The sequence below is a fragment of the Methanosarcina baikalica genome, assembly GCF_031461075.1.
GTDB classification, from domain to species: domain Archaea; phylum Halobacteriota; class Methanosarcinia; order Methanosarcinales; family Methanosarcinaceae; genus Methanosarcina; species Methanosarcina baikalica.
On the sequence record NZ_JAVKPK010000030.1, the window covers coordinates 1 to 42,201 of the forward strand.

Below are 42,201 nucleotides of genomic sequence, written 5' to 3' on the forward strand. Positions count from 1 at the left end.
CTTGAGGACTGAGAGCTGGTAATTTTAATTGGCCGAAAAGGGTATTTATTCACACAAATTGACAAAAATTTGACTGATAGGGGAATAATTAAGAAAAATTTATGTTTCTAAATTAAACTTCTCTATAAATTATATTACTTAACTACTAATAACTATGCAATCCAATTTTAAATCCTTTTAAGGACATAGGAGGGTGAAATAATGATTGTTAGCAAAAATATCCTGGTTTTGTATCCCGGGGGCGGGTGTGTATACTTAAGACCACCGGTGCCAGAACCTCGACCTGTGCCTCTCTATGGTGTGGTCAGGCCTTTGTATGGTGTGCCTCTAAAATGAAATTGCTTCTAAAATGAAATAAAGGTAGCTTATGCGGTTGAATTCAGCTCTGGTGAAGACGAAGATCATGATTTCGGAGAGTGGCCATTTTGGCTACCTTTAATCTTCGATTTCATCAGTTCTGTTATATTTGCTATTGCAACCGGCTCTAATCAAGAAGGTTGGCCCGTCGCGCGGATGGATTACCGGGAGTGATAAAGGTGGCAAATATGCAGTTTCTATCTACTGAACGAACACAAGTGCGTTCTGTGAAATATTGCATTCTATTTGATCCCTCGGATGGATCGATACGCCATACACAAACGGGGGAATATGTCTAGATTAAAACCCGGCAAATGTTGATCATAGAGCTTGGAGGTGACAGAAAAATCGGTTGTCTCCCTTATGCGTTGTTAGACTTGGGAACCCGACTCCCATAATAAGCTCTTTAATCGTCCAAATGTGATCTGTTAACACCCTTCTGCCATAGCAGGTGTTCTCTGCATCAATCATTTATTTTTTTGGCATGTGGGTAGCTCGCGATAATCAGCGTCTATGGTCCTATTTCCTGAGGAAGAAAACCGAAATAATATCCCATATTTTAAAACTTTTTTTCTAAATGAGTATCCAACTTAATAGAGTATGCTGAATGCTCAAATCCATTGTACAGGCTTTTGATAAAGCTGCTCTATAATACGGAGTAATACAGATGAATACAGATGAATACAGACCTGAATTCTGTGTGTGGGAGCTTACACTCAAATGCAATATGAAGTGCAGGCACTGTGGTTCTATGGCAGGAAAAGCCAGAGAAAATGAACTCACGGTTGATGAATGTCTTAATGTAGCTGAGCAATTGGCAGATCTCGGATGCAAACAGGTAACTCTTATTGGGGGCGAGGTCTTTCTATACGAAGGATGGGAAAAGATATCCAGGAAGCTATCTGATAATGGTGTTGACGTTAATCTTATTACTAATAGTTTTTTACTTGGAAACGAACAAATTGCCCAGATAAAATATGCCAGATTAACTAATGTGGGAATTTCTCTTGACGGAATGGAAGACAATCATAATAATATGAGAAATATAAGTACTTCATTCGAAAAAGTAATGGAAGCCTTTGACATACTTAACAGAGAAGGCATCCCTATAGCTGTCGTGACCAGTTTAATAGACAGAAATTTTGAGGATTTATCGCCGATGCACGATTTGCTTATAGAAAAGGGCATAAAGCTCTGGCAGATGCAAATAGTTAACCCAATGGGAAACATGGCCGATAAAAAGAGTTTGCTCCTGGATCCCGCAAAAGTGTCCCTGATTACCAAGTTTATTAGAGAAAAGCGTAACGAACAAAAGATCGTTATTTATGCAGGAGACAACATCGGATATTTCGATGAAAATGAATTATACTTAAGAAGCCAGCCTGGGACGATCTGCGAATGGTCAGGATGCCAGGCAGGTTTGAGAGTTGTAGGGATAGATAGTACAGGCAATGTTAAGGGTTGTGAATCCCTGTGTTCGGATGAATTCATCGAAGGCAATTTGCGTGAAGAGTCCCTATCTACAATATGGTATAAAGAAGGCAATTTTGCTTATAATAGAAATTTCAACATTAATATGCTGACAGGAAGCTGTAAAAATTGTGACAAAGGAGCCATTTGCAGGGGTGGATGCAGGGGAGCCTGTTATTTTACAACAGATTCCAAATTTGAAAACCTTTACTGTTGCTATCCTGGAAAAACCAATGTCAGTAAGGATTACTTCGAGAATAACCTCTTGAAATACTATGAGAAAACTTAATTTGTTGGATATGGAGCCAGATAGTATACGGCAATTAGCCAGAAAAAGGAAGGGATATTGGAGTTAGGATTGCAGCCAAACAGGTTGGAGATTTTAATGTTATAGGCAGGGATCTGAAAAAATATGATGAGGGGATTAACCTTTCATCTATTGTTTTCCATATCGAATTTTGGGATTTTGCTTTTTTACTTTCGTTTATAAAGGAATAAGCCAAAGACACAGGCTATTCCTAAATCCATTTCAAATCCAGGTGTACGCGGAATTTCTTTTTGTCCAGCTTCCATTCCTTTATTCCCTTTATCATTTTGATTAGCGTCGTTATTAACAATTCCATTTTCTAATTCAGGCTGTGTTTTCGTTTCTTTTTGTGCAGACGCGATTTTTCCCTTTCCGGTTATTGCAAAGGAAGAGAATCCCGGGCTTTTTGCGATGAAATAGAGGAATTTGTCATCTTTTCCTGACGGCTCTACTGCCAGCTGCCCCCATTTTGTATTATTGTACATATTAAGGATGATAGAAGTCGGATCGATATTTTTATCTTGTATCCAGGACTTTTCAACTTTGAAACAAACGACCGGATTTTCGATGTTCTTTGAGGTTGCAATTCCGCCGTTTCCAACCCATATGTTAAAGGATTTGTAAACCTCGCCGGAAGGTAGTTCGGAAACCAAAGCAGATTTTCCTTTGAGCATTTCAGCAATAGTCGTGGTTTTGCCAAAAGTTCTCTTTGCATCAAAGCTTATATACACGACACAGGTGGCATTCTTTGCGAAATCAAAATGCACAGGTTTTCCATTTGTAATAAACGCCTGTGAAAGTTCCTTGACCTGGACATTTCTTGCAGGTTCAGGGGAACCACCTGCTCCACCACCACTTGAACTGCTGTGGCTACTTCCTCCACTACTGCCACCGCTTGAACTGCTTGGTGTAAGTACATTTATTGCAGCAGTATTTGAGGCATTTCCGTTTTCATTGCTTACCGTCAGTTTAACAGTATAGGTTCCTGCTACTGAATATGTATGTATTGGATCCGTCTCGGTTGAGCTGGTTCCATCTCCAAAGTTCCAATATCTCTCCGCTATATTTTCCGATAAGTCGTTAAATTGCACATCTAGTGGAACATAGCCCTCAATGACGTTGCTACTGAAATTTGCTAAAGGGCGAACTGGTTGTTCCAAAACAGTTATTACGACAACTTTAGAATCGAAACCACTTGAGTTCCTTACTGTGAGAGTTACTGTGTAATTCCCCCGAGAGAGATAAATATGCTTTGGGAATTCCTCAGTTGAATAAGTTCCATCTCCAAAATCCCATAACCGTATCGTTGAATTGCTTATACTTGTATCATTAAATTGAACTGCTAATGGAATCGTTCCAAAAGTAATATTGCTTGTGAAATTTGCAACAGGTGGATTATTTTTTGATGAAATTTTAACTTCCCAATTTCTAGTTGTTAAATTATTTGCATGTGCTATTCCTATAATTGATGGTGCAGCATTTCCAGTTAAATCTAAAGACCCACTGTTAGTACTATAAAAATCTAATGTCTGGAGTATCCCATCTACTGCTGTTTGATTTAATGAATTAAAACTAGCATTTAAATTAAGTAAACCAGGATCATTGGAAATCTCTAAACTTCTGAGGTTATTATTTTGAATTTCTAAAACACCATTTGTACCTGCGGGGAAACAACCCGAAAAAACAGCATCATTATAATGATTATTGGCTGACAGGACACTTTTTAAATTTGTTGAAGTTAAGTGCAGAGTGCCGCTTTGATTGTCATTCCAATTAAAAAAATCTCTCAAAAGTGGAAACTGACTTAATGGGAATTTGCTCGTTATCTGCGGATTATCTCTAACACATATATGCCAGATATTAGCTCCCGTAGTACCCCAATTTATTGAATATGTTGAGCTTCTCTGGGATGCTCCACGAAGGTCAGCAAGAGAGGGAGCTTCTGATAGATCAAGATAAGAAATATTGGATTGTTCGATGCAAAGCCTGGTCAGAGATGGAACGTTACGGAGCCTGATAGTAGCCAATGACCTGCAAGAAAAACACTCAATCGTATTCAGTGCAGTGAAATTACTGAAATCCAGCGCAGTTATTGGATTATAATTTGAAGCCCATATCTGGAGGTGTGGTGCAACATTTTCTAAACCACTAACAGCTATTACATTCTGTTGTGCCAAATTTGCTATTGTACTGGAACTTGGAGTTGCTCCACCATCTGAGCCATCATAACCTATATTGATTTTAGTTACTGCACTCCACGGTGTTACTACCAGAGTGTTTTCTCTTGTCCCCGCTGAACCAAAATTCACAGTAGGAGACTGAGAATTCGATGTTGAACCGTCACCAAATATCCATTGAATTGTAGGATCACCTGTAACTGTAATAATAGGTGAAAATGATGAACCAGTAGTTACAAACGTAATATTTGAAGATGGCTCCGCACCTACTATACTCACAAGTATAACAAGTGCCAGCGATGTGATTCCTAAAACTTTAAAAAGATTATGTCCTCTATGTCCTATATTACTGTTTATTTCTTTCATGTTTAATCTCAGTTTAGATTGTTATATAAATAAAATAATAAGGTTACAGGACAATATGCTTTTAAAGATAGTAAACTTTTCTACTTTAAAAATATATTTCTAAATTATTAAAGTTTGTCAAGTCTTCGAGGCTATAATTGATGGCATCTTTTCGAGAAGGAGACTACTAATGATGTAAAATTGCATTATTTTTAGTCGCCGAAACTTGACAGAGCCGATCTAAAGCATCGAATTTTCGGTTCAACTGTGCGAGTTCAAATAAAGCAGTAAGTTCGAATAAAGCAGTAATAAACCTGGGATTATGCATATGTTGGAAAAATTAACTTTTCGAGCAACTTTAATATGATTAGTTGTTTTTTCCACCATCACTGGAGTTCTTTTGAACCATTTTCTGTTTCCGAATTCTATTTTTAATTCTAGAGATGAGATTTTATAAAGTTATACCCTGCCTCGAAGAAATCGAAATGAATGGAAATCGGTTGATATTATCCCGGGTCAACCTGAATGACATCTTTCTAGGACTTACGCAGTTGAACAGAGAAACAGCAACACTAAATACATAACTGTCTAAATCCTACTAATTCAGATGATGCTGCTCGTACTTGATTTGGTACTTCAAGTGCGTAAGTCCTACTTTCATTTTGTTTTATTCACATCCCTGCAAGGATGGAGCCGATAGACTTCAATCAAATTAAAGCGAAATCTTCAGCCTCACGGGAAAAATCAAGCGCCAAAATATTAACTACTAATATGTGGACAATTAAACAACGTGAGTCCTCAATCAATTTATTATTCTCAGAACTCTCAAGAATTGCCCGATAACTCCACTGGTCGTATCCATACAGTCCTTCAAAAAAGGTATTATGTCTTTTATATCGTAGACCGCAATATAAGTTTCATCGGATTCTCGAATGTTTTTTATGAACTTCCGGAGATATTTTCTGCGCCATATTAGGTTTATGATTTCATGCTTTAGATAAATAAAATGGATATCTTTATTCTTGATCTGAACTTGAGGGCTTACTTTTTCTCCCAGTGCATCCAGGTACTGGGAATACTGCAGGTTGACCCCGGATAGATTTCCTACTCTGTGCCACATCATTGAACGCAGATTTATCTCCATAAGTTTGTATTTTTTGTCCCGGAAATCGTATTTAAATTCGGGTTGAGCAATTCCCTTTATATCCATGCCATTAAGAAGTTTTCTTCCCTGTAGCAACACTGCATCCGGAGCCTTATTTGAGGCACTTGCAAACACTCCAAAACTATCGGGATATTGAGTCAGTTTCTTCCCTGTCCACTCATTCAGGATTTTCCCGTTCATGTCTCTGTAGGCAACATAAGCATATATGCAGTTTTCATCCCCAGGAATAATTTCGGAAGCTAAAAACTTAATTCCGGCATCCAGATAACGTTCGATCCTCTTCTTGACTTTATTCAGGTCCCTGGAACTGTCTATCTTCAGGTTCCTGAAGACCTTTCTTTTCAGGTCTTCTCTCTTGCTGGGCTTCAACAGGATAGGAAATTGAATGAGTTCAATATTTTTCAGGTCTTTTTTCTTTTGAACATATATTGTTTTAGGATAAGGGATACCCAGTTTTTCACAATAAGAGTACTGGACATATTTGTCCAGGGATTCTTGCAAATTTTCTGGATTAAAGGGTAAAAAGCAGAATGAATTGATCTTGTTATAGAGCTTATAAAGGTTTTCAAGTTGTAAATCATCAGTAGGAAACACAATTATTCTTTCGTACTCCTGATGAAGTTTTTCAATCTTTCTATACATGCTCTCCGGGGTTTTGTCGATAAGCATAAATTTTTTTATTTTATTGCTGTATGAAGCCAGTTCTCTGGAGTACCCGAAAAGGATTATTTCTTCTACTCTTTTCTCACTTAATTCCTGAATTATCGAATATCCGTTGACGTATCCTCCCAGAACAAGGGCACAGTGACTTTTTTTCATATAAAAAACCTTTATCCTATATTTGGCAGGTTAACGTACTCATAGGTAGATATTTTTATGATGTTATCAAGAGTCCTTAAGATAGCGTATTGATTCAGGTATTCTCTTGTAACAAAGTCTCTAAAGAGCCTTTCCTTAGAAAATTTTTCATTGATCAGTTTGTCAACTTCAAGTTCTTTGAAAATTCTAGTTATAAAACCGAAGTTACCTGAGAACCTCGTTCGTTTTAAGAAAGATTCAATTCTTATACTGCTGTTTTTCTCTGCCATAGGAATATCATAGAAGAGATATAAAATTACTAATATTAATCTATATGTTTACCTGTCTGCTAAAAGAAGGTTTATTTTTCTGTCAGGAAGTTAAGATAATGGCGTTTATTCACAGTGTTATCTTTAAATTTATTTCTACAGCCTTTTTACAGCATTCACTTTGAAGTTGTTTCAACAGCTTCATCTTTACAAAAAACGAGGAGCATTCAGTTTTAGAAGGTCGAACCGATCGATTCCTGGGTTTTGAAATCCAGAAAGCCATCTTTAAAAAGGGAATTTTTTATCTTCCAGACAACTTCCGAAGTTTCAGGTAACATTTCGGTCAAAAACGACATTTAAATCTCTTATTTTTTAAAAAATAAATTATATTTATAGTTAAAATATTATTTTAACTTGAAGCGGATATACAACCTTTATAATAAGAAAACGTTAAGATTATTTTTAAGTTTTTAATTTGAAATAATAAGGAGTCAGACATTCCATTGTATTTTTAATGGCCCGGTTTTCTGCAAAAATAGGAATTCCAGTAAAGTATTGCTGCCTCAAGATTCAGGTTTATGTGTGTACAGTAAGTCTTTTTCATCCTTTTTTGGATTAATTTCTGGATACTCTTCTGGCACTGCATTCTTTTCTTTTTCTTTCAATTCACAGACTCCTTAATTTATTGAATTTTCGAAAACCGATCTAAATGATATAGGGTCCTCTTAAATTCACTATCTGAGGGTTATTTCTCCTTTTTTCTGCTAATTAAACCAGGTACTATTCTAACTGAATGAAGTACGTATTATTTTTAACCTGAAATAATTACATTCTTAAAAAACCATAACTTTTATACGATCTTAATTAAAATTTAAGTAGAAAATAAGATGTATTTTTTTGGGGAAACCATTAATTGCCTTAATTAGTGGAAAAAACAATCTTCAGTTTGATAATGAATTTAAGAGAATCCTATTCATGCGTCTTCGGTTAAGTGAGGAATCATGACAAATTGGATTTATTCCCAGAACATGTGTCCAAAATTTAGATAGACTTTGAACTGGAACAGGGTATCGATTTTAGGTAAAGAGGCTAAAATTTGAGGCCAATTTATGACATCAAATCAATAGCCTTCAGGCAAGAAAATTCCTTAACCGATGACCAATGGAATCCTATTCAATTTATACTCAATAGAGACAAAAAATTAATGGGAGGATGAGTCCCATCGATTTCAATTATAGATTGTCCTATCAGGCTTGAGAGTTATTAATATATAACTTACGCATTTGAGATCCTAAATCAAGTACAATAAACGTTATGGTTAAATTTATTTTTTGACAATTGGAGACTTAAAATACTAATAATTTCTCAGTTCAATCGCGTAAGTCCTATAATACCCTCTCAACTCAGGGCCTGCTGTGGTATTCATCATCTCCAGGGTCGTGTTCTGTGTCATATTTTTGGTCATATTTTCTCCCACAATGCATTCGTAGGCCCACATCATCTGGTTCATCATCTCCAGCTGAGACTCGTTGGTTGCAGTGCTGGGGTCCTTGAGGTGCATCTCATGCATCTCGATGGCCTGCTCAAGCCAGAACTGGGCACAGTCAAGCCTTGCCTGGGCTGCACTGGCACTTTGATCCATTTCGATTATACAGCAGCTTCCATTCATCATCGAGTCGTTTTCCATCATACAATGCATCATTGTCTCATTGGCTGAGAGATTTCCCATCATCGAGTCATTTCCCAACATACATTGCATCATTGTCTCATTGGCTGAGAGATTTCCCATCATCATCGAGTCATTTCCCAACATACATTGCATCATTGTCTCATTAACTGAGAGATTTCCCATCATCATCGAGTCATTTCCCGGCATACAATGAATCATGGTTTCGTTAGACGAATGATCTCCCATGCTAGATTGTATCACCGTACATGTTTGATTGTCAGAACAAACAATTATCATGCTTTGTTGGCCCATAATATTCCCCTGACCCATCATATGTCCGGCAATGGGCTCTGCCAGTGCGATTACTATTACTGTTATCAATGCCAGTAGTAATAATGCTGACTTTAGTATTCCGGATTTGATCACTTTATTCCCCCCGTTCTGTACCGGATTTAATAAGCTTAACTATACCGGTGCACATTTATTTGCTCGATTAATATAAACGTCTTGTTATAAGAGCAGCCGCTCTGAAACTTATTTTTACAACTCGAGGTTTAATTAAAAAAGCTACTAAACTAATGAGTCGATGCAGTCAAAAAAAGGACATCGGGTCAGGAATGGAAAAAGCAATTTCCGAAGAAAAATTTAGAAAGGTCTCTGCTCAGTGGATCTAACCTTGTTATACTACACACTTTTTATTTTTTAATACTTTTTCCGTAATTTTCTCCTTTTGCGCAGTTGATCTTTGCAATCTTCAGTACAGACTGCTCTTCACTTCCCGCACGGAAGCAATAGCTCTTCCTACTCTTATCACATAGTGATCACATGCCATTCCTTCAATTTTCAAGGTTTCCTGCGCCAGAAATTCAATTTCCCATTGGTGAATCCTGGGTTTTTAATTTTTACATTTATTGTAACTCTTTTACCAATTAAGGGCTGTCTCAATTACCTCGAATTAGAGCAAGAAAAGCTATCAGAATCGCCCCTCCAAACCCGACCAATCCGACCCAGGAAAAAGCACCTCCATTTAACAGAATATAAGTAGAGATAATAAGCAGGACAGTGAGGTAAAATTCCTTTGAAAAAACATTTTTCTTGTTTTCTTCCTGTTTCACGGAAAGGAATTTATCCCCCATTCCTTCCATTTTTTCGGCAATTTCTCTTATTGCAGCCCTTAATTCGGCTTTTTCGTCTGCCGGCTCAGAAGTAAATTCTATCTGAAGAGCAGCCCCTTTTGGAGCATTAAGCTTTTTATAGGCATCCATCAGCACAGGGATAGCAATAGTTTTAATATTATATTTCGGGTCCAGTTCCAGGCAGACTCCCTCGATAAGCAGGATCGCTCTCTGCAGGGTTGAAAACTCTCCGGGCAGCCGAATATCATATTTCAGGCCGAGTTTGGCATAATTATCACTTTGCCTACCTTCAAGCCCGTAGTTCTGGTTTGCGATCAGATAATCCATATCTTTTCTGAGCCTGCGGATATTCACGTCTCTCGCATCCGCACCTCCTATTCTCAGAAAGCCCTGAGTTGCCCCTTCAACATCCCTGTTATTGATAGCATAATAAAACTCAAGCATATTCCTTTTAAGCTCATCGTCGATACTACCGACAGCCCCGAAGTCAATAAAGGCGATGGTGTCGTTTTCCTGGACTATCATATTGCCCCCGTGAGGGTCAGCATGGTAAAAGCCGTCTATATAGACCTGTTTTAGGTAACTCTTGGTGATGGTACGCGTATATTCCGATTTCTTGCTTTGCGGCACAGACATGTCAATTATGTCCTTGATCTGGACCCCCTGAATAAATTCCATTGTAAGGACATTGGCAGAACAGTAATCAGAATAGATCTCAGGCACCGCAACATTTTTCACATTTTTGAAATTTTCATCAAACCGTCGCATATTAACGGCTTCTATTCTCAGGTCGACCTCGCGGGTAAGCATCTCCTTGATTTCCAGTAAAAGAGCATCAATATCAAAGTTCCCCCCTAAGCCTAGAACCTTTTTCATAACAGGCTTGAAATCGTCCAGGATAGAAAGGTCGATATTTATAGTATCAATAAGGTTTGGGCGAAGAATTTTTACAGCAACCGGTTTGCCTTCCATAACCCCTTTGTACACTTGCGCAATCGAACCGCAGGCAATGGGATTTGGATCGAAGCTGTCAAAAATCTCGATGAAGGCTTTTGCTTTCCTTTCCCTTGAAACCTTCAGTTCCTCTTCACTTTTTTTCCGGGAACGCTCTGCACGCGTCTGGTATTCACAGACACAAGCAAGGTCAAGGGATTCAGCCATTTCTTCAAAAGGCACAGGCTTAACCTTATCCTGAAGGTTTGCCATTTCAATAACATAAGTTTGGGGAACAAGGTCAGGCCGCTTGCTCATGGTCTGCCCCATTTTGATAAAGGTCGGCCCGAGCTCTTCGAAAGCCTGTCTGAGTTTTACAGCCGTCTGCTTGTTCTCGACATCAAAAGCACATGTACAATCGGGATTTGAAATGTAATCGGTGCGCAGATCCCGGTAGAGTTCCGGAATAAGGTTGTACTTTAAAAGGACCCTCGTAACCTCAAGATAGCGCTTTGTTTTCCCCAGCATCCCTAAAGGATTAGACATTATTGTTAATAGAGTTTCTTTATGCTAAGTAAAATTCAATTGAACTCTAACGCTAACTTTTTGAGAGATAAAACTGTGTTTTAAAAAAGCCTATTCTGGAATCTGCAAAATGGCGGCGGAAAAGTCTATTGCCTTTCAACATGAGAATGTTTCTTTTTTTGTATACCGCTTAAGCCCTATAGTCTGCAAGGACATTCCAATGTGGGAAAAGCTTGAATCTGGATGAACGTAGTAGTGCGCAGGCTGCTGGGGTGTTATATCGAAGATTTCATTACTTTCCTGATATTTTCTTGAAACTATTGAGGAAAAATTGGAAATGACTGAGAGTGGTCATTCGTAACTGCAGAAAATCGGAACTATATTGCAGGAATAGAAAACAATTTAATATTAATCAGAAGTATTTTGTAGAGATAATGACACATTTTAAAAGCCTTGACTACGTTAAAAACTCATATAATGCGCGGATTTGCCAGATGACAGAGGAAAGGAAAACCGGAAAGAAGGTAGTTGGTACTTTATGCCTGTTCGTGCCTGACGAGATCATTCTTGCGGCAGGTGCCGATCGTGTTATACTCTGTGGGGGTAAGAATGATACCGTATCCATAGCGGAGCAGTATTTGCCCAGGAATATCTGCCCACTTGTCAAGTCTTCCTTTGGCTCGATCATTAATGACGGTTGCTCTGGTGTAAGATCCTGTTCTCATTTCGACCTGGTGGATATGGTCGTCGCCGAGAATACCTGCGATAGTAAAAAAAAGATGTACGAATTATTGGAAAACTATGTCCCAACTTATGTGCTCGATCTCCCGCAGAGACCCGACAGCCCGGAGGCCATAAAATATTTTTTGGAAGAACTTAACAAATTCAAGAGTGTCATGGAACGGCTGACGGGTAATAAGGTCACCGTTGAACAATTAAAGAAGGAAATAACGTCATTGAACGAGACGAGACAGTTACTTCACAGGCTCTATGACCTGCGAAAAGTGGACCCTCCATTAATCAGCGGCCTCGATGTGCTAAAGGTCATGCAGAAGCAGTATTTCCTCTCGACGGACGAATTGAAAAAATCTCTTTGCATGCTCATCGATGAAGCGGAGCAAGTTGAGACGGACTGGGCGCACAAGCCCAGAATAATGATCTCCGGTTGCCCTATGGCGGGCGGCAACACCAAAGTACCGGAGATTATAGAGAGCAAGGGTGGCGTTATCGTTGCGGAGGAAAGCTGTACTGGCACAAGGTCTTTCTGGGAACTAGTCGACGAGGATAAGGACCCGATGTTGGCGCTGGCCGAACGCTACATCAGAATACCCTGCTCCTGTATGACGCCGAACGACAGGCGTATAGATAATATTTTGGAACTAGCGAGGGAATTTAAAGTCGATGGCGTGGTGTGCTATACCTTGCAATTCTGTCATGGCTACAATATTGAGCGATATAAGGTACAGCAGGCGCTGAAGAAAGCCGGGATACCTATGCTTTCGATCGAGACGGACTACGGCGACTCGGACGTTGAGCAGATCGGACTTCGCGTGGACGCTTTTATGGAGATGCTTTCATGATCTCAGTGGGAATAGATTCGGGTTCGGCCACTACAAAAGCCATCATTGTCAATGGCAATCGTATCGCTGCTCGCGTTGTATTGCCAACTGCATTCGATTTTTTATCTGCTGCAGAAAATGCATATAACAACGTTCTCGCCGATGCAGGAGTCGACAAAAACGATGTGACTGGCGTGTATGCAACCGGATACGGCAGGAACAGCATAAAGTTTGCCGACAAGGCTATAAGCGAGATTACTGCTCATGCCATGGGCGTTTATCACCTGTACCCGGCTGTCAACGGGGTTATCGACATCGGAGGCCAGGATAGCAAGGTTATTTCAGTGAATAGTGGCAGGGTAACTGATTTTCTAATGAACGACAAGTGCGCGGCTGGCACGGGCAAATTCTTAGAGTACACGGCGAAGGCGCTTGAAGTGCCGATAGAAGAATTGGGGGCCCTCGCGCTGGTCTCAAAAACACCCGCCAGCATAACAAGTATGTGTACTGTTTTTGCCGAGTCCGAGGCTATATCTCTCCGGGCGAGAGGGTTTAAAAAAGAGGATATAGCGGCGGGACTCATCGAAAGCGTTGCCAGAAGGGTTGCAGTCATGGTCCGACAAGTTGGGTTAAAACAAAATGTGGCTTTCGTGGGCGGCGTGGCAAAAAACGCCGGAATTAAGATAGTTTTGGAAAAAGAATTGGGCATCTCGCTCTACGTACCTCTGGAGCCTCAGGTCACGGGAGCACTCGGAGCTGCTCTGTACGGCATTAGTTAAAATTGAGCGGGCTGTCTTTTGCTTATTTTACAGGGAATGGAATTTGGGTGATGGGGGTGAGTTACTGAAAACCGTGAATATAAGAATCTCTTTAGATTTTTTCCAAGCACGGGATTGCACTCGTTTTTTCAGAATTGATCAATAACTCACAGACATGACCAAACTTGATTGGTTACTCAAAAAACAAGATTTAATTTTGAGTTATGGAACAAGCTCTACAACTTAATGGTCAATTAGATCAGAAAAAGAAATCTTTTACGGTTTTGCCCTTATTTTCCTGAAAACGTCCTTAAAAGCCAATTTTTTGCTTCCTGAGGGGTAATAGGATACACCTCCTTTTTTAAGAGCTTTGAAAGATTGGGGATTAAAAAAGGAAATGTAGCATACTACAGTTAATCTTTTTTAAAATAGATGACTATAGTTTAGTGTATTTGGGATGTTATGAGCGGCAAAATACTAAAACACGGATGGGTAAACCGAAAAAAGATAGTAATTTTCAGCGTAATCCTTATTTTTTTAGTTGCAGGCGTGATTTTCTTCCTGTCAGCTAAATCTTCTAATAAGATCATTTATGTAAATGCCACCGGGATTGGAGATTACAACTGTGACGGGAGTAACGATCAGGTAGAGATAAATCGAGCTCTTGCTTATGTGGCAGAAAATCCGCAATTTACAACCGTTTATTTGAAAGGTCCAGGTATATATGTCATCTCGGATAGTATTTTTATTGGAAATGATACCGTACTTGAAGGCGATCCCACAGCTGTGATCAAACTTAAAGAGAATGCAAGCTGGGTGAAAGAAAAACCTTTGATTACGCAAATAGACAGTGCAGAAAGTCACGATATTGTTCTAAAAGGGTTTGAAATTGACGGAAACCATGACAATAATAGTGAAATAGGAAACGGGAAAGGGTATTACAATCTAATCTACTTTGTTTATTCTAAAAACATATACGTTCACGATATGTATATGCATGACAGCCATGGAGATGGACTGAAAGTCTCAAGGAGTTCAAATATTAAGTTTTACAATAACACAGTGTACAAACTAGGACATGATGCTCTGTATGTTACCAATTCTTTAAAAGTGAAAGCCTGGAACAACAATATAACATGCAGAACAAATAGTGGTTTAAGGATCTACAATACTAACCATGTAAAATTTCATAACAATATCATCAGCTCCAATGGGGGAGGTGGAGCCGGAATTGAAGTCCAGAAATTCAATCCTCCAGTCACTATGGAAGTCCAGAAATCCAATCCCACAATCACTATGAATGACATCGAAATCTGCAATAATTTGCTGTATGAGACCCATGCTGCAGGCATCTGGATTACAGGTTACGGATCAGAGTATCCCAAATCTGCTGCAAAAGATGTATATATTCATCATAATAAGTTTTACAAAACCGGTACTAATGGGGGTGCAGCGTGGGCAGGGGGTATAGTGCTCAATGGTTTTCAAAGTACTCTTATAGAAAATAATCTATTCGACGGCTGCTATGGTGCAGCTATTGCCCATAAAAAGGTTACTGAAGAATTTTCAGCCCCTGGCTCAGGATATACAACCATTGTAAAAAATAATATAATAGTTAATACACAGCCCAGTCGTACAGCCGGAAAAGGGTATGCCGTATTCAATAATTTGAGCACTAATCATTCATTTATCCTGAAAAATAACTTCCTTTCAAACAACAGCGGTGGAAATTACATGCATGAAAGTTCCACATCGGACTTTGAGTTTGATCCTGGGTTTGTGGAAAAGGTAAGTAAAAATGAGTCTATGAAAGAATATTTCCCCTGGAGGGAAGCAATTTCTGCGGGACCTCAAAGACCTTAACGGATAGATTGTATTTACGCGGTTGAAAATTTTTTCCCAAATCGAGTTGAAATATTCTCATTGCATAATACGAGAAACATATTCAATGAGTCTTTGAGTGGACAAAAAAGTCTTTTATCTGAACGAAATTACCTTGATAATGTCCTGAACCGGACCACATCAACATTTTCGCTGCTTCGTCACGAACTTTTAGTTGCAAAAAAGTGTCTAACTGCAATTTTCTGGATATTAAAACGGTTTTAATTTTATAATTCAACAAATTGAAAAAAGTTAAAAAGCTAATAAAATCTTTTACGGTTTTGCCCTTATTTTCCTGAAAACGTCCTTAAAAGCCAGTTTTTTTGCTTCCTTAATGGTGAAGCCGGCTTCTTTTATATTCTCCACTGTGTGGCGGGTCGTATGGTCTCCAAGCAGGAAAAATAGAATCGGATTGATTAAATCCTCAATGCGGGCAATAAAAGGGTAGCTGCTGTGCACATGCTCAAGGGCTATCAGCTCTCCTGAAGATTTAAGAACTCGCCTCATTTCTTTAAGGGCTTTCACGGGATCAGGAATTGTACAGAGGACAAAGGTTGTAACAACATAATCGAAACTGTTGTCAGGGAACTCAAGGTGCTCGGCATCCATAAGATAAAGATTAATATTGTTCATTTCCTTCGTTTTCTTCAGGGCTTTTTCAAGCATCCCTGTGCTCCTGTCGATTCCTGTTACCGAACATCCTGCCGGATAATATTTAAGATTCCTTCCGGTTCCCACCCCGACTTCCAGAACTTTTCCATTCAGGCCTGAAAGTGCCTCTTTTCTCCATGTCCGAAAAAAGAGAAGCTCCAGCGGCAAATCTATCAGCTCATAGATGGATGCTATTCGGTTGTATTTTGAGGCTACGGACATTAAATAAATTTACGCTTTCCTTCTCATTAGCTTTTCCGGATATCAGAGGAAACCGAATAAGTTAGTAAGTCAGGACAATTTTTCCGGGAATTTTCCGAAAAAGGCAAGGGTCTACCTGATAAAATCGCTTTAGAGGAACACTCCCTGAAACCGATTCATATTTAAGCGTTAGGATTAATACCACGCTACAGATTTTCTTATATCTGGCTCGTTTACAGCATAAGAGCAAATAAAAAGTGAGCGAGATCAGCACATACTTACCTTATATTTATACCTACACGGAAAATGTACGCACATCAGACCGGGCAAACCCAAAGATACCTTCGGTCTCACAGGCATTACTACTCTAATAAAATGCTAATAGAGATTCTCACGTATACATGTTAATTTCACAAAGATTACAAAGAGGAAATCCGATGAGCAATATTTTACGCAGAGGAAGGCTGAAAGCCGCTCAGGACGAGGAAATTTTACGTTACACCTCTTCAATGGAGGCTGACAGATGGATTTTTGATGCTGACATAGCAGTGGATCTTGCTCACACATTAATGTTAGAAGAGCAGAACATTATAAATGAGGAAGACTGCAGCAAAATCCTTAGCGGGCTTTTGAAAATCAGGGAAGAGGGAATGGAAAAGCTCGATTTCAGCTACGAAGACATTCATATCTCCCTTGAATCCAGGCTTATCGATATGGTTGGAGAAGATGTGGGAGGCAGGATGCACTCGGGACGTTCAAGAAACGACGAGGTTGCAACCTGCATCAGGCTCGTCCTTAGAGAGGAACTGACCGGGCTGCTTGAAGAAATATTCGAGCTCAGGCAAATTTTTCTCTTCCTTGCAGAAAAACATACCGAAACTCTCATGCCGGGTTTTACTCACCTGCAGCATGCCCAGCCGACAACCCTTGCCCATCACCTGTGTGCCCACGAAGCTGCCCTCGGCAGAGACTTTGACCGGGTTCAGGACGCTTATTCCAGGGTAAACCTCTGCCCTCTCGGCGCTGCTGCTTTTGCTTCCACCGGTTTTAACCTCGACAGGAAAAGGACTCAGGAACTTCTGGGCTTTGCAGGCTTACTGGAAAACTCGATGGATGCAGTCAGCAGCAGAGATTTCCTTATTGAGTGCGCCTCAGTATTTACAAACCTCATGATAAACCTGAGCAGGATGGCCGAAGAACTTGTGGTCTGGTCTTCATCCGAATTCAATTTTATAGAACTTGATGATAGGTACGCCTCTACCTCCTCGATCATGCCGCAGAAGAAAAACCCTGACACTGCCGAACTCCTGCGTGGAAAAACAGGAGTAGCCGTTGGTGCACTTATGTCTCTTGTTACGATCTGCAAGGGCCTGCCCCTGAGTTATAACCGGGACCTGCAGGAAGCGACTCCAAATATCTGGCGCTCTGTAGAAACTGTCAGGGCTTCAGTAAGGGTCATGGGAGGTATGGTAAGGACCATGAAAATCCGCCCTGAAGTGCTTGCTGCCCAGTCAGTTGCCGGTTTTACAACAGCTACCGAACTTGCGGACACCTTTGTCCGAGAAACCGGAATCCCCTTCAGGACTGCCCACCAGATCGTTGGGATGCTTGCAAGGGAAAGAGAAAAACCTGCCATGGAAAAGATCGATTCCGTGGCCGAAATTGTTCTGGGCGAATCTCTTTCAAGCAGGGGGCTGACAGAAAAGATGGTGACGGAAGCCCTTAATCCGGTTTCGAACATAAAGAGAAGAAAAATTGCTGGCGGACCCGCCCCTGAAGAAATGCGGCATTACCTCTCAAAAAGGCAGACTGATCTTGAACTTAATAAGCAGGAAATTGCGACCCTGAAAGACATCACTGACTCAGCGTTTGAAAATTTGCTTGCAGTCGTCAACGAGTACAGAAAAACTTGAGGGTTCGGTAAGCACGAAAAAAACACATTTAGTTTTAATATTACTTTGACCTCTTAGTATCACACAAAATACCTAGTATCAAATTAACACCGTATCATACAAAATACCTAGTATCAAATTAACACCGTATCATACAAAAATACCTATTATCTATGCAGTATTTCAAAAAATTTATCATAAAAGGGATTATTCATGGAATTCAAACAGGGCGACTGGATACGTATTGAAAAGAACGGCACTGCCTATGAAGGCAAAGTGATGCCGTCGATGGAAGGATATATTACAATAAAAATGAAAAGCGGTTATAATGCCGGTTTTTCCACGGATAAAGTCAGGATAACTCTTCTGGAAAACAATGGCGAAATTGCAAACGGAAGCCGGAACGGCTGGAAGGAATGCAAATCGGCAAAAGAGGAAACATCAGAGCCCGGAAAGAAGCTTCCGAAAGTCGCAATTCTTTCCACAGGCGGAACGATTGCCAGCAAAATCGACTACAGGACAGGTGCAGTCACATCTCAGTTTACTGCTGACGATATTCTTACCGCTATCCCTGAACTCAAGAAAATAGCGGATTTTAAAGGTAGGGTAATCTCAAGCATCCTTTCGGAAAATATGGATTCGGAATCCTGGCAAAACCTTGCCCGCGCAGTTATGGAGGAAATAGAAGCAGGAGCTGACGGAGTGATCGTAACCCACGGCACTGACACCATGATGTACACTGCTGCAGCCCTTTCCTTCATGATCAAAACGCCTGTGCCTATTGTTCTTGTAGGTTCCCAGAGAAGTGCGGACCGTCCCAGCAGCGACAACGCCATGAATGCGATCTGTGCAGCCCTGGTGGCTATAAGCGACATTGCCGAAGTTTCCGTTGTCATGCACGGCACGACTTCGGACAACTTTTGTGAGATTCACCGCGGAACTAAAGTCCGGAAAATGCATACTTCCCGCAGGGACGCTTTCAAGTCCGTGAGCTCCCTTCCAATAGGGGTTGTGGACTATAACACAAGGGAAATAAAAACTTTCGTTGATTATACCCGACGTGGAGAGACATCTCTCAAATTCAAGCCAGGCATGGAAAAGAAATGTGCCCTTGTTAAGTTTACGCCTGGTTCAGATCCCGAAATCCTTGACTTCTACATCAACGGTGGTTACAGAGGGCTGGTTATCGAAGGTACGGGTCTGGGGCACGTTTCTACTAAATGGATCCCCATGATCCGGAAAGCTACGGATGCAAAAATGACTGTAATAGTGACATCCCAGTGCCTTAACGGCAGAATCTGCGACCGCGTCTATGATACCGGGCGGGACATGCTGAAAGCTGGCGCAATCGAAGGGGAAGATACCCTGCCCGAAACCGCACTTGTCAAGATGATGTGGGTTCTCGGCCAGACCGACGAATTCGACAAAGCTGTTGAAATGCTAAGGGAAGATATTAGTGGGGAGATTACCGAGTCTACGCTTAAGTAAAGGAAACAGTAAAAAGAAGGAATCAATGAATAAATCCAGTAAATCCCTCAAAAAGGAGAATGAACCCTTGAAGGTTCATCTATAATTTCCATCTCCCATAGTAATTTTTCCTTTAACGGGCACCCAGCCCTGTTGTGGGCCGCTGAAGTCGGCATAGATATATTCATAATATTGGTTCCAGTTCCAGCCGTAGATCCACCACTCGTTCCTGCCTGAGAAATGGACTGTCAGAGAAACGTGGGCATCTGGAGAGGTTTCATAGTCGGCATAAATAAGAGAATCGTAATTATAAACAGTCGGAGGTTCTTTGTTTTCCGAATAAGGGAGATCATATGTCGAAAGGTTCAGGTTGTATTCAGGGTTCAGTACGGGCTCGTTTCCGAGAGGAAACTTTGTATTAATTTCTGAATCAGAAGCAAGTTCCCCACGGAATTCTGAAGGCATGGCAAAATGCATATTTTCGGATGAATTTACCTGGCTGCCGGTTTCCGGCAGTTCTTCTCCCAGAATCTCATCACCCTGTTGTGAACTTTCAACAGAGTCGACTCCCGTTATTTCTTCTGAAGTATCACTTATCGCTACCGGAGGAAAACGCATTTTCGGAACGAATCTATCTGCTCTCAATGCAAGCATTTTTCCGTTTTCGGTGTCCACCAGGCTTAAATTCCATTCGTTCTCTTCCTGTAAATACCGGTTTACAAGTTCGTTTCCACTTGCGGACTCATTTTCGTAAACCGGCAGGGGGAGATAGAATGTAACGTTTTCCAATTCGGAGTCTGCCTCAAGATTTATATCATATTCATAAATACTTTTAAGATTTGTATTATAAAGCTGCTCTGTGTGATAGTGTAACAGAGCAGCTCCCAGAAAAATAAAAAACAGGACAGCCACGCTAATTTTCATTAATTTACCCATAAAAGTGCCCTCTTGAATCGAGTAATTTTTCAGATCCTATTTGGCATGATCAGAGTATATTATCAGCATCATATTCTATAAAACGTACTCTGGCTTAGAATTTACTTTACTCAATATATTTAAATAACAAAAAGCGTTAAATGTACAATGCTAACAGGTATCATGTTAGCTGTTATCAGGATGTTCTCTATGAAGGTGTTGTAGATGTTAGGAATAGATGATCCGCAAATCTGGCTTGCATATCTTGCTTGTATATTAAGTGCACTCGGGTGCATGGTTTATGGGGCATTGAATTGGAGAGAAGGGGAAGAAGAACAGGCAGTAAAGAGCGGTACTCAGAAACAGGTGATTCAGGATCAGTAAGTGGGTCCTGGATTTACTCTAAAGAGTTCGCTTCAGTCAAACTTTTTTACAATGCCTGAGAAAAAACAGTAGTCGAAACTATTCTGGAGTTATTTTTATGGCAGTCAGTACTTCACTTCTGATCCTTTTTGTCATTGTTTACTTTGCATGCACTTTCTACGTTGCCCGGCTGGGATATAAGAAAAATTCCCAGACAGATGGGTATATGCTTGCAGGCCGACGCGTGCACCCGGCAATTATGGCTCTCTCCTACGGAGCTGCGTTTATCAGTACTTCTGCGATTATAGGATTCGGAGGAGTAGCCGCTTCTTTAGGAATGGGGCTTATGTGGCTTGTCTTCATGAACATCTTTTTCGGGATTTTCATTGCCTTCGTGGTCTTTGGCCCCGGAACCCGGCGCATGGGGCTAAACCTCGGAGCCATAACTTATCCTGAATTTATAGGAAAGCGCTTCCAGTCCAGGTTTATCCAGGCTTTTTCCGGGCTTCTTGTAGCTGTTTTCATGCCTCTTTACGCTGCAAGCGTAATCATAGGGGCGGGTCGGTTTCTTGAGAGCACGCTTGGGATAAATTATAACTTCGCTCTCCTGATCTTTACTGTTATCATTGCATTTTATGTGATTAAAGGTGGTCTCCTCTCAGTAATGTATGTAGATGCCATGCAGGCCACTCTTATGCTCATAGGAATGACTCTTCTGCTAATATATACCTACAGTAAGCTCGGAGGAGTTGTAGAAGCCCATCAGGCTCTTACTAACATGGCAAACCTTGTTCCTCAGGCTCTTGTTGATCAGGGGCACAGGGGCTGGACTGCAATGCCAGCTTTTAATTCTCCAATCTGGTGGACAATGATTTCCACAATCATAATGGGAGTAGGAATAGGAGTACTTGCGCAGCCCCAGCTTGCAGTCAGGTTTATGACTGTAAAAGATGACCGTTCTTTGAGAAGGGCAGTTGCTGTGGGAGGTCCCTTCCTCCTCATGATGGCAGGAGTAGCATATGTTGTAGGAGCTCTTTCCAATGTATATTTTTACAGGACAACAGGAATGATCTCCCTTCAGGTTGTCCCGGACGGAAATACTGACCTTATAATGCCTGCATTCCTGAACCACGCAATGCCTGAGATGTTTGTGGCACTCTTCATGCTCAGCCTGCTCTCGGCAGCAATGTCTACTGCAGCTGCCCAGTTCCATACAATGGGTACAGCAATAGGGTACGACTTTTACCAGCAGGGTCTCATGAAAGGCCAGTCAACCGCAACTACAGTCCGCGTTACGCAATTTGGGATTGCTTTTACCATTCTGGTTTCAGTCATTCTGGCTTACCTGCTTCCTGTAAGTATTATCGCCAGAGCTACTGCCATGTTCATGGGCCTGTGCACAGCTGCTTTCCTGCCCCTCTACATTGGAGCTCTGTTCTGGAAACGTACAACAAAAGCCGGAGCAACTGCAAGTCTTGTTGCAGGCTCGATAAGCAGTCTCTTCTGGCTGGTCTTTATCCATGCAAAAGAAGCAGTGCCTCTCGGGATCTGCCAGGCAATCTTTGGAAAAGCAACTTTACTTGCCGGCACCTGGTCTCTTGTAGACCCAATTCTGGTCGCAACCCCTCTCTCCTTCCTTGCCCTTATTGTGGTAAGCCTTATGACACCCCAATTCTCGCCAGAGTTCCTGAAGAAGACTTACAGGCGAAGATTTGAAGATGAAGAGGAAGACGCCTCCGAAAACGCATCACACAAAGCAACGGATTCTGCAGGCGTTTAAGCCTGCACCTCTATTTCCGCGCTTTATTTGTAATTTCTTCTTCCTTTATTTCCTGCTCTTTTTTCAAATAAAAAGTAGAATGTTTTAGAAGTTTTCAGTTTGAAACTCCAAAATAGGCACTGAAAAGGTTATCCGTTATCTTTTCGGACAGGCAGTGTCTGCCCTCCGTGAGGCATAAGGTGAATCTTTGCATCAGGATTTTTTGAAAGGACTGCAGATAATGCGTCCTCCAGGCTTGCCATTGGAGTAAAGAATGCAGTTCTTGTTTGTTCGTCCGGGAGCTTTGATACCAGGTAAAGCTTGAATTTTTTTGCAACTTTTGCAACGATCGCAGTCTTGTGTCCCCCGAACTCAAAACAATGTTTGAAACGCTCGATTGCCTCGTCAGGGCTCCGACATTCCCTATTCCAGCACTCATAGACCTGGTTTCCTATCCCTTCGGCGCATTCGGCAACAAGGATGATGGAGCCTCCTTCCTTTACGGCCTGAGTCGCATTGTCAAGAGCCTTGTTTGCCTGGAAAAGGTTGATATCTTTCGGAAAGCCTCCGCAGGAAACTATTACCGCATCAGCAGGCTCTACAGGTACCTTGTACATGGAATCCACAACCTCTACGCCTTTCCTGTGGGCCTCTATAAAGTCTCCGGCAACGGCAGAAACTATCTCTTTTTTGCTGTCAAGCACCACATTCAGGATAAAATCAAGGCCGGAAATTTTTGCGGCTTCTTCCATGTCCTGCCTGACAGGGCCATCGACCCTTCCGGAAACAGCTTTTTCCTCTATCATCATTTTGTGGTTTGTGAGGACAGCCGCATGAGAACTTACACCAGGAAGTACTGATTTTGCCCCTCCGCTGTATCCTGCGTAATAATGGAATTCGATGCTTCCCGTCCCTATAATAACATCTGCATCCAGGACATCTTCAAATATTTCTATGGGGGTCCCGCGAGAGGTCACACCAATACGTCTGCATCTACGGGTATCGTGCTGAATGCATCGGATCTTTTTGTAGATCTCCTCACTGACCAGTTTTTTGGATTCTTCTTCAGTCTGGTGGCGGTGGAGCCCAAGGGCAAAGACAATTCTTATATTTTCATCCTTTGCGCCTCCCAGATGAAGTTCTTCAAGCAGAGGTGGAAGGATCTTTGCAGTTGGGGTTGGCCTGGTAACATCGCTTACTATAATTGCAACTCTTGAATCAGGGTTTACAATCTCAGAAAGACGTCTGCTTTTTATGGGATTTTCAAGTGCCTTTTTAATCAAAAAAGCCGCATCTCCCATTTTTTCAGGTTCAGAGGGCAAAATAACACTGGAGATGTTTCTCTCAGGGATCTCCAGCTCAATTACCGCGCTTCCAAAAGCTAGTGGAATCTTCTTTATGTTTGCAGTCATGTTCATGCCGATGCTTTCATCTTGATGCTGTAAAATTAGGGATAACCAATTATAAAATATGCTTTAGAGGCAGTTCAAACCTGCGGTTTAAACCTGCTACAACAGTAGACAGGTTTACTGACTTTAACTTTTGCTGATTTCGCTTTTCTTACAGAATTTCTGTTCCACTTTCTGCGTTTTTATCTATAGTTATTTCTTTTCTTATCTCTTTACAGGCAGGGTACACCCTCCATTAGGCATTATATGAACTTTAGCCTCGGGATTTTCGGAAAGAATCTTCTTAAGTGCTTCTTCGATGCTTTTTACGGGCGTAAAGAAGGCTTTTTTGCTTTCCTCTTCCGGAAGCTTTGAGACGAGGTAAAGTTTGAATTCTTTCGCAGCCCTCCCGACAATAGCAGCTTTATGCCCGCCGAACTCAAAACAATGCTTGAAACGCTCGACTGCCTCGTCAGGGGTCTTGCATTCCCTATTCCAGCACTCGTAAACTTTGTTTCCTATTCCTTCGGCACATTCGGCTACAAGGATGATTGAACCCCCTTCTTTTACTGCCGGGATAGCATGTTCGAGGGATTTTGTTGCCTGGTAAAGGTTGATATCCTTCGGAAACCCCCCACAGGAAACAACTACAACATCCGCAGGCTTTATGGGCACTTTATACATGGAATCCACATATTCCACACCTTTCCTGTGGGCTTCGATAAAATCGCCTGCAACGGCAGCAACTATCTCTTTTTCGCTGTTGATTACGACATTAAGGATAAAGTCAAGCCCCGCAATCCTTGCAGCTTCCTCAATGTTTTGTCTTGCCGGACTACCGGCTTTTCCTGAAAGGGGACTTCCTTCGAAAAGTTTGCTATAAAAGCTATGGAATGAAAGTATGGATTTTTCGGAACTGACCCCTGGAAGGATAGATTTTCCTCCCCCTCCATAACCCGCATAATAGTGAAATTCCAGTGTCCCTGTGCTTATGATCAGGTCGGAGTCAAGCACTTCTTCAAAAACTTCAACAGGAGTTCCGAAACTTGTCTCCCCTACAAGTCTGCATCTTTTTCTGTCGTGCTGGATGCACCTTATATTTTCAAAGATTTCTTCCCCTACAAGCTGTCGGCACTCTTCTTCAGTCTGTAAGCGATGGAGCCCAAGAGCAAATACAATAGTGATATTCTCATTTTTTGCTCCTCCAAGATAAAGCTCTTCAAGTAGAGGAGAGAGAATTTTCGCAGTCGGAGTCGGTCTCGTAACATCGCTTACGATGATTGCAATCCTTGAATCCGGGTTTACGATCTCGGAAAGCCTTTTGCTTTTCGTGGGATTTTCAAGTGCTTTTTTAATAAGGAAAGTTCCTTCTTCCTTTATTTTAGATTCCGAAGGCAGGATGATACTTGAAACATTTTTTTCAGGTATGCTCAGCTCAGAAATCCCGCTTCCAAAAGCGAGTGGAATCGTTTTTACATTGGTAGTCATGCTTATTCCGATGTTTTCGTATTTATGCTATAAAATCGTATAGGTAAACAATATAAATTAAGCTCTAAAAAGAATTCAAAGCTGCAGTTAATATTAACTTCATATTATACTTAATTTCCACATAAGACAGAGTCTACCTTCTTCTATCATAAAAACTCACATACAAAACTGTTAAATTAGTCAACGAGATAGGATTAAAGTAAAATTTAGCGAAACTTAAGTATGTAAATAATTGATGTCAAGAAAAATGTCAATAAGAAACATCTGCGGAAAGTCGGATGCCTCTTTCTTTCATCTATAGCAAAATTATAGAGGAATTTGCATTGATCTGAAAGTTTCCAAAGAGCGTCTGTTTGTTCTTTTGTTGGGCATATTTCAACTTTCGCGGTCAGATACACCTTTTACTCTTCCATTAAGCATAATTCCTGGTCTGGAATAGAATTTTCATGCATTATAGGCATCATAGATCTGCGCGACCCAGACAACCATTCCCATTAAAATTCCAATTCCTATAACACTCATGAATCCACAGATTATCAGGGCTATCCAGATGCCCAGTGCCTTGGACAGCTCTCCCTTTACAAGCTGGCCCATACCAGGAATAAAAAATGAAAATAGTGCCGGAACTCCGTGTGTTTTATTACAATGGCTCATAAATTTCCCTTTTTATATTAGTAATGGATAATCGAAATAAATAATGTAACGCGCAGTATTATAACTTTTCAATAGGGTTAAAATAACACATTCAAAAATAATATTGGTACATAAGCCTGCCTGTTGCCTGTTAATTCTGCCTTCACGTCTACTTTACTGAATTTTTCGGGAGTGCAATAAATCGGATTTTTTGAAACGTATTCGATACGTACGGATATCGACTACTACCATCGTTCGTTAGGCTACGAACTATTTTAAAATAAACTGGAGCAGAGATTACACGTTATACTATAGCCTTAAAATAAGTCCGGACTTTTTATTGTTACTTTGAATCTACCCGGAAAGTTATAGACTTTTTGCAATCCGGTTCACAGGATTTCTCTTTTAATCCAGAAATTTCTTTTTAATATTTCTAAATATATGCCAAAATTAATATATATTATAATATTAAACTACAGGATATATTTCAGTTTAAATTAAAAATTATAGAATGTTCAAATTAACTGTTCATACGAACTTTTTCTGAAATATATTGGTTTTTCAACCTTACATAAAAACTAATTGGTTTTTTTTAATTTACAGGTTGCCTGGAGTCTGGTTATGGATAAAAAAGACAACAAAAAATCAATATTGGGTCAACTTAAATCTCTATGGAACTCATTTCCAGAAGTTCTAAAATTGGTTGGCACCATACTGAGTATAGCTATCGCTCTTAAAGTCCTGTTTCCTGCAGCAATTGTGGAAATCAATACTTTTAGTGCAGGTCCGGAACTTATCGAGCCAGGAGAACCTTCAGTTTTAAGCTGGGGAGTCTCTGGCGCTAATAATGTTACCATAGAGCCTGGCATCGGAGCAGTAAATTCTAACGGGTCATTTTCTGTTAATCCCCCTGAAACTACAACTTACAAACTTATAGCGACAGGTAACAAAAAGGAAAAAGTAGCATTCTGCACGGTTACGGTCAAAGGAGATTCTTTGCTTATCAATTCATTTGATGCAAGTCCGGATGCCATTAAACCAGGAGAGAGTGCGATCCTGAACTGGCACGTTTCCGGGGTTTCAAACGTTACTATCGAGCCAGATATTGGAGTTGCAGAACCTACAGGAACATTTGATGTATCCCCTGCTAGAACTATCACATATAAACTCACAGCTTCCAACGGCGATAAAGAGGATGCAGCTTACTGTACTATTGCAGTTGAGGAGAACCCTACATCTCCTGAAAACGTTCTTCCATCAAACCTTTCATCTGCTGAAGAAAGCCTGACACCTCAAGAGACCCCGGTGTCCCAGGAAGATCCGGCATCTCAAGAAAATCTGCCTTCTATCGGTTCATTTAATGCAAATCCGGATGCTATTGTGAAAGGAGAGAGTTCCAATTTAACCTGGAATGTTTCCTCAGCTTCAAAAGTCTCCATAGAACCCGGAATAGGGGACGTAGGTTTAACTGGCAGCCAGCGTATATTCCCCGATGAAACCACTACTTACACCCTGATAGCTAAAAATGAATTAGGAAGCTTGAATGCTACCAAAGTCGTATTCGTACAGGAGCCTTCTGTACCTGCCTCTTCAGAACCGGTTTCTACGTCTTCTCCTGCACCGATTTCAACGCCAGAGCAACTTTCACCAGCAGACGGAACTGTATTTGACAGCTCAACGTCCGGGATTACACTGGAATGGAAAGCTGTTACGGGAGCGGCAAACTATACAGTAGAAATCGATGAATATGACTCAGACTCCGGTTTGTGGCTTTCGGAGTCAACCGGATCACGGATAAAGTCCGGTATAACCAAAACCGGTTATTCTTTTGAGCTTCCGGTTAAGGCACCCGGCCGCTGGCGCGTATGGGCTGTAAGTCCCGGCGGTCAGGAAAGTAATAAAAGCGATTGGTGGAATTTCAACTACACAATTAAATCCCGGGATGAAGTACAGCTAAATACGTAATATTATATAGATACATTATTTTCTATACCGAAGTAATTATCACAAAGCCAGAAAAACCTGCATAGGGCCATGATTTCCAGAAAACAAACCGCAAACCTTCCAGAATGGGACCCGCCTGCTCCGTCAACAGTCTATATCAAAATTAAAAACATCCCATACGAAACCTTCAAAAAAAGGCTGAATCAGGGGTTGGTGACCACCGAGCTTGCCCAGATACGACACCGGTTGGAAAGGCATATCTACTGCTGCGGGATCTGTTCTAAGTACGTGAACGGATACTGCGTCATTACGAACAGGAAGGCTGAACCAGAATGGATTTGCAAGTCCTTTGTGCCAAAAAAGGAATTTATATACGTTGATGCCGGGTCTGGCACGGAAACGGCTGCAGACTTCAGGCATCTTTCTGAAACCGGGCTTCGGAAGGACAGTATCGAATGTGAGACCCTGGAGGAAGGAAGCAAGAAAAATGCAGAAAACCTCTATGAGGAAGGAGTAATTCTTTACAGGCAGGGCAGGCTCAGGCTTGCACTTGAGAAGCTTGACAGTGTGCTTTCCGAAAACCCACAGCATTTTGCAGCTATGTTTCATAGAGGAAATGCCCTGCTAAAACTCAAATGCTATGAAGACGCTCTTGAAACTTTTGAAAGAGCCTTTCAAATCAATTCCGATCATGCAGGGCTCTGGACCAATACGGGATTTACGTTCCTGAAGCTCGAACGTTTCAGGCCAGCGCTTGAGGCTTTCGAGAGGTCAATCTCCCTGAACCCTGTGCAGAAAAATGCCTGGGAAGGGAAGGACGCTGTGCTTTGCCGGATGCGCCAGTGCGAAGAAGATTTGAAGGAAGCCGAAAAAGCCCTGGAAATAAATCCTGAGGATGCAGACGCCTGGTTTAACAAAGGGAAACTGTATTTCAAGCTCGGAGAGCTTGAGAAGTCCAGCGAGGCTTTTGAAAAGGCCCTTGAGACAAAGCCTGAGAACGCAGATTCCTGGTATCTCAGGGGAAAAGTACTTTTTGAAACCGGTCTGGAAAAAAAAGCCCTGCAAGCTTTTGAAAAGGCAATCCGGCAGAAGCCAGATTTTCCCGATGCCTGGTATGAAAAGGGCAGAGTTTTCCTGAGGCTTGACAACCCGAAGGCAGCAGAAAATGCTTTTAAAATAGCGGCTGACCTGTGGAAAAATATGGGGCTCAAAAAAAAAGCTGAAATAGCCCGTGAAAGGGCTAAAAGACCTGGCTTCAGAGAATATTGAATTTTACGGGAAACCGGTTTTCATAGAATATTAAACAAATAGTAAATTTAAATTCCCCATTCGGTTCGTTCAATCTGTTTTAGACCATCTATTAAAGATAGGCATGTGTGACGTAACGCCGCATCATTCTGTGGCTATTGAAATAATAGGCTATCATGCCTATGGAATTATTGATTAACCTGAACCATTCATCCCTGCGCTCGTAGTACATGGGGACGATAATATAATAGAGCTTATTGTAAAGATCGCTAAGTTCGGCGGCTTTCGCCTCTTCCTCAGAGAGACTTTCTTCGGGCTGAGGTCCCATAGACCAGCCGGTTACACCTTCAATCCATCCTTCGATCCACCAGCCGTCAAGCACGCTGAAATTCACGACTCCGTTATGGGCAGCTTTCATGCCGCTTGTGCCAGATGCTTCGTAAGGACGGGTTGGAGTGTTCAGCCAGAGGTCAACTCCAGAGACCATTTTTGCGGCAAGGTCCATATCATAGTTTTCCAGGAAGACAATTTTTATTTCTTCCCTGAGTACTTCCATAATTTTGAAAATGTCCCTGATAATCTGTTTTCCAGCTTCATCATGGGGGTGAGCTTTACCTGCAAAGATAAGCTGAATTTTGCCTCTCCTGTTTATTTTCCTGAGCATCTCAAGGTCTGAGAGGATTAATGTTGCGCGCTTGTATGCTGTCATACGCCGTGCAAAGCCTATGGTCAGGGTCTCATAGTCCATACCTATCCCGGTCCTTTTGTTCACCTCATCGATTAGGGCTCTTTTTGCATTCCAGTGTGCTTCCCAGATCTCACTGTCCGGAATCCCTCCTATCCTTACAAGGAGTTCAGGCTCATTTGCCCAACCAGGAAGGTATTGATCATAAAGTTTCCTGAAATAAGGAGAAGTCCAGGTGTATGAATGAACGCCGTTTGTGACCGCCTGAATTTTGTAGCCTGGAAAAAGTTCGCTTGAGATCCGGCTGTGTCTCTTCGTGACTCCATTTACATAATTAGACAGGTTAAGAGCAAAAAGGCTTGTATTAAAACGGTCTGCTCCTCCTAATCTTCTAAGGATATCCATATCGTTTTTTTCCTGAATAAGGTCTTCTACAAGGCCGTAATCAAACTTATCGTGCCCTGCTTCTACCGGCGTATGGGTAGTAAAAATGCAGAGGTCCTTTACTTTTGTCGAGTCCGTACCGTTGCGCCTCAGAAGTTCCAGGGCGAGCAGGCTTGAATGTCCTTCGTTCATATGGTACTTTCTGACCTTGAAGCCCAGCGCATCAAGCATCCTTACCCCTCCTATCCCCAGTACTATTTCCTGCTTGAGCCTGTAGCGCTGATCTCCTCCGTAGAGAAAATCCGTAATTCCCTTGTCTTCCCATTCATTCCCTTCGACATCGGTGTCGAGTAAAATAATGGGTACGCAGCCTCCTGTAAGGCTTTTGCAATTATAAAGCCAGGCTCTGAGCTTAACATCTCTATTCTGAATTTTTACGCTTACCTCTTCCGCAAGAGGAGTCATGAAACGAGCAGGATTCCACTCTTCAGTGTGCTCTATCTGATTTCCTGAAGGGTCAAGAATCTGCCTGAAATAGCCTTTATTACTCACCAGTGTTACTGCCACCAGCGGGATATTCAAGTCCGCAGCCGAGCGAATCGTATCCCCTGCAAGTACGCCTAATCCTCCTGAATAAGTCGGAATTTCACTGATAAGTCCTATTTCCATTGAAAAATAAGCAATCTTTTGTCCATTCAATACTCCCTGAAGATCATTCATATTATCAAACTTCCCTTCTTTATTTTGTAGACAGATATATCTAAAAACATATCATCGGTGATATATCAAATTGACCTTGGCAGTTAATTTAAGAGGCAGATTTATTTTTAGGAAGGTAAAAGAAAGGGCTTTTCTAAAGTCTGAAGAAGAGAGCTTATTAAGGAAGAAAATAGACAAGTTTGTACGGGATTCTGCGGTCTGCAAGCTTGTAGGAAGCTGACGGGATAGGACCCAAATATATTCTTAAAGGAGCTTGACAATAATACCATTACTTCGTAAAAATTACAAATTTCTATTTTAATATATATATTTTTTCCTTATATTATCTCATTTTCCATATTTTCTCTGGTTAGATTTCCTGATGCCTTTATCCTTTCAAGTCTCTACATTCTGATACCTTCTAAAAGCCAAATCACAATGTTTTTAATTTAGTGGGTATTTCTATGTATGCTAGCAAAAAATGTAAATAGGGGAAATTATCTCATAGCTTCCTGTAAAAAGTTATATTTAGGGAGAATAAAATGTCTAAAACGGTTTCGAACCCGGCTAAGAATGGAATCAACAGGCAAAAATCCTGTAAATTTCTGAACGAGATGGCTTTATGCAATGCTCTTGAGATGGCAAAGGAGCTGATCTCGGTAATAAATAAGGTTCCGGTCACTGTTTTTCTTTGGAGGCCCGAAAAATACTGGCCTGCAGAGTTCGTCTCCGAAAACATAAAGCAGTTTGGATACACTGTAGAAGAATTCACATCCGGGAAACTTCTTTATGGAAATATTGTATATCCTGATGACCTGGAGAGAGTTGAAAGAGAACTTTCTAGGAGAATTGAGGAAGATTACGTTGACTTTTCCCAGGAATACCGCATCCTTACGAAATCAGGGGAAGTACGCTGGGTTGATGAAAGGACTTTTATTGAAGCCGACGAAAACGGGGCCATAAAGTATCTTAAAGGCATAATTCTGGATATTACCGAACGGAAGAGAAAAGAGAAGCTGCTTTATGTCCAGAGGGATCTCGGCATCGCTCTTAGCTCTTCAAATTGCCTGAACGAGACTCTTGAGATATTACTGGATTCCTGCCTTCAAATAGATGAAATCAATGCCGGAGGAATTTATCTTATTGATGAAGCGACAGACGACATGAATCTTGCCATTCACCGAGGCCTTTCTCCTAATTTTGTCGAGCATGCTTCCCATTACAGTGTGAATTCTCCAAATACCAGACTTGTTATGATAGGGCAGCCTGTTTACAAACAGCACATAGACCTCCTTCTCACGTCGAAAGACGAGGCACTCAGGCAGGAAAACCTCAGGGCCACAGCACTTATCCCCGTAAAATCAGGCAAAAAGGTTATTGCAGCTTTTTATCTTGCTTCGAGCTTCGAGTACGAGCTTCCGGATACTGTGCGCACGGTTATTGAAACCATTACAACGCAGTTCGGAATCTTTATCTCCCGGATCCGCCTGGAAGAAAAACTAAAAGAATGCTTAAGGAAGAGAAAATCTTAAATAGGGACTCTTTTTATCCTTCAGGCTCTTTTTTGAAATTATTGCCGGAAAGAAGATACTTTTGTTCGATTGAACACTGGAAGCAGGTGCGAAAAACGTACATCATGAAAACATGATTCTGTCACCTATTTTTTTCAATCGAGGTTCACTATCTTTTTTTGACTTGCGGTGGGAAAATAGTACAGTTACGACATTGATATTCCTGCTGGCTGCAGATATAAGTAAAATTTATAAATTTTGTCCCTATAAACTGTATAGGGAAAAGACAGGATAAATGGTGGTTTCCCTTTTCACAGCATAGAATTGGAAGAACTGTTAAGGATATATACGATATCCTGGCAGACTCAGTGTAAAATTTAATCAAGCGGAGTTTTAGCTGAAAGTTATAACATTTTGGTGGGGACTATGGCAGAAGAGCTTAAAGATAAGATTTACGAATACCTTTCAAGTCATTACTACCTGAACCTTGCAACCGTAAGCCCGCAGGGCAGGCCAATGGCCCATACAATGGCATATGTGTCTGAAAATGCAGTCACATATCTTGCAACCAATAAGAATACCAGAAAAGTCCAGAATATTATGCACAATCCTTATGTGGCGTATACTGTCGATGAGGATGATCCCGATTGGTTTAATATGCAGGCACTTCAGGTGGAAGGCAAGGCATCAATAATTACCGGCGAAAATGAACTGCGTGAGGTTGGGGAAATAATGGTGGCCAAATTTCCGGTTGCTGCAGACATGCCACCTGATTCGGACATTATCATGATCAAAATTGAGCCGGAAGTTATCTATTATCTGGATTACAGTATCAAGTTCGGGCACAGAGAGCAAGTAAATCTCTGAGACCTGCATTTTTTATTTTTTGGTAAAAAAGTTGCTCCATACTTGAATGTAATCCTTTAATTTTTTTTCATCCCTGAGAGTGATTTTTCAACTCTTTCATTCAACTATTTTAAAAAACTTTGAACAAGAGGATAGAATAAAAGCTAGACTATCAAAATAGAATATAATTTTGATTGCCATGGATAAATATTGAAATAAAAATAAGGCCAAAAAAAGAATGTAAAAAGCAAAGCAACGTGATTTTGCTTCTATTTTTTATTTCTATTTTCAGACGCCTGATGGAATCAGTACTCTGTCAATTCCGTGGATGACACTATTACTTGCAATGATATCAGGCTCTACAACTGTCGCATTTCCTACCATTACCTGTCCGCTTTTTGTGGTATTCACCGAGAGCTTATCAGTCTCCACGGAAGTAAGGAAATTCATATTTTTAAGGTCTGAAGCCTTATATTCTCCGTTGACCACATGATAGGTTAAACTGTTCAGTCTCTTCTTATCATTCCGAAGGTCATCAAGCACACCTTCTGGAAGGCTATCAAAGGCTTTGTGCGTAGGGGCAAAGACGGTATAAGTTCCCCTTTATTAAGAGTCTCTTCAAGTCCTGAATCTCTCACAAGTGAAGCAGAGGTAGTATATCCTGCCCCTTCCGCAGTCTGAAGAAGTTGATTTTAGGATGGGCTTGTTAAAGAATACTAATTTATACACGCTGTGTAATTATGTACAGTGGTGCACGGATTATGGCAATTACATATCATGATATCAAGCCATGGGGCAGGTCTTTAAACGAATATGTCAGAATGTTTAATTTAACACCTGCCGATCTCGAGCGAAAGATCATAGGTTGTGGAGACGGACCTGCAAGCTTCAACGCAGAGCTTACAGAACAGGGCGGCAATATCATATCAGTTGATCCTGTTTACTTTTTCAGTGCTGACCAGATTAGACAGAGAATTTATGAAACCTATAATGACATTATTGACCAGACCCGGAAAAACCAGGATAAATTTATCTGGCAAGAAATCGGCTCAGTTGAAGAACTCGGAAGAATAAGGATGTCAGCTATGGAGAAATTTCTGGAAGATTTTTCGGGAGGCGTGATGCAAAAAAGATATATTCCGGGTGAACTGCCCTTGATGCCTTTTAGTGATAAAGAGTTTGATCTGGCGCTGTGCTCACATTTATTATTTCTCTATACAGATAACCTGTCACTGGAGTTTCATTTAAAATCGATAGAGGAGTTATGCAGGGTTTCCAATGAGGTCAGAATATTTCCGTTATTGAACGTAAATGCCGATCGATCGTCATACGTTGAGCCTATAATCGATTTTTTAAGGGCGAGAAACCGAGATGTAAAGGAAATAAAGGTAGCATATGAATTTCAAAAGGGTGGAAACACAATGCTAAGAATTTGTTGAAACATTATGAGGTAACAGATTTTGACTTAATTTAGATTTAATAAAATATTATTAAACTGGATTTTGAATTTTATAATTTCACAAAGATTCTATAAAGTACCTATTAGATGAGATAAACTGAACACATACAGGAATAATATACAAGCCCTGAAATCTTAAAACTAATGAGATAGATAAGCTCGATTCCACCTCTTAGCAGGATTTTAAAAACCATATGCACGAGCTGATCCCAAAACTCAAAGTTACTTCTCTTAATTTAGTATTATGGATAACCGATAGGTTTCTGATCCTGAAAAATGATCCTGAGAATCTTACTGAGTGAGAATGAAATTGGTTTTAGAACGAGCTCAAATGTAGAATCAAATTTAATATTAAGACACGCTCTAAGAGAACTCTATTTTTCCAGCTTGTAGGCAGGAACTACTTATCTACAGGAAATTCTTAAGTCGAAGTGTTAATTTGGATGTATCTTCTAAATAAAAGTGCCGTTTATCTCCTTTATTCTGGCTGCACAATTTCAAAAAGAGAAATATCACTCACGGCGTTTTCTCAGGATTTCAAGCAGTTCATTTGCGTTGATAAGCATAATCTCGGTTGCAGCATTTGAAAGCTCTCGGGAACAGCGTGCCGCTGTAAAAGCCTGTGGTGCCGAAAGGTCCTTCCAGAGAGGAGGTAGAAGAGAAATCGAATTTACCATCCCGCCAATAGGATCCGGAGATACATAAAAGACTTTGTTTATGCCGGCAGAGATGAGCCTGACCAGGCACATGGGGCAGGATTCCAGAGATGTATAGAGGGCATATTCTTTCAGGGTGGTAATTTGCGGGTTTTCTTTTTCAAAATAGTTTACAGTTACCATCTCTGCATGTAGGTCGCTCCGAAAATAAGGGGAATACACCAGATTATGACCCATGGCAGCAATCTCGCCTCCAGCACTTACCAGAACACTCCCGACTCCATAGTTCCCTGAATTTACGGATTTCAGCGCAAGTACGTCCGTAAGCCAGGCATAAGGGTCATCCGGATACTCAGGAAAAAAGTCGTATTCTTGCAACCAGTTCTTCAAGTTAATAATATTTTCGCTTTGAGAATCGATTTTTTTAAGTATTCCTTCTCCAAGATCCCTTATACTATATTTAAACCTCAATATCTTCCCCTACTTTATTCAAAAATTTCGAATAGACTTTATCTCTGAAGGTTACAAAAATACACAAATCATACATCCAATACATAATTCTAACGCTTAAATATATAAATTTGTACTGCAACCATCTTGATGGTGAGTACTATAGTAAAATTAAGTGAAGAGATTAAAACTGCCTTTTCAAAGGTAAAGATTTTTCCCGTGGCTACGGCCTCAAAAGATGGAATTCCCAATGTAGTACCGATAGGGTTCTGCCAGCTTGTAGATGATGAAACGATCTGGATTGCTGACAATTTCATGGCCAAATCTCTGGCAAATCTTGAAGAAAACCCGAATGTTGCAGTCTATGTATGGGGGCCGGATACACGCGGTTGCTTCCAGATAAAGGGTAAAACGCAGATTTTTAATTCAGGGGAAAAATATGAAAAAATGAAAGCAATTGTGAATGCGGCAAAACCCGGACTCCCTTCAAAAAACCTTATAGAAGTCAGGATTAGCGATGTATTCCAGTGTGCTCCAGGCCCTGGTGCAGGAACAAAATTACTCTAACCTAAACTGAAATTGTAGCCATATAAAGGAAATATCTGGATACGCGTCTCGTATCCAGATAGAAAAACATGTTATGGCGTGGAGTGTCGAAATGGTTGAAAATAAGGAAAATCCTCCTGTTTTTTGTGAAAAGCTCTGTATAGTCTGCAAGGGTGCAAGAGAGGGGAATGGAATTTGCAAGACTATTCAGAACATTGAATTGAAAATTTTCGGGAAAAACGGTTGTATCTGGGGAGCGGCAAGAACAAAATATTACGGAGTCACTCCTGATAAAAAACTGCCTGATAGTTTACAAAGAAATAAACAAAAACAAACTCATAAAAAGAAATAAGCAAAAATAAATAAAAATATAATCTATTATGATAAACTTAATCTATTATAATACTAAACTGAAAAATGGATACGGGAGAAATAGAACAGAAGTAAGCTAATTTATTCAGTGTGTAAGCATAAGGAGAAGTTGGAAGAACAGAATTGTAAAGAGGCACTCATTTTTCCTATACATATTGCTTTCTTTTACAGTTTCTCTTATCATGTTTTTCTTATGATTTAGCCGTTACTCTTTATATGTCTACAGAAAGAAGGGCTTATCGTTTAGTTTTCTGGAATAAATCTACCCGAACTTTGGACATTTATTGCAGAAAGAATGTGAGGAAATGAATCTTTAAGAGGAAGGATATCTGGAATATGCCTGTATTAAGCATTATTGCCTGCAGAATGCTCGAAGACGAACTTGTACATGTATTATCAAAAGACCGGGAACTCCAGCAGTTAATAGTTGTGGAAAATCGGGATATCTCAGGGTTCCTCCGCAAGCTTAAGTCAAAGAACTGCAGTCCAAGGACAGTTTTTCTGGACAGAATCCCGGCGCTTCTTAAAGGTGGCTCCAGCTCTGATTTCAAAACTTTCGCAAAATTTCTTTCATTTTTCCCATTTTTTAAAAGGATTCAAGAGAAGAAGAAGATCAGGGAAGAGAAAAAGGTAAGCGTTGTTGTAAATTTGCTAAGATTGGGCCTGCATGCAGACCTTGAACTGTTGAAGGCAGAGGTTTACAGAAACATTCGGGAAATGGCTCCCTTCTCGGACAGAATCCTTATTTTTTATGGAACCTGTGGGAATACGTTCGGAAAACTGGAAGAGGACTTCGCGGGCCTTGGATGCCCACTTTTTTTCCTGAAAGAAAAAAGTGGGGAAACCATCGAAGATTGCATCAGTTTAGCTCTCGGAGGAAATGAAGCTTACTCCAGAGCCATGATAGAATTCAGAGGCATGGGAACGATTTACCTGACCCCTATGTGGGCGTCGAGCTGGAAGCGACTGGGAACTGAGGCCGGCAGCCAGGATTTCAATAACAGTTACCTGAAAAATCCACTTTATTGCCTGGCAGCAAAAATAGATAACGGACTTGTGGATAATCTGGACTTTAATGAAAATGTTCAGGAATTTGCCTGTGCCTTTGGTATGAAAGTTATGAATCTCAAGGGAAGTGTGGAAATTGTAGAACAGTCTTACCTGAATGCCCGAAATAGTGTAACTGGGAAATAATGAGGAAATTAGTTTAAATTTTAATGATGCTGGCTTAAATTCATCTAAACTTTTCTTGGAATTACAAAATGAAATTGAAGGAACAAACTTAATTATCCTTAAATTTACTTGCAACCTATAAGGACTATATTATCTTTAAATTTAATACAACCTCTACTAAATTTTATATATACACTCTTACCTTTTATTTAATTACAATGTCTACTAAATTATATATACTCTTTCATCTTTTTAATATCAACTAATCTCTTACTTTCAAGCTACTTCTTATCTTTAAGTTACCTGAGGTGTCCTGAATAGATATTAGTAAAAAGGTTTTTATAATAACCCTTTTAATTTTTGCCGTTCTTACTGCTGCATTTACGCTTACACATAATATGCAGCTTTCCAATTTTTTGGAGCTTGAACAGACAACCACGTTGCAAGATGTAGGAAGGGTACAAAACGCAGTTTCGACTCAACAGGGATATCTTGATTACATAAACCAGGATTGGGCCTACTGGAATGACACATACAATTTTATAGAAGACAGGAACCAGAATTATTCAAATGTAAACCTTCAGAATCAAACTCTTGCCGGAATCAAGGTTAATGTGATGCTTTTTGTGAATAATTCCGGGTCGCTTGTTTACGCAAAATCAGTAGATCTTTATACTGGAAAGGAAAAACCAATTCCGGAAAAGCTTCTCAAAATGATTGAAGACGGAACTCTTCGTTCAAAATCAGAAAACGACAAGAAGAGCGGTTTCGTTTTGCTCGATGAAAACCCCATGTTCATCTCCTGCCATCCTATTCTTACGACAAATTATACGGGGCCTATGAGAGGTACCTTGATTTTTGGAAAGTACTTTGACGATACCCTTCTTAATAATTTCAAAGAAACTACCCGCTCCTCTCTTTTGATGTATAGAGTCGATAGAGAGATGCCTCCTGATTTCCAAATAAAATTGGATGATCTTTCTGAAAATCCGGACAGGACTATTGTCGAGCCCCTTAGCGAAGATAAAATAGCAGGTTATTTTGAATTAAGGGACATTTCAGGCAATTCTGCCCTTATTCTGAGAGCGGACTTCCCGAGAGAACTCTATTTGAATGGCGAGAAAACCCTGAATAATATGTATTTTTTCCTTTTGCTAACAGGCCTTATGACCGGGGTTGGAGTTAAATTTGCGCTTGACAGGCTATTCATTTCAAGGTTAATAGGAATTGATAATTTCGTTACACGAGTCAGGTCGGAAAAAGATCTTTCCAAAAGATTATCTCTTAAAAATAATGATGAACTTTACCGCCTTTCAAAGGAAATAAACGGGATGTTAAATGAAATCAATCTTGTAGAGCAGGAATTAAAGGCACAGGAACGGGAAAAGAAAGTTCTGCTCGACTCTCTGAACGAACTGGTTATTTTCGTAAACCCCCAGCTTAATATCATCTGGGCAAATAAGGCCGCCCTTGAATACATGCAAATAAGCCTTGAAAAAGCAGTGGGAATATACTTTAAAGCTACTTCGGAAATAGACGACCCGTTATCCGATAATCTGCAGCTTGAGCAGATCTTTGTAACAGGCAATAAAAAATCAGGGGAATTTACTGCAAAGGACGGTAGGGTCTGGTTTATCCAGGCAATCCCGGTAACCGGTGAGGATGGAAGGATTATAGGAGTTATGGAAACCTGCAGAGATATTACGGAAAGGAAAGCGGCAGAAAAATTTCTTCAGGAAAAACAAATCGCAGAAGCGGCAAACCGTACCAAGAGCGAATTCCTGGCAAATATGAGCCACGAATTGAGAACTCCACTGAACTCAATAATAGGATTCTCTGACCTGCTGTATGAACAGGCATACGGCGAATTGAGTGAAAAACAGCTAAGATCCGTTGGAAACATTTCAAAGAGCGGAAAGCATCTTCTAAATTTGATCAATAACATCCTGGATCTCTCTAAAGTAGAAGCCGGAAAACTGGAGCTTGATTATAAAGAGTTTGAGCTTGCCAGCAAGCTTAACATGATAAAAAATCTCCTGTCCCCAATAGCAGATCGGAAAAGTATCCAAATTGAAATCGATATGGATAGCAACCTTACCTCTGTCTGTGCCGACGAAGCCAGGTTTGTTCAGGTAATGCACAACCTTGTGGATAACGCTATAAAGTTTTCCTATGAAAATGGACTTGTAAAAATAGGGGCCCGAAAAAAAGGAGATATGGTAGAAATAATGGTTAAGGATACAGGAATTGGTATTAAAGTTGAGGACCAGGACAAACTTTTCAAACCCTTCAGCCAGGTTGACTCCTTTTTCTCCAAACAATTTCAGGGAACAGGACTTGGTCTGTCATTAGTTAAGCAGATTGTCAACCTGCATGGCGGATATGTATGGTTTAGAAGCAATCAGGAAGAAGGAACCACCTTTGCTTTCACAATTCCAATAAAAGGAAATAAATAAATAAATAAATAAATAAATAAATGGTAGAGATACCGGATTAGATCAAAAATTCTAGAACACAGAAGAGTTAAAATCTTCAGGTAAGTCAAATAGGAAAATTTTTTTCGTTGTGAAATTAAAAGGCGGGCTCTTCAACCCTCTGACCTAAATCGATACATAAGTTGGCAGGTTCCATCGCAACTTTCTGTAAACTCAACAGTTCTTCAAGCGAAAAAACCGCATACCTGTTTTTTCCGTTCCTGTGCCTTTCCAGCTGGCCGTAGTCAAAGTGGAGATTATCGTAGCTAACTACGTGCCTTAACCATTCTATCGGAATTGAAAGGCTTGATAAAAGAGGTATAGCGGTCTCAAAATAAATCCTGCACGTTTTCTTCCTCGATAACTTACACCAGTCATCTATTATAAAATTTATTTTTTCATCTTCAAGAGTAAAAATAATAGGGTAGATCTTACAAAATATCGGCTTAAAATCCCTACACTCACATTCTTCATTTTCTTCATTTAAAAATGGGCACAACTTTCCTAATTTTAATACATGTATTAGAGTTCCATCATCCATTTTCAGAATATCCAGGTAGCGAATTTTAAAATCTGATACGCTTATACCCATTTTCTCTGCCATATATTCTTCTTCCCCGGGTAGTAGAGTTCCGATCTTATTATGCTCGCATGCTCCCTCGCATTCTCTGCAGATGTTAAAAGTATTTTGATTACTTCCACTAAAAATCCTGTGGAAGGCTTCATACATTTTCATTGGTATTTTCTTATAAATCACTCTGAAGTCTCCTGCCTACGTATAAATACACCCGGAACCCCCCTGTATAAGATATTTATATTGGATATATTTTTTAGAGGTCATATTTACATGTATGCGTATATGACTTCTTAGTCAAGCCTAAATAATAACAAAAATATCAGACTTTAACAGAAAGGTCGTGTTTAGTTCCCATCTTCCAAAAAAAATAAATACTATAAAACTTTTGTAAGATGCCCTGATTTTTAGGATTTAAGCCGCAGAAAGGAAGAGATAACAGTTATAATTACCAGATCTCATTCATATTATTAGGGAAAAGCTGCGAAGTACATTTTGCTCTGAACTCGCCCACTTTTTTTCATCAAGAGGCACCCAAAAAACAGGGAAATTCAGTCAGGCCTGCTGTAGAGTTCTTTCAGCAAACAAAGGGAGGAAATACGGAAGAATACGGAAGAGTTCTGAACGCAATTGCCAGTGAAATTTTATATATCGATAAAGCTGCAAAGAATTGGGCTTACTTATAATCGAATGAAAAGCAGCTATAATTCTCCAGGAACATTTTAAAAAGCGAAGAAAATTGCTGAGTCTGACCAATGAGCTCCAGGATCTTTCGAAAATAAACCCGGAAAGTTTGAACCGGATCACATAAAGTTTGGCCTGGCTCCGGTAAATCACGCGGTTCCACAGAGGTAATGTCCGATTCAAAAATAAAACACTGAGAGGAGCACCTTCGAGTTTTCGATCTCTCTGAACGCCGGAATGAGAACTTCTCAGTATGCTTTTGCCCCTTTACAGTTTAACAGTTTTCTTAAAGACGATATTTTTAATCGAACTTGAGGTTTACAACTTTTCGGTTACTCGTACCTCAATGCATCTACGGGCTTTAGTTTCGAGGCCCTGTATGCAGGAACC

At 40.5% G+C, this 42,201-nt stretch carries 34 protein-coding genes and 1 pseudogene; 19 read left to right on the forward strand and 16 right to left on the reverse strand.

Going from position 1 to position 42,201, the window contains the following annotated elements:
• The first annotated feature begins 201 nt into the window (after nucleotides 1–201).
• Nucleotides 202–336 carry a hypothetical protein gene (locus RG963_RS08725; protein ID WP_310575879.1) on the forward strand — a complete coding sequence of 45 codons (135 nt, stop codon included), beginning with the start codon at nucleotides 202–204 and terminating at the stop codon, nucleotides 334–336.
• A 688-nt stretch (nucleotides 337–1,024) separates the two neighbouring features.
• The gene (locus RG963_RS08730; RefSeq protein WP_310575880.1) at nucleotides 1,025–2,116 is read left to right on the forward strand and encodes a radical SAM/SPASM domain-containing protein; all 1,092 of its coding nucleotides are present in this window, start codon (nucleotides 1,025–1,027) and stop codon (nucleotides 2,114–2,116) included.
• Nucleotides 2,117–2,301: 185 nt separating this feature from the next.
• Here the strand turns inward: RG963_RS08730 and RG963_RS08735 are convergent, their stop codons facing one another.
• The 6 genes and pseudogenes from RG963_RS08735 to RG963_RS08760 all read right to left on the reverse strand — a co-directional run bounded on the left by RG963_RS08735 (nucleotide 2,302) and on the right by RG963_RS08760 (nucleotide 11,172).
• Nucleotides 2,302–4,677 (reverse strand): PGF-pre-PGF domain-containing protein, encoded by a 2,376-nt coding sequence (locus RG963_RS08735; RefSeq protein WP_310575881.1) that lies wholly within the window; start codon nucleotides 4,675–4,677, stop codon nucleotides 2,302–2,304.
• 781 nt (nucleotides 4,678–5,458) lie between these two features.
• The gene (locus tag RG963_RS08740) at nucleotides 5,459–6,640 is read right to left on the reverse strand and encodes a carboxylate--amine ligase (RefSeq protein ID WP_310575882.1); all 1,182 of its coding nucleotides are present in this window, start codon (nucleotides 6,638–6,640) and stop codon (nucleotides 5,459–5,461) included.
• Nucleotides 6,641–6,693: 53 nt separating this feature from the next.
• Nucleotides 6,694–6,909: pseudogene (locus RG963_RS08745) on the reverse strand (IS1634 family transposase); the annotation flags it as partial.
• Nucleotides 6,910–7,121: 212 nt separating this feature from the next.
• Complete coding sequence (locus RG963_RS08750) at nucleotides 7,122–7,244, reverse strand: hypothetical protein (protein ID WP_310575883.1); 123 nt, start codon at nucleotides 7,242–7,244, stop codon at nucleotides 7,122–7,124.
• Between the two features lie 998 nt (nucleotides 7,245–8,242).
• Nucleotides 8,243–8,983 carry a hypothetical protein gene (locus RG963_RS08755; protein WP_310575884.1) on the reverse strand — a complete coding sequence of 247 codons (741 nt, stop codon included), beginning with the start codon at nucleotides 8,981–8,983 and terminating at the stop codon, nucleotides 8,243–8,245.
• Nucleotides 8,984–9,498: 515 nt separating this feature from the next.
• A complete protein-coding gene (locus RG963_RS08760) occupies nucleotides 9,499–11,172 on the reverse strand; it encodes an ABC1 kinase family protein (RefSeq protein ID WP_310575885.1) in 1,674 nt (557 codons plus the stop codon).
• A 413-nt stretch (nucleotides 11,173–11,585) separates the two neighbouring features.
• On the opposite strand from RG963_RS08760, the gene RG963_RS08765 reads away from it, so the two are divergent.
• The 3 genes from RG963_RS08765 (at nucleotide 11,586) to RG963_RS08775 (ending at nucleotide 15,331) form a co-directional block, all read left to right on the forward strand.
• Nucleotides 11,586–12,731 carry a double-cubane-cluster-containing anaerobic reductase gene (locus tag RG963_RS08765; protein ID WP_310575886.1) on the forward strand — a complete coding sequence of 382 codons (1,146 nt, stop codon included), beginning with the start codon at nucleotides 11,586–11,588 and terminating at the stop codon, nucleotides 12,729–12,731.
• Nucleotides 12,728–13,489, forward strand: a complete 762-nt coding sequence (locus RG963_RS08770) for an acyl-CoA dehydratase activase (RefSeq protein WP_310575887.1) — start codon at nucleotides 12,728–12,730, stop codon at nucleotides 13,487–13,489. Before RG963_RS08765 ends, RG963_RS08770 begins: the two co-directional genes overlap by 4 nt.
• 441 nt (nucleotides 13,490–13,930) lie before the next feature.
• Complete coding sequence (locus RG963_RS08775) at nucleotides 13,931–15,331, forward strand: right-handed parallel beta-helix repeat-containing protein (RefSeq protein ID WP_310575888.1); 1,401 nt, start codon at nucleotides 13,931–13,933, stop codon at nucleotides 15,329–15,331.
• Nucleotides 15,332–15,622: 291 nt separating this feature from the next.
• Here RG963_RS08775 and RG963_RS08780 read toward each other — a convergent pair whose 3' ends face one another.
• A complete protein-coding gene (locus RG963_RS08780) occupies nucleotides 15,623–16,222 on the reverse strand; it encodes a class I SAM-dependent methyltransferase (RefSeq protein ID WP_310575889.1) in 600 nt (199 codons plus the stop codon).
• A gap of 416 nt (nucleotides 16,223–16,638) precedes the next feature.
• On the opposite strand from RG963_RS08780, the gene argH reads away from it, so the two are divergent.
• Nucleotides 16,639–18,114 (forward strand): argininosuccinate lyase, encoded by a 1,476-nt coding sequence (argH, locus tag RG963_RS08785; RefSeq protein ID WP_310575890.1) that lies wholly within the window; start codon nucleotides 16,639–16,641, stop codon nucleotides 18,112–18,114.
• A gap of 192 nt (nucleotides 18,115–18,306) precedes the next feature.
• On the forward strand, nucleotides 18,307–19,581 hold the full coding sequence (gatD, locus tag RG963_RS08790) for a Glu-tRNA(Gln) amidotransferase subunit GatD (RefSeq protein ID WP_310575891.1): 1,275 nt from the start codon (nucleotides 18,307–18,309) through the stop codon (nucleotides 19,579–19,581).
• 75 nt (nucleotides 19,582–19,656) lie between these two features.
• On the opposite strand, the gene RG963_RS08795 is transcribed toward gatD, so the two are convergent.
• A complete protein-coding gene (locus RG963_RS08795) occupies nucleotides 19,657–20,496 on the reverse strand; it encodes a hypothetical protein (protein WP_310575892.1) in 840 nt (279 codons plus the stop codon).
• A 204-nt stretch (nucleotides 20,497–20,700) separates the two neighbouring features.
• On the opposite strand from RG963_RS08795, the gene RG963_RS08800 reads away from it, so the two are divergent.
• Together RG963_RS08800 and RG963_RS08805 are read left to right on the forward strand one after the other, a co-directional pair.
• Nucleotides 20,701–20,859, forward strand: a complete 159-nt coding sequence (locus tag RG963_RS08800; RefSeq protein ID WP_310575893.1) for a symporter small accessory protein — start codon at nucleotides 20,701–20,703, stop codon at nucleotides 20,857–20,859.
• Between the two features lie 97 nt (nucleotides 20,860–20,956).
• Nucleotides 20,957–22,618, forward strand: a complete 1,662-nt coding sequence (locus RG963_RS08805) for a sodium:solute symporter family protein (protein WP_310575894.1) — start codon at nucleotides 20,957–20,959, stop codon at nucleotides 22,616–22,618.
• 128 nt (nucleotides 22,619–22,746) lie between these two features.
• Here RG963_RS08805 and larA (RG963_RS08810) read toward each other — a convergent pair whose 3' ends face one another.
• From larA (RG963_RS08810) to RG963_RS08820, 4 genes are all read right to left on the reverse strand, one after another.
• Nucleotides 22,747–24,009 (reverse strand): nickel-dependent lactate racemase, encoded by a 1,263-nt coding sequence (larA, locus tag RG963_RS08810; protein ID WP_310575895.1) that lies wholly within the window; start codon nucleotides 24,007–24,009, stop codon nucleotides 22,747–22,749.
• Between the two features lie 201 nt (nucleotides 24,010–24,210).
• Nucleotides 24,211–25,473, reverse strand: a complete 1,263-nt coding sequence (gene larA, locus RG963_RS08815; RefSeq protein ID WP_310575896.1) for a nickel-dependent lactate racemase — start codon at nucleotides 25,471–25,473, stop codon at nucleotides 24,211–24,213.
• 206 nt (nucleotides 25,474–25,679) lie between these two features.
• The gene (locus RG963_RS16565; RefSeq protein WP_396654706.1) at nucleotides 25,680–25,871 is read right to left on the reverse strand and encodes a helix-turn-helix domain-containing protein; all 192 of its coding nucleotides are present in this window, start codon (nucleotides 25,869–25,871) and stop codon (nucleotides 25,680–25,682) included.
• 46 nt (nucleotides 25,872–25,917) lie between these two features.
• A complete protein-coding gene (locus RG963_RS08820) occupies nucleotides 25,918–26,127 on the reverse strand; it encodes a hypothetical protein (RefSeq protein ID WP_310575897.1) in 210 nt (69 codons plus the stop codon).
• Nucleotides 26,128–26,727: 600 nt separating this feature from the next.
• On the opposite strand from RG963_RS08820, the gene RG963_RS08825 reads away from it, so the two are divergent.
• Both RG963_RS08825 and RG963_RS08830 read left to right on the forward strand, forming a co-directional pair.
• Entirely contained in the window at nucleotides 26,728–28,071 is a 1,344-nt protein-coding gene (locus RG963_RS08825) for a hypothetical protein (RefSeq protein WP_310575898.1), read from the forward strand.
• Nucleotides 28,072–28,140: 69 nt separating this feature from the next.
• On the forward strand, nucleotides 28,141–29,319 hold the full coding sequence (locus RG963_RS08830) for a tetratricopeptide repeat protein (RefSeq protein WP_310575899.1): 1,179 nt from the start codon (nucleotides 28,141–28,143) through the stop codon (nucleotides 29,317–29,319).
• Nucleotides 29,320–29,410: 91 nt separating this feature from the next.
• Here the strand turns inward: RG963_RS08830 and glgP are convergent, their stop codons facing one another.
• Nucleotides 29,411–31,087 (reverse strand): alpha-glucan family phosphorylase, encoded by a 1,677-nt coding sequence (glgP, locus tag RG963_RS08835; RefSeq protein ID WP_310575900.1) that lies wholly within the window; start codon nucleotides 31,085–31,087, stop codon nucleotides 29,411–29,413.
• A gap of 76 nt (nucleotides 31,088–31,163) precedes the next feature.
• Here glgP and RG963_RS08840 point away from each other — a divergent pair, with 76 nt between their 5' ends.
• The 3 genes from RG963_RS08840 (at nucleotide 31,164) to RG963_RS08850 (ending at nucleotide 33,444) form a co-directional block, all read left to right on the forward strand.
• Nucleotides 31,164–31,307 carry a hypothetical protein gene (locus RG963_RS08840; protein WP_310575901.1) on the forward strand — a complete coding sequence of 48 codons (144 nt, stop codon included), beginning with the start codon at nucleotides 31,164–31,166 and terminating at the stop codon, nucleotides 31,305–31,307.
• Between the two features lie 301 nt (nucleotides 31,308–31,608).
• Nucleotides 31,609–32,598, forward strand: coding sequence for a GAF domain-containing protein (locus RG963_RS08845; protein WP_310575902.1), 990 nt, complete (start codon nucleotides 31,609–31,611; stop codon nucleotides 32,596–32,598).
• A gap of 405 nt (nucleotides 32,599–33,003) precedes the next feature.
• The gene (locus RG963_RS08850; protein ID WP_310575903.1) at nucleotides 33,004–33,444 is read left to right on the forward strand and encodes a pyridoxamine 5'-phosphate oxidase family protein; all 441 of its coding nucleotides are present in this window, start codon (nucleotides 33,004–33,006) and stop codon (nucleotides 33,442–33,444) included.
• 267 nt (nucleotides 33,445–33,711) lie between these two features.
• Here the strand turns inward: RG963_RS08850 and RG963_RS08855 are convergent, their stop codons facing one another.
• Nucleotides 33,712–33,966 (reverse strand): fasciclin domain-containing protein, encoded by a 255-nt coding sequence (locus RG963_RS08855; protein WP_310575904.1) that lies wholly within the window; start codon nucleotides 33,964–33,966, stop codon nucleotides 33,712–33,714.
• Nucleotides 33,967–34,184: 218 nt separating this feature from the next.
• Between RG963_RS08855 and RG963_RS08860 the strand changes: the two genes are divergently transcribed.
• Complete coding sequence (locus RG963_RS08860; RefSeq protein WP_310575905.1) at nucleotides 34,185–34,862, forward strand: SAM-dependent methyltransferase; 678 nt, start codon at nucleotides 34,185–34,187, stop codon at nucleotides 34,860–34,862.
• Nucleotides 34,863–35,394: 532 nt separating this feature from the next.
• Here the strand turns inward: RG963_RS08860 and RG963_RS08865 are convergent.
• Nucleotides 35,395–36,009: a nucleoside deaminase gene (locus RG963_RS08865; RefSeq protein WP_310575906.1), complete on the reverse strand. Its 615-nt coding sequence runs from the start codon at nucleotides 36,007–36,009 to the stop codon at nucleotides 35,395–35,397.
• Between the two features lie 141 nt (nucleotides 36,010–36,150).
• Between RG963_RS08865 and RG963_RS08870 the strand changes: the two genes are divergently transcribed.
• The 4 genes from RG963_RS08870 (at nucleotide 36,151) to RG963_RS08885 (ending at nucleotide 40,535) form a co-directional block, all read left to right on the forward strand.
• Nucleotides 36,151–36,555: a pyridoxamine 5'-phosphate oxidase family protein gene (locus tag RG963_RS08870; RefSeq protein ID WP_310575911.1), complete on the forward strand. Its 405-nt coding sequence runs from the start codon at nucleotides 36,151–36,153 to the stop codon at nucleotides 36,553–36,555.
• A 91-nt stretch (nucleotides 36,556–36,646) separates the two neighbouring features.
• Nucleotides 36,647–36,886 carry a hypothetical protein gene (locus RG963_RS08875; protein WP_310575907.1) on the forward strand — a complete coding sequence of 80 codons (240 nt, stop codon included), beginning with the start codon at nucleotides 36,647–36,649 and terminating at the stop codon, nucleotides 36,884–36,886.
• A 356-nt stretch (nucleotides 36,887–37,242) separates the two neighbouring features.
• Nucleotides 37,243–38,100 (forward strand): DUF1638 domain-containing protein, encoded by an 858-nt coding sequence (locus RG963_RS08880; RefSeq protein ID WP_310575908.1) that lies wholly within the window; start codon nucleotides 37,243–37,245, stop codon nucleotides 38,098–38,100.
• 377 nt (nucleotides 38,101–38,477) lie between these two features.
• A complete protein-coding gene (locus RG963_RS08885; protein ID WP_310575909.1) occupies nucleotides 38,478–40,535 on the forward strand; it encodes a sensor histidine kinase in 2,058 nt (685 codons plus the stop codon).
• A 115-nt stretch (nucleotides 40,536–40,650) separates the two neighbouring features.
• Here RG963_RS08885 and RG963_RS08890 read toward each other — a convergent pair whose 3' ends face one another.
• A complete protein-coding gene (locus tag RG963_RS08890; protein WP_310575910.1) occupies nucleotides 40,651–41,310 on the reverse strand; it encodes a YkgJ family cysteine cluster protein in 660 nt (219 codons plus the stop codon).
• Between the last annotated feature and the right edge of the window lie 891 nt (nucleotides 41,311–42,201).

What these genes read in the sequence shown, in the direction of transcription:
- RG963_RS08725 (WP_310575879.1), top strand. Translation starts at nt 202, where the DNA reads ATGATTGTTAGCAAAAATATCCTGGTTTTGTATCCCGGGGGCGGGTGT.
- RG963_RS08730 (WP_310575880.1), top strand. Translation starts at nt 1,025, where the DNA reads ATGAATACAGATGAATACAGACCTGAATTCTGTGTGTGGGAGCTTACA.
- RG963_RS08735 (WP_310575881.1), bottom strand. Translation starts at nt 4,677, where the DNA reads ATGAAAGAAATAAACAGTAATATAGGACATAGAGGACATAATCTTTTT.
- RG963_RS08740 (WP_310575882.1), bottom strand. Translation starts at nt 6,640, where the DNA reads ATGAAAAAAAGTCACTGTGCCCTTGTTCTGGGAGGATACGTCAACGGA.
- RG963_RS08750 (WP_310575883.1), bottom strand. Translation starts at nt 7,244, where the DNA reads ATGTCGTTTTTGACCGAAATGTTACCTGAAACTTCGGAAGTTGTCTGG.
- RG963_RS08760 (WP_310575885.1), bottom strand. Translation starts at nt 11,172, where the DNA reads ATGTCTAATCCTTTAGGGATGCTGGGGAAAACAAAGCGCTATCTTGAG.
- RG963_RS08765 (WP_310575886.1), top strand. Translation starts at nt 11,586, where the DNA reads ATGACACATTTTAAAAGCCTTGACTACGTTAAAAACTCATATAATGCG.
- RG963_RS08770 (WP_310575887.1), top strand. Translation starts at nt 12,728, where the DNA reads ATGATCTCAGTGGGAATAGATTCGGGTTCGGCCACTACAAAAGCCATC.
- RG963_RS08775 (WP_310575888.1), top strand. Translation starts at nt 13,931, where the DNA reads ATGAGCGGCAAAATACTAAAACACGGATGGGTAAACCGAAAAAAGATA.
- RG963_RS08780 (WP_310575889.1), bottom strand. Translation starts at nt 16,222, where the DNA reads ATGTCCGTAGCCTCAAAATACAACCGAATAGCATCCATCTATGAGCTG.
- argH (WP_310575890.1), top strand. Translation starts at nt 16,639, where the DNA reads ATGAGCAATATTTTACGCAGAGGAAGGCTGAAAGCCGCTCAGGACGAG.
- gatD (WP_310575891.1), top strand. Translation starts at nt 18,307, where the DNA reads ATGGAATTCAAACAGGGCGACTGGATACGTATTGAAAAGAACGGCACT.
- RG963_RS08795 (WP_310575892.1), bottom strand. Translation starts at nt 20,496, where the DNA reads ATGGGTAAATTAATGAAAATTAGCGTGGCTGTCCTGTTTTTTATTTTT.
- RG963_RS08800 (WP_310575893.1), top strand. Translation starts at nt 20,701, where the DNA reads ATGTTAGGAATAGATGATCCGCAAATCTGGCTTGCATATCTTGCTTGT.
- RG963_RS08805 (WP_310575894.1), top strand. Translation starts at nt 20,957, where the DNA reads ATGGCAGTCAGTACTTCACTTCTGATCCTTTTTGTCATTGTTTACTTT.
- larA (WP_310575895.1), bottom strand. Translation starts at nt 24,009, where the DNA reads ATGACTGCAAACATAAAGAAGATTCCACTAGCTTTTGGAAGCGCGGTA.
- larA (WP_310575896.1), bottom strand. Translation starts at nt 25,473, where the DNA reads ATGACTACCAATGTAAAAACGATTCCACTCGCTTTTGGAAGCGGGATT.
- RG963_RS08820 (WP_310575897.1), bottom strand. Translation starts at nt 26,127, where the DNA reads ATGAGCCATTGTAATAAAACACACGGAGTTCCGGCACTATTTTCATTT.
- RG963_RS08825 (WP_310575898.1), top strand. Translation starts at nt 26,728, where the DNA reads ATGGATAAAAAAGACAACAAAAAATCAATATTGGGTCAACTTAAATCT.
- RG963_RS08830 (WP_310575899.1), top strand. Translation starts at nt 28,141, where the DNA reads ATGATTTCCAGAAAACAAACCGCAAACCTTCCAGAATGGGACCCGCCT.
- glgP (WP_310575900.1), bottom strand. Translation starts at nt 31,087, where the DNA reads ATGAATGATCTTCAGGGAGTATTGAATGGACAAAAGATTGCTTATTTT.
- RG963_RS08845 (WP_310575902.1), top strand. Translation starts at nt 31,609, where the DNA reads ATGTCTAAAACGGTTTCGAACCCGGCTAAGAATGGAATCAACAGGCAA.
- RG963_RS08850 (WP_310575903.1), top strand. Translation starts at nt 33,004, where the DNA reads ATGGCAGAAGAGCTTAAAGATAAGATTTACGAATACCTTTCAAGTCAT.
- RG963_RS08860 (WP_310575905.1), top strand. Translation starts at nt 34,185, where the DNA reads ATGGCAATTACATATCATGATATCAAGCCATGGGGCAGGTCTTTAAAC.
- RG963_RS08875 (WP_310575907.1), top strand. Translation starts at nt 36,647, where the DNA reads ATGGTTGAAAATAAGGAAAATCCTCCTGTTTTTTGTGAAAAGCTCTGT.
- RG963_RS08880 (WP_310575908.1), top strand. Translation starts at nt 37,243, where the DNA reads ATGCCTGTATTAAGCATTATTGCCTGCAGAATGCTCGAAGACGAACTT.
- RG963_RS08885 (WP_310575909.1), top strand. Translation starts at nt 38,478, where the DNA reads ATGCAGCTTTCCAATTTTTTGGAGCTTGAACAGACAACCACGTTGCAA.